This is a genomic window from Actinoplanes sp. NPDC020271, assembly GCF_044388125.1.
In the GTDB taxonomy this organism is placed as follows: Bacteria; Actinomycetota; Actinomycetes; order Mycobacteriales; family Micromonosporaceae; genus Actinoplanes.
Genome location: NZ_JBIRWQ010000037.1, coordinates 1 through 56,442, shown reverse-complemented (window position 1 = coordinate 56,442; position 56,442 = coordinate 1). Strand labels below are relative to the sequence as shown.

Here is a 56,442-nt window from a genome sequence, read left to right as displayed (position 1 = left end):
CATGGTCGGGCGAAACCGGGTGCCCTCCTGTTGTCTCGCTCGGCATCGGCGATCAGGCTCTCGGTCTCGACCTCCACGTGCCAGCTCATCGCGCCTTGCTGCGAGATCATCTAAACCGCAACTCCACCGCGTTGCTGCGCCTCGTTCCCGCCGGCGACGGCTGGCTCGAAGGCCACCGACACGAGATCGTCATCCCGCTGGCCGCCACCGCGCCGAGGCCGCCAGCGCCTCGGCTAACCGGCACGCCGATCGACGTCCGCGCCCACGGCACACTGCCCGGCGGTGATCACCTCTACGTCAAAATCTATGCCCAGCCCAACGACCAAACCACCATCTTGGGCTCGCATGTGCCTCGGCTACTGGCGGGGCTCCCGGACGCGGGCACCTGGTGGTTCCTGCGCCACGCCGACCCTGAACCGCACCTACGCCTGCGACTGACCGGCCTGCCCATCAACGCCGTCACCGCCTGGGCACAAGAGCTGGCCGAAGCTGACCTGACCCGACGAGTCCAATGGGACACCGACTTCGGCGAACCCGGCCGCTTTGGCGGCATCGACGCCTACGCCGCGACCACGACAGTGTTCGCGGCAGACTCCGCCGCCGCGCTCGCTCAGCTCGCCGTCACCGAGCGCCGTTCCGCACCAGGCTGGCAGGCGGTAACCGCCGCGAGCATGGTCGACCTCGTCACAGCCGTCGTCGGCGATCCGAGCGACGCACTGCGTTGGCTAATCGCCCGAACACGGACGCACCGCCCCGCACCCCCACGACACCTCTACGACCAAGCCGTTCTCCTGGCCAACCCGCACGGCCGCTCCGCCATGATGTCCCTTCCCGGCGGGAAGGACCTGATCGATCGGTGGGCGGAGCGCCGCCTCGCGCTGAACGCCTGGCGCACCACGCTGCCCACGCTACTCAGCGCCGTACCACCGGTCGACCTTCTGCCCGACCTGCTGCACCTGCACCACGTCCGCGTCGCCGGACTCGACCTCGACAGCGAACGAACCTGCCTCCATCTCGCTCGCGCCGCCGCGCTGAGCTGGACCACAAGGAGCGCCCCGCGATGACAACCACGATCAAGGCTACCGACCAGGTCGCAACAGCCCGCGACGCGCTCCTTGACCCCACCGTCGTCGGCCCGTCACCTGACGGCCGAACCCGGCCTCAATCGCTTGCGGGAGGCGCGGTAGGCGTCGCCCTGCTACACGTCGAGCTAGCCATCTCCGGGCATGGCGATGAAGCACTCGCGCACCGCTGGATTCGGGCCGCGGCCAGCGAGCCGGTCAGCATCGGCCGCAACTCCGATCCCTTCCACGGCGCGCCCGCGCTGGCGTTCATGCTGCACACCGCCCGGCCCCTCGGCGGCTACCACCGCGCCTTCGCCAGCCTCACCGACGCAACGATGACCCTCGTCCGTCAACGCCTCGCCGCCGCTCACGACCGCATCGATCGACGCGAACCGCTGCCGATGTACGAGTTCGACCTCGTTCACGGCCTGACCGGACTCGGCCTCTACCTTCTTCACGCACACCCCGATCACCCCCTCAGCGGCGACGTGGTCGGCTACCTCACGCGCATCACCCAGCCGCTCGACGGCGACAAAGGCAAACCGCCGTGGTGGCTGCCCTCCAACCTCGCCGGCGTGCCCCACCCCGACTTTCCAGAAGGTCACGGCAACCTCGGAACCGCCCACGGCATCAGCGCGGTCATCTTTCTGCTCGCCTACGCCATCCTCCACGGTCACGACACATCGGCAGCACACAACGCCCTCAGCACCCTGACCCGCTGGACGGACGCGCACCGCCAAGACGACGGCAACGGCATCTGGTGGCCCGGATACGTCACCCCCGGCACCGAACCAACCCAACACCGGCCGTCGTGGTGCTACGGCACAGCAGGCACCGCTCGTGCCCAGCAACTCGCCGGAATCGCACAGAACGACACCGTCCGACAGCAACTCGCCGAGAACGCGATGCTCGCCGTGCTGCAAGAACCGTTGCAGCGCGACCGGCTCAACGGAATCGGCCTGTGCCACGGCAAAGCCGGACTCCTGCAATCCGCCTCGCGTATGGCCGCCGCCGAGACCGACGAGATCCGCTCGGCCCAAATCAGCGCCTATCTGCCCGGGCTCGCTGCGGACCTCGCCAGTCAACTTGCCGAGGAAGAACACGGCAATCCCGAGCTGCTGGACGGTACCGCCGGAGCGGCACTCGCACTTCACACCTTCGCTAACGGCGCCCCGGCTACCAACTGGGACGCCTTCCTCGCCCTCAGCTGAACGAGTGAAGGCGACCGATGACAACCCTCGAATGGCGACAGGTCACGGTCACATTCCCCGACCCGCACAACGCCGAGGAGACCGCCCGGAGACACCTCGCGCCGATTCTGGCCGAAGCCGAATGCCGCCAGCTCATCAGCGCGTGGTTCTACATCCGAAAAGGTGCCTGGCGGTTGCGTTACGCCCCGACGGCAATCGGGTCTGACCGCTACATAGACGATGCGTTGGAGCGGCTCACGCGCGATCACCTGCTTCATGACACCGTCGCGGGCATCTATGAACCGGAGATGTACGCCTTCGGCGGTGCCGAGGCTATGGACGCCGCTCACCAACTGTGGCACCAGGACAGCCGCCACCTTCTCATCGACGGTGAAGGTGCCGCAGTCCGCCAGCGCGAGACATCGATCATGCTCCTGGCCGCAATGATGCGGGCAGCGCTGCTCGACTGGTACGAGCAGGGCGACGTGTGGGCACGCGTCGCCGCCCATCGCGACTCACCGAAGCCCGGGGCTGTCGCATCGCTCCTGACCGGAGCGAAACGACTCCTCACAGTCGACCTGATCAGTCTCGCCCAGCAGGAGGCGTCGTTGATCGGCCATCAGACCTTGATAGAGGCGTACGCGTCTGCCGGTAACGCCCTCCAGAGCCTCAACTCGTCTGGCCGGCTACATCGCGGACTACGAGACATCCTCGCACACCATGTCCTCTTCTCGTGGAACCGCCGAGGCGTGCCCGGTTTGCAGCAAGCGGCCCTCGCCGCCGCCGCCAAGACCGCCGTCTTCGGCCCGGATCCCACCCTCGATGTGCCGGTGCCGGAGGGCCTCTCATGAACCCGGATGTTGCCCGGATGTTCCCGCTGGTCGCTCGTACGCGGCCCGCGTGCCCGCCACTCGACGAACGAGTTAAAGACCTTCAGGAACGCGCGCGTCGCGCCCAGGAGCACTGCGACCCGGCAGCAGCGACCGCCGTCTTCAACCTCGCCGCACTCCTAGCCTCCGACTGTGGCATGCCTGACCTGGCCCGCACCTGGTGCCACCGACTCGCCACCGTCGCGATAGCCCACGGCAGCCAGCCGCAACACGCGCTCGAACCCATCGTCAATCTCGCTCGCCTCCATATCCGAGCAGGCAATGGCCCCGCCGCCTGGACACTGCTGGAGGAGCTCTTCCAAGCCGTCGACACCCGCACGGACACCAAGATCGACGGCCTCGTCATCCCTATCACCCTGCTCATCGATGCGCCTAATGCATACGCCGAAACCCGAAAGTGGCTGTGGAGCGTGTTGCTCGGCACCGGCGCGCACGCCCTCGCCGCCGCCGGCCGTTGGGAAGAAGCCAGCCAACGCCTTGGGCAGTACAAGGGGATCGGCACCCGCATGCTGGACGGCAGGCAAGTTGCGATCATCGCCCACGCCATGGCAGGCCGCATGCAGCAGGCACGCACGATGCTCGACAAAACCCAGCCGGGTGAGCAGTGGGAGGACGCGGTCATCGCCTGCCTTTCCCTCCACGTGCCGACCGGCCGCCCGGCCGACGCGACAGCCACTGTGCTCACCGCGTACGAACTCCTCGACCATGCCGAGTTCGGACTAGCGGTATTCCATATCCGCCTGGGCCTCATCGTCGCCGATGCCTTGGAACAGGATCATCACCCTGCCCGAAGGCGAACCATCGCGAGCCTCATCCGCCAGGCCCTGAGCGACGGCTACGCCGCCCGGGACTTCCTAGCTCACCCTGAGCACCTCAACATGGCCACGGTCCGGGAGATCCACCAGCTAACCGACTTGGTGTCCGCCTGCGGTATCGCCCGCGGAACGATGTCAAGCGACCATCGCGACTCCCTCGACAGCGCTCTCAGCACCGCTGAGTTGGTCATCGCGCAGCAACGACGACGACCCCGGCCGCCGGTGTAGGCCGCCATTCGATCTGGCGTCAGCGCCGTCCGGCCCGCCCCTGCACTGCAGCTCCCGAGGAGACCGTAATGCCGCTCGAACTACTGCTCGACTCGCGCACCGCCGAAGAGTTCATGAACACCTGGCCAGACACGCCGCAAAAGCTAACCCTTCCGGCCGGAGGGCTGGCTCTGACGCGCGTGATCAATGCCAACACCGTCCGCGAGATACTCGACAGTGGCTGCTATCCGGCTACGGACGTGAACGTCATCAAGAACGACAACGGGGTCCACCCCCGCCTGTTCGCCTCCGGCGACCGGCTCGACCCAGTCAAACTGAAGCAGTGGCGTGACCGGGGCTACACCGTTCAGATGCGGCATCTCGAGCGGTGGCTTTCGGGAATGGCGACCATCACGCGGTCGATTCAACAGCAGACCGGCTGTGTCAACTACGTGTCCGCCTTCGTCACGCCGGCCGGGCGGCAAGGGCTCGGCCATCACTGGGATCAGTATCTCAGCGTCGTTGTTCAGCTCGCGGGCACCAAGACGTGGGATATCTGGAAGCCGAGGGTCGCCAATCCCACCCGCGCTCATCTGACAACCGTCCAGCTCTGGCAGGACGACTGGGTACAGGAGTGGGCCGACAACGGCCCGGATATGTCATTCGACCTCGCCCCACACCAAGTCCTCGTATTGCCGAGAGGGTGGATACACAGCCCGCACAGCCGAGGCGACGACGAGAGCGTCCACCTCACTTTCGTGATCAAGGAACGGACTCCGCTCTGGATCGCCGAACGCCTTACCGCCACTGTGATCGAGGACGCGGCGTTCCGTCAGGCAGTTCCACCGACCGCCCTTTCACCCGAGGCTCTAGTCGACTGTGTTGGTCAAACTCGCGACATGTTGATCAAACATCTCAGCGCACTCGACACCGAATATTTCGCCCGCCTTCTACGGGTCGCCGCCGACACGGAGGTCGATCAAGACTTGATTTAGCCCTCTATACGACCAGCTCAGCGGCCATTTCTAGCTGCCCTGATGGTGTAGATTGGTGGTACTCAGATTGGCGGTTCTGACCAGGGATCCCGATCGGACAGCAATCGTTCGCGTGTGCACAACCCGACTAGTTGCGGTCGTTGTCGGCGTAGACCACCCGGGCCGTGGGGTCGGTCGCCTGCGCGATCTCGTGCGTGTTCGGCGAGGTGGGGATGCCGGTGCCGATGTCCAGGAACTGCCGGATGCCCTGCCCGGCGAGGAAACGCACCGCCCGGTGCAGGAACCACCGGTTCTCGTGCACGGTCAGGCGGACCAGCGGCATGTGCTCCTCGATCTGGCGCGCGGACTCGCGGTCGGCCTCGAAGTTGTCCTTGCCGCCCAGCCAGTAGTCGTAGCGCCGGGCCGGGTGGGGGCGACTGGTGTCCAGCCCGGGATGAGACACGGATGCACTCCTTTGTGGACGTTGCCGCCCACCTTACGACATCCGGTACCGTGCGCCGATGGAAAAACCGATGGAGAACACGCACCGGCGCGCGCCGCGGCAGGTCCCTACCGAGGAGCGCGGGCGGCACATCGTCTACGCGCCGGACATCGACGGTGATGCCGACCCGGGCGAGATCGTCTGGACCTGGGTGGAGTACGAGGAGGACGACGGCCGCGGCAAGGACCGCCCGGTGCTCGTCGTCGGCCGGGAGGGCCGCACCCTGCTCGGCCTGATGCTCTCCAGCCAGGATGAACGCGACGGCCAGCGGCACTGGCTGGCGCTCGGCCCCGGCGAGTGGGACCGCGACAACCGCCCCAGCTGGTTGCGCCTCGACCGGATCCTGGAGGTCGACGAGGACGGCATCCGCCGCGAGGGCGCGATCCTCGACCCGGTCCGTTTCACCCGCGTCGCGATGATCCTGCAGCGCAACTACAACTGGAAATGACCGTCTTTGAGGCCGCTCGACGTGGAGACGCAGACCACCGGGCCCTCGAACGGCCCCAGCGCGCGCAGACCGGCCAGGCCCGCGGCGCTGGAGAGTTCTGTCCACAGGCCGGCCCGGGCGAGTTCCGCCTGGGCTGCCCGTAACTGCGGGTCGGTCAGCGCGACGGCCCGGCCCCCGCTCGACCGGACGGCGAGGACTCCTCGGTGCCCGCTGACGGGGGATACGATCGAGCCTGCGGCGGTGGCTTCGACCTTGACGTGAGCTGCGGGAACGTCGTCGCGCAGCGCTTTCACCAGCGGCGCGGCGGCGGCCGGCTCGCACGCGATCATCCGGGGCGCGCGCGGCGCACGGCCCAGGCGTCGCAGCTCGTCGAAGCCCTTCCAGATGCCGTAGAGCAGCTCGCCGTACCCTGTCGGGACGAAGACCGCTTCCGGCGTTCCCAGGTCGGCATTGATCTCGTACGCGATCGGCTTGTAGCCCTCGGAGCCGAACGGATGGCCGGTGCGCGTGACCGTCGTGCTGCTCACCGGATGCAGGCCGGCCCGCTCGACGATCGTCCGCTGGTGTCACCCGGCGAACGCTGCCCGATCGCCAGCGAATCCATTCTCGAACCTTAATGGGTTGGCCCGGTATGTCATCGTGGGCCGGTGCTCACGACGACCCGGCGGCGCCTCCGTTCCCTTCTGCTGCTGGAGTTGCTGAACATCCCTCTGCACGCCTGACTCTGGTTCGTGGTCATCGACCTGTCCCGAAGCGCGGCGAACCTCGCCGGCTTCGCCGCGTTCGCCGTCCTGCTGCTGGTGGGCGCCGCGTACTGGGCGGTGAAACTGCGCCAGTTGCGGCGCCGGGAGCGGCACCTGGCCCATCGTGGCGCGTTCGCCGCGGCGCGCGTGCTGCTGCCGGTCGCGCTGGGTGCCGCCCTGATCGTGGCCACGGCCGCCGCGGTGGTCACGCCCGGCTCGTCGTCGTGGCCCGGGCTGGCGTTCGCGGTCTTCGCCGTCCTCGAATACGTCAACTACTTCCACGTTCAGCTCATGCACGACAACCGCGCCGACCTGCGCCGCCTCTTCACCACCGGCTTGCGCCGCTCGCATCTCGCCCACGATCTGCGAATCCCCAAGCGGCCGGCGCCGGCTCCCGCCCGTCCGCGACGACGCTGACGGGCGGGGTGATCCGGCCGGAGCGGGCGTTCGGGGAGGCCGTCGCGGCCGTGCCCATGGATGCGACGACCTCCTGCCGGGCCGCGCCGATCCCTAGGACCGCAGGCGCTGGGTGATGAACAGCGCCGCCCGGTCGAGGGCGTCGTCGGCCTCGCTCAACGACCCGGCCCAGGCCTGGAAGACGTGCGGGACCCCGGCTGTCACGTCGAGGATCACGTCGACGCCGGCGTCGCGGGCGCGCGCGGCCAGCCGGGTTGCGTCGTCGAGGAGCATCTCGTCGGTGCCGGTCTGCAGCAGGATCGGCGGGAAGCCGGTCAGGTCGGCGTAGCGGCACGGGCTGAGCAGTGGCTGGTGCGGGTCCTGGCCGGCCAGGTACATCGCGCCGGTGCGGTCGAGGCCTTCGCGGGTGAAGAACGGGTCGATGCCGGCTTTCGTGGTCATGCTCTCGCCGGTGCGGGTGGCGTCGAGGCCGGGGGAGAGGGCGACGATCCCGGCCGGCAGGGGCAGTCCGGCGTCGCGGGCGGCCAGGCAGGTGGTGATGGTGAGGCCCCCGCCGGCGGAGTCACCGGCGAATACGATCGTCGCCGGGTCCGAGCCGGAATCCAGAAGCTCGCGGTACGCGGCGACGGTGTCCTCGATCCCGGCCGGGAACGGGTGTTCGGGCGCGAGCCGGTAGTCCACCGAGTACGCCCGCACGTTCGCCCTGGTAACGAGGTTGGCAGTGACGGGCAGCGCGGTGGTGGGCGAGCCGGAGACGAAGCCGCCGCCGTGGAAGTAGAGGATCGTCCCGCCCCGCGCGTCCCCGGCCGGTTCGACCAGCAGCGCGGGACGGTTGCCGAGCGTCGCCGGCGTGGTGCGGATGTCACCGGGCACCTGCATGGTGGCCATCAGCGCCCGGAATCCGGCCCGGATCTGCTCGATCGTCGGGGGCGGTCCCGTGGGGCGGGGGTGCCGGAGGGTCGCCGCGAGTGCCGCGCGCTGGTCCAGGGTCATGAGCTTGCTCTCCCGTACGTAATAAGTGTCTTGGAAGTATATTCCAAAGAAGCTAACTTCGGCCACGGCGGGGAGGCATAATGGGATCGTGACCGTGACGCCTGTCAGCCGCACGGCGTCCCTGCTGTCCTGGGCCGAGGACGAGCTGCGCGAGGCGCTGGGGCGGTCCTCGCTGCTCGACCCGCGCTCCTACGAGATCTTCGGCCAGGGCTCCCGGGTCAACAACACGTTCCTCGACCAGGGAAGCGACATCGACCTGGTGCTCATGCTCAAAACCCCTTTCGCGTACGCGTGGGAGCAGTTCCGTGACGACGTCCTCGTCGCGCTGAGCGAGTCGTTCGTGGTCCGCATGGGTCGACGGTGCCTGAACGTCGACGATCCGGACTCCCTGTTCGGTGAGATGGTCGACATCCTGGTGGCGACGGAGTTCCGATTGCCGACCGGCCCGGAGACGTACGAGCAGGGGGTCTTCTTCCGTGATCGGGAGGGCCGCCCGATCGTCAACTTCCCCAAGCAGCACCGGCGCAACGGCGACGCGAAGGACCGGCGCACCGGCGGGCGGTTCAAAGCGGCGGTCCGGACCGCGAAACGCGCCCGGATCAGCGCCGGGATCCCGTCCCTCGAAGCGCCGTCGTATCTGCTGGAGTGCCTGCTCTACGACGTCCCCGACGAGGTCTACCGGCAGCCGGAGCCGTACCGGGCGGCGCTGAACTGGCTGCGCCGGTGCGATCCGGCCACGTTCGCCCAGCTACCGTGCCAGAACGGGATCAACCGCCTGTTCGGCCCGGGCCCGGATCAATGGGAGCCCGGCCAGGCTGTCAGAATCATCGACGTTCTTCGCCAGATCTGACGTCCCCGAGGCGGTTGCCGCAGCATGACTTGGACCGCCGCGCAGACCACGGCCGCCCTCGCGATCCTCGGCACCGCGCTGACCGCGCTGCTGACCTACGGGCTGAACCGGCGTGGTGCCCGCCGCGAGCGCCGCGCGCTGGCGTTCGGTGAGGCGCTGAGCGTCGTCGAGGACTTCGCCGAGATGCCGTACCGGATCCGGCGGCGGCCGGGCACGCCCGAGGGCCGGCACCAGCTGACCGAGGAGGTCAGCCGGATCTACTCCCGGCTGGCGTTCCATCAGGCGCTGCTGGACATCGAGGCGCCCGAGGTGGCGGCGGCCTACCGCCTGCTGGCCAACGAGGCGCGGGCCGAGGTGGGCGACCAGATGAAGACGGCCTGGCAGAAACCGCTGCGGCTCACCGACGCGGAGATGAATCTGGAACAGCACTACGACCGTACGCGCGTGGATCTCGCCCGCGACGAGTGCGTGGCGACGATGCGGGCGGCGCTCGGGCAGGTGCGGTTCCCGACGGTCCCGGCGCAGGTCATCCGGCGAGGCCGGCAAGCGCCGTGATGCCCGCCTCGATCCGGTGCCGCGCCGTGTTGCCCGCCTTGATCTGGTGCCGCACCGTGATGCCCGCCACGATGTTCCGCGGCGTGTTGCCGACGCCGAGGATCAGGCGCGGCGGCGGCTCCGCGATCCTGCGGTGCCGGGCCGCCATGCCGTGAAGGCCGACCCCGCTACCCGCCGCCGCCTCGATGAACGCGGTCTCCGAAGTGCCCGCCGGCCGGGCCGCGGGGAAGCCGGCCGCGAGCCCTGTCACCGGCAGGCGCGGGGCATGCCGAGCGGCCGGCATTTCTTCGACCTGTTCCACTCGCCGCGCTTCGAGTCCTGCGTCGACGACACCCGGTCGTTCCTCGGCGAGGTGATCGAAAAGTTCCGGAACCGGCAGCGACCTGGCGTTTCCGACATGTGAGCGGTGTCAGTAGTTGTCCGGGTCCGGGGTCGTCCGTTAGATTCGCTCGCGTTGTCCTGATCGGTGGGCATGAATGAGCGATTCTGCGACGGGGGAAACGCGCGTGACGGATCGGCGCCGAGCGTGTCTGGTCGTTCCGACCAATCGGGAATGCGCGGCGACGCTGGCCGAAGTCGTGGCCGAGGCGGAATATGCGGCACGCCATTTCGATGTCGACGTCCACCTGCTGGTCCTGGACTCGTCGGAGCATTTCGCCGAGCACGCGGCGATCCTCTCCCGGGCTCGGAACGTGTGGCACCTCGACGACGACCGGCAGCGGGACTTCCTGCGGCGGGTCGTCGCCGGGGCCGATGTGACCAAGCCCGACCTGCTGCTCGACCTGATGCACCCGCGGGCGCTGTCCTACGGCGCGTGCACCAACCGGGCGTTCCTGATCGCGGCCGCGCTGGGCTGCGACACCGTGCACCGCCGCGACTCCGACCTGTACTTCCAGACCTACGCGGGGGAGAAGGTCTTCCCGATCCACGCCGAGTTGTCCGCGCTCGGCCGGCCGGCCCGCGACGTCGTGGCCACCGAGGACCGGCTCGACGACAGCCACCGGGACCTGCCGGTCGCGATGGCCGGCGCCTCGTTCGTCGGCAGCATGTCGGTCGACATCGAGGACATCCGCGACCACGACGCCTACTACGACCTGGTCAGCCTCTGGGCCGCGCCGGGCAGCAGCGACGAGGAGAAACGGGCGCTGGTCGAGGAGTCGTTCACCGGGAGCGCGCCCTTCGACGGCGACCACACGGTCCTTTCCGTCGTCGACCCGATGCGTGTCGACATGCACAACATCAGCTTTTCCGGACTGCACGAACGAGTGCCGCTGCCACCCGCGATGGACACCATCGGCAGCGACTATTTTCTCATTCACGTGGCCGACAGGGCCGGGCTTCCGGGGCTGCTGCACAATCGGCACATCGTCAATTTTCATACCGCGGAACGCAAGAGTGACGCCGGGTTCCTGGCGTACCAGATGCGATTCGCCAAATTTATTCTCTCCATGTATTACCTGCACTTCGTCTACCAGCGGATGACCACCGACGACCCGGCCGACATCGCCACGCTGGTCCGGGCGAGCACCTGGCAGCCGCGCGAGCCGAACGAGACGACGGCCGAGGAGATGGAGGCGGCCTACCGCCGGCTCGGCGGGCGGTTCACCGGGGTCGCCGACCAGGTCCGCGAGCGCCGGGACGCGCTGCTCATCGAAGCGCGGCGGGACATGGACGACTACGCGCTCCTGATCGACGCGTGGGCGGCCCTGATCGCCGCGGCCCGCGAGACGCCCGTCTGAGATGCCGACTGCTCCACACCTGAGCGCCGCCCTGGCCGCGGCCGACACCGATCGGATCGTCTACGACCTGACCGGCATCGAGAACCAGTACCGGCGGCTGCGCGCCGAACTGCCCGGTGTCGACGTGCGGTTCGCGATGAAAGCGTGCCCGGTCGACGACGTGCTGACCGGCCTGGCCGACCTCGGATCCGGCTTCGACGCCGCGAGCCCGGGCGAGATCCGGCAGGCACTGCGGACCGGGGTGCGCCCGCGCCGCGTGCACTACGGCAACACCGTGAAGTCCGACGACGACATCGCCGCTGCGTATCGGCTCGGCATCAGCACGTACGCGACGGACAGCGCCGAGGACGTCGAGGCGATCGCCCGGCACGCCCCGGGCAGCCGCGTGTTCTGCCGGGTGACGACCACCGGGACGGGCGCGGTGTGGGGGCTGACCGGCAAGTGCGGCAGCGACGACCCGGCCGGGGTGCTCGACCGGGCGCGGGTGCTGGGACTGCGGCCGGCGGGACTCTCCCTGCACGTGGGTTCGCAGCAGATGACCGTACGCGGATGGCAATCGGCTTTCGATTCTCTGGCCGGACTCCTTCCGCGGTTGCGTGCGGACGGGATCCGACTCGAATTCGTGAATCTCGGTGGTGGTCTGCCGGCGGCCGGTTATCCGGGTTTGACGCCACCGACCGGCGAGATCTTCGCGGCGGTCCGGGCCGGGATGCGGCGATTGCGGAACCTGGCCGGGGACCTTTCCTTCATCGTCGAGCCGGGCCGGTACCTCGTCGCCGATCACGGGGTCATCCGGGCGACGGTCACGCGATTCACTTCCCGCCGGGAAGCCTGGCTGTATCTGAGTCGCGGCCGGTTCAACGGCCTGTTCGAGGGCGACCGGATTCGCTACCGCATGCAATTCCCGACCCGCCCGGGAGGACCCGTCGTGCCCGCGGTGGTGGCCGGGCCCAGCTGCGACAGCGACGACGTGCTCGGGGGCGGGGTCCCGGTGCCGGTCCCGGCCGGGCTGCGCTCGGGCGATCCGGTGTGGATCCACTCCGCCGGCGCGTATGCCACCAGCTACACGACCGTCGGCTTCAACGGATTCGGCCCGCTGACCTGCTCGACCGTCCGGGCCGAGCGATTCCGCCCGATCGGGGAAACCGACTGGGCGGCGATCGTCGCGCTCGAATCCGAGACCTACGGCAAACAGGAACTGTCGGAAAGCCCCGAGGCATTGCGTTCGCGAGCATTTCCGGAAACGTCGTTCGTGCTCGATCTCGGAGACCGGATCGGCGGATATCTGCTCGCGCTGCCCTATCCGCCCCACGCCTTTCCCGAACTGACCACGCCGGAGGCCTCGGCGTTCACGTCCACCAGCCTGCACCTGCACGACCTGGTGATCGACGGCGAACTCCGCGGCCGCGGATGGGGAAGGCGCCTGGCCAAGCACCTGATCAGAACCGGGCAATCACTGGGGTACGAACGGATCGCGCTCGTCTCCGTCGACGGCAGTGCCGGGTTCTGGTCGTCGCTCGGGTTCCGCGCCGAGCCGGAGGTCCCGCTGCCCGCGTCCTACGGTCCGGAAGCCCTCTACCTGTCCCGTGACCTGCTGTCCGCAAAGGAATAGGCCCCGCATGTCGTTTCGACGCGCCCAGCTGTCGGTCGCCGCGCTGTTCGGCTCGCTCGGCTTCCAGTACTCGACCTGGGCCGCCCGCATCCCCGCCCTCACCGACCGGATGCACCTGACCGCCGCCCAGGTCGGCGTCCTGCTCCTCGCCGCCGGGGTGGGCGCGGTGATCTCGGCGCCGCTGGTCCCGAGACTGATGTCCACCCTCGGCTCGCGCACACTGGCCGTGACCGCGGTCGTCGTCCTGGTCGCGGTGCTGGCCGGCCTGGCGGTCGTGCCGGTCTACGCGCTCGCGCTGGCCGTGCTGCTCGTCGACGGGGTCGCGGTCGGCTGCCTCAACGTGGCGATGAACGCGCAGGGCGCGGCGCTGGAAAGCACGTTCGAGCGCACCACGATGGCGAAACTGCACGCCACGTTCAGCGGCGGCATCTTCGCCGGCGCGCTGCTGGCGTCGGCGGTCACGTCCCTGACCAGTTCGGTCCCCGCCCACTTCGCGGTAGCCGGCGCCGTCCTCCTCGGCCTGGCCCTCAGCGCCCGCCCCGCTCTGCTGCCTTCCCGCCCGACCCCAGCCGGGCCGGCACCGTCCGGGCCGGCACCGTCCGAGCCAGCTGCGCGCCGGTGGCATCGGCCGACCGGGGCGGTGCTGTGGCTGGGCGTGGCGATGCTGCTCGCGACGATCACCGAAGGGGCGATGACCGACTGGTCGGCGCTCTACCTCAAGGAGATCACGCACGCGGCGGACCACCTGCTGCCACTCGGGATCGCCGTGACCTCAGGAATGATGCTGCTGGCCCGGCTCCTCGCCGACGGCTGGCGCGACCGCTGGGGCGACCGGACCGTGGTCGTGGCCGGTGGCACCCTGGCCGGCGCCGGACTGGCCGCCGGGCTGCTGGCCGGCGGGCCCTACCCGGTGCTGGCCGGGTTCGCGTGCGTCGGCCTGGGCATGGCCGCGGTCAGCCCGTGCCTGTACATGGCCGCCGCCCGGGAAGGCACGGCCGCCCTGACCGCGGCCGCCACCATGAGCACGACCGGCCTGCTGGTCGGACCACCGGCGATCGGCTTCGTAGGCCTGCACTGGAGCATGGCAGTGGTCGTCGGCACCGCCTGGCTGACCGTGCTGTGCGCGTTGTCGATGCGCTGGCCGTCCCGGATCCCGGCCCCGGTCGCCTGAGTCCCCGGCCGCTTGCCGGTCCCGGGCGAGCGGCCGGCCCACCCTCACCAGTCCCGCCCGGAGTGCGGGCGGCGGACCGGGTTGGCAGCCTTGCCGGGGTGTCCGGCGACGGCGCTGTCCGGCCCGGCCGCCTACCGGGGCTGTGGCTGTCAGGCTCGGCGCCACTTCTGGTTGGCCGTGCCGGCGCAGTCCCAGAGTTGGAGCTTCGCGCCGTCGCCGTTCACCCAGTCCTTGATGTCGAGGCACTTGTCGGCCTGCGGGTTGACCAGGTCGCCGGCGGCGCTCAGCACCCACTGCTGGGCCGGGTTCCCGCTGCAGGTGGCGATCTGGATGATCGCGCCGCTCGCGGTGGAACCCCACGGCACGTCCAGACACATGTTGTTGCCGGTGCGCAGCGCCCCGCCGACGGCCTCCCACTTCTGCGCGGCGGAGTTGTTGCAGCCCCACGTCTGCACCGGGACGCCGTCGGCGAAGTTGCCGTTGGGCACGTCGACGCAGAGGTTGTTCCAGTTGCTGATGATCGGCTGACCGCCGCTGCCGCCGCTGGTGGTGGTGAGCGTCAGGCCGTACACGGAAAGGATCTCGTTGACGGGCTGGAACCACATCGTGCCGCCGGAGGTGCAGTTGCCGGTGCCGCCGGACGTGACGCCCTGTGCCTGGTTGCCGGAGATCCACGAGCCGCCGGAGTCGCCCGGTTCGGCGCACGCGTTGCTGCGGCTCAGCCCGGAGACCGCCCCCTGGGCGTAGTTGATCGTCTCGTTGCGGCCGAGCAGGGTCCCGCAGCGCCAGCCGGTGGTGCGCCCGGACCGGCAGATCGAGCTGCCGACCGCCGCCTCGGTCGAGCCGCTGACCAGGACGTTCCCGCCGGCGTAGTTGTTGACCCAGGGCTGGGAGACCCAGTTGCCGTTGGTCCGGACCCACGCGTAGTCGTTGCCGGGGAACGACGACCCGGCGAACGTGCCCTGCGCGACGTTGTTGTACCCGAGGGTGGTGCTGCCGGCGCCCCCGCAGTGACCGGCGGTGACGAATCCACCGGCGACGGGGAAGCCGACCGAGCAGAGCACGTTGCCGTTGATCACGTACTGGTCGCCGCCGCGCGTGTCGTACATCGGTTTCGGCTGTTCGGCCGCGGTCTTGACGGTGATCGGGCCGACCCCGGCCGCGAACGCGCGGGCCTGTGCCTCGGCGCCCGGCGCGACGGTGACCACGACGGTGTTGGCGGCCGGGTCGACGTACCAGCTGCGGACCGCGTCCGGGGCCGTCGAGCTGCGGCGGTCGAGGTCGGCGCGGGCGGCGTCGAGGTCGCTCTCGGCCTGTTCGACGACGACGGGGTCGGCTCCTTCCGCACGTACCGTCGAAGCGTCTTTCTGGTCTGTCACGGCAACGGTGAGGCGACTCGCGCCGTCGGGGATCCAAGCGCCGCCGAAATGCTTGCCGAGCCGGGTGCGCAGGCGCTTCTCGATGACCGGGGCGGCGGCTTCGGTGGCGAGTCGCCCGGCGATCTGCGCGTCGTCGAGGTGTAGATCGCGGCGCATCGCGTCGAGCATGCCGGGAGCAAGATCGAAGCTGCGATCAGAAGCGGACTCGGAGGCAAGATCAGAAGTGTGATCGGGAGCGGCCGGCGCCGGCTGTGGTGTCGCGCCGACGGCCGCCAAGGCGGCAAAACCGGCGATCAAAGCTTTCCGCGTACGGGTCATCGAACGTCCTTCACCGTGGGGGGATGTCGAAGAGAGCGCTCTCGCAGTTGATTCTTCGCACGCGTCCGCTCTACTGTCAACAAACCTGCACAAAGAAGCGTGTCGATGAAGGAGTCGCCGATGCTGCGCAAACTCGTCGCCCTGGCGTGCGTGCTGGCGCTGATCCCGGCCGCGCCGGCGCACGCCGCGCAGACCGCCCTGCGCGCCGCCGACCCCAGTGTGCTGCGCGTCGGCGGCACCTACGTCAGCGTCCAGTCGCTCGGCGACGCCGGGATCGCCGTCCGTCAGGCGTCCTCCACGGACGGCCTCGCGGGCGCCCCTGTCCGGACGGTGTGGACGGATTCGGCCAACCTCGGCGAGGTGTGGGCGCCGGAGATCCACTATGACGGTGGGCGGTACTACATCTATTTCACCGCGGGCCGGGGCTCCGCCCATCGGATGTACGTGATCAGTTCCGCGACCGCCGACACCGGTTACACCGCCGCCACCCGGCTGGCCCTGCCGGACGACAAGTGGGCGATCGACGGCACGATGTTCGTCCTCAACGGGCAGCGCTGGTTCGTCTGGTCCGGCTGGGCCGGCGACACCAACGTGGAACAGAACCTCTACATCGCCCGGATGGGCAGCCCGACCACGGCGACCGGCGCGCGGTACGTCATCTCGCAGCCGCGCGAGAGCTGGGAGCGCGTCGTCGGCAACCCGTTCATCAACGAGGCGCCCGAGGCGATCAAGGACCCCAACGGGCAACTGCACATCGTCTACTCGGCGAACGGCAGCTGGAGCGAGCAGTACTGCCTGGGTGAGCTGCGGCTGCGGGCGGGCGGCGACCCGGCGTACGTCTGGGACTGGTACAAGTCGAACGGCTGCCTGTTCGGCTCGAATCGTGCCACGATGATGCCCGGCTGGGACCCGACGATCACCGTCAACGGGCCCGGCCATCACAGTTTCGTGCTGCTCGACGGCGACATCGCGACGAGCCCGCCGGCCGGGCCGCGCTTCCCGCTGATGTTCCACGCGGTGGCGAAGGGCACGCCGTACGCCTGGGCCAACCGCTACTGGTACACCGGCACGTTCTGCTGGTGGGGTGGCACCACGTACTCCCGGGCCAACGTGCCCGGCGCGACCACCGACACAGGTTTCAGCCTCAAGTTCTTCGAGTAGGTCGCCGCTCCGGGTCGACCGGAACATGGCACGGCGACTCTCGGCCACCGTCTCGCCCGGCGTGCCGGAAGTCGGTGAGCCGCCTGTGCCCGGCTGGCCCGACCCGCGCCGTGGTTGGTCCGGCGGCCCCGGTCGGGTGCCCCGTGCTGACCCGCGCTGTGGTGCCTGGTCGGGTGCCCCGTGCTGACCCGCGCTGTGGTGCCTGGTCGGGTGCTCGCGTCGCTAGCACCCGCACCCGCACCCGCAGCGCAGCTCGGCGTCCTCAGGCGCGGTCGTGCAGCGTGATCCGGTAGCCGTCGGGGTCGGCGAACGTGAAGGTGCGCCCGAACGGGCCGTCGATCGGCGCGGCGACGATGGTGTGGCCGTCGGCGGCGAGGGCGTCGTGGATGGCCTGGACGTCGGTGGCGTGCAACCAGATCGCCGCGCCGGCGCCGGGGCCGGTCAGGTCGGTGCCGGGGACGACGTCGCGGAGCGCGAACGCGATCGGCTCGGTCGCGAAGACGACGGCGTGCGGCGGACCGGCCGGTGAGCGGACGAGGCCGAGATACCGCTCGTAGAACGCCTGGGAAGCGGCGAGGTCGCGCGCCTGCAGGGAGATGAAGTCGGGGCCGGTGACGGGCATGATGATGCTCCTTGCGTCTGTGTCAGGATGCTGACACGACCCAACGTATGTCAGAATGCTGACATGGGTCAAGGCGATGCCGGCATCAACCTCGAGACGTCACTGGGCTACCTGCTGAAGGAGGCGTCGAGCACGCTGCGGACGGCGATGGAGGACGTGCTGCGGCCGCTCGGAATGAACGTGACGCGGTATTCCTGCCTCGAACTGCTCGCGCAACGGCCGGGCCTGTCCAACTCCGAGCTCGCGCGGGGCGCGTTCGTGACTCGGCAGTCGATGAACGTGCTGCTCCAGGCCCTGGAGCGGGAGGGGTACGTCACCCGGCCGGCGGAGGCGCCGGTCGGGAAGGTGCTGCCGACCCGGCTCACCCCGCAAGGGCGGCGCCTGCTGGAGAAGGCGACGGTGGCGGTCCGGTCGGTCGAGGTCAGGATGCTGTCCGGGATGACCGAGGCCGAGCAGGCCGGCGCCTTCCGCATCCTGCAGAGCATGATCCGTTCCCTTCGCGCCGCCGACACCGGTCCAGCAAGCTGATGATCCGTTCCCGGCGGGACGGCGACACCGGGTCCAGCAAGCTGATGATCCGTTCCCGGCGGGACGGCGACACCGGGTCCAGCAAGCTGATGATCCGTTCCCGGCGGGACGGCGACACCGGTCCAGCAAGCTGATGATCCGTTCCCGGCGGGACGGCGACGGCGCCGGCGACACCGTTTCAGCGGGCGCGTGAGTCCAGCAGCTCCAGCATCTCCGGCAGCTTGAAGAACTCGGCCGTCGGCCGCGCGGAGACCGGATCCGCCCCGGCCGCCAGCAGCGTCTCGACCGTCTCGGCGTTGCGCCGGAAGACGGCCGCGGCCAGCGCCGTCTGCCCGCGGTCGTTGACCCGTTCCGGGTCGGCGCCGTGCGCCAGCAACGCGGCCACCGTGTCGGCGTGGCTGTGATACGCCGCGAGGATCAGCAGCGTGTCACCCTTGTCGTTGGTCAGGTTGGCCGGCAGGCCCGCGGCCACGTTGGCGATCAGCTCACCGGTCTCACCGGAGCGCGCCAGGTCGAACATGCGGTGGGCGAAGGCGATGGTCTCGTCGTCAAGGTCGGTCACGCCCGTGGCGATACCCACGACGCACCCCTCCCACACTCAACATATACCGCCTCGGGGGACTTGCGGCAAGACCCGGGGCGAGGCGCAGAATCGTCGTTCGTAAGCCTCAGACCTGCGAAAACGGGAGTCGTGAAATGCGTGTTCTGCTGACGACATGGGGGTCGCGGGGAGATGTCGAGCCGCTGGCGGGACTGGCCGTGGCCCTGCGGGACGAGGGCGCGGAGGCGGTGGTCGCGGCCCCGCCCGACGACGACTTCGTGGCCCTGCTGGCCCGGGCCGGGGTCACGCACGTGCCGCTCGGCCCGCCGGTCCGCTCGATCGTGGCCGGTCCGAAGCCGCCGGGCGCCGAGGAGGCGTTCCGGCTCGCCCCGGCGCTGGTCGCGGCCCGGTTCGAGACGCTCACGGCCGCCGCGCAGGGGTGTGACGCGCTGCTGGCCACCGGGTTGATGCCGGCCGGCGCGCGGGACGTGGCCGACAAGCTCGGCCTCCGCTATGTGCTCGCCTGCTTCCACACGCTGGGGCTGCCGTCGCGGCACTCGGCGCCGGGGCGGCGGCCGGGCACCCCGTCCGACGAGGGCGCCGACCTGGCGACCAAGTGGAAGCAGGACGCTGACCGGGTCAACGCTCTGTACGGTGACGCCGTCAACACCCACCGGGCCGCGATCGGTCTGCCGCCGATCGACAACGTGCGTGACTACGTGTTCGGCGATCAGCCGTGGCTGGCCGCCGACCCGGTGCTCTGCCCGGCGCCGGACGACGTGAACGTGGTGCCGACCGGCGCCTGGTTCCTGCCCGACGACCGGCCCCTCCCGGACGACCTGCGTGCCTTCCTCGACGACGGGGAGCCGCCGGTCTACGTGGGTTTCGGCAGCATGGCCTCCTACACCCAGAAGGACATCGCGAAGGTCGGCATCGAAGCGGTCCGGGCCCAGGGGCGCCGGGTCGTGCTCGCGCGCGGCTGGGCCGGGCTGACCGCGGTCGACGACGCGCCGGACTGCTTCGTCGTCGGCGAGGTCAACCAGCAGGCACTCTTCCCGCGGATGGCCGCGGTCGTCCACCACGGCGGCGCGGGCACCACACACGCCGCCGCGCGCGCCGGGACCCCACAGGTCATCGTGCCGCACATCGCCGACCAGCCGTCCTGGGCCGCCAAGATCACCGAGCTGGGCATCGGGGCGGCCGCGACCCCGGACACGCTCGCCGGCACGCTGTCGCAAACCCTCGAACCCGATGTGCGCGTACGGGCGAAGGCCGTCGCCGCCCAGATCAAGCCCGACGGAGCAAACGTCGCCGCCCGGCTGCTCCTCGGAGGATAGTCACGTCCTTGCTGCTCTCTGGTAGTAAGGAAGGCGACCCGCGCGCGGACAGCGGCAGGAGAGGGCGCCGCTCAAACAGGCTCGCCGCTCGGTCAGCCGATGCGATACGTTCCCTCCGCGCGCCGGGCCAAGGCACATGGGAAGGGTGCGTCATGTTGGCCAAGATGCGGGCCAGCACGCGTGGAGGCATGCGCCGGTTCGAGTCCCGGAGCCCGGCGCGCGCTCTGCGGCATGTACGGATGACCGGTATGTACGGCACCGACAGGCTGCGGGATGGCGGTTGCCGGCTTATGCGATGCTGCTGGCCGCGTTGCGCACGAAAGGGGCCTGTTCATGTCCGGTGACAGCACCGATGCCTTTCTTGCAGCGGGTCAGGCGGCACTGGGGGAAGGTCGGTTCCTCGAGGCCTTGGAGTCCTACGAGCGGGTGCTCAGCCACCACCGGACAGACGCCTGGCCAGGGTGCGGCGACGCCTGTGAGGCGGCGCTGCAAGGGTTGGTGGCCGTCGGCGACGAGGTCGAGGTGCGGCCGGAGCGTGTGCGGCGGTTTCTGGCGGCGGCGCTGCCGCATGCCTCGTCCAGTTCGCAGATCTTCATCGATGCCGCCCGGGTCTATTCGCGGCTCGGCGAGGCCGACGAGGCGCTGTCCGTGCTGTGGCGTGCACGCGCCCACAATGCGCACCGCGAGGTGGCTGCCGTACTCGACGAACCGGCGTTCGCGTCGATCAGGCTCGACGCCGGATTCCGGGACCTTGGCGAGGACTTGCCCGATGCGAATGCGAGGGGCGGCGAACGTTACCCCTCCACCGGTGAGTGGGTGTCTCGCCTGCACCGGCACACTATGGCCAGGCTGGCGGTCAGTCCGGCTCCGCGGGTCGTCGAGATCCGCGAGTACGTTGACGCGCTGCAGCGGATCGAATCGGGAACGCGGGGCCGTTGGCGAGGCGTCGGTGCGTGCCTGGACGCGGAGGTCGCCGGGGCAGCGGCCTTATGGGCAGAGCATTGTGCGGCCGAGGAACTGCCCGCGGAATCGCGCTACCGCTCCGACCTCACGGTTCTGGAAGCGGGCATCCGTGCCGCGGTGCGCCGCTACGACAAGGAGCTGACGCAAAGGTTGTACGGCGAGTGGCGCCGCCGCAACCCGCGGCGCCCGGCGAGCAAGCACAGCCGACTCGGGTCGTTCCTTGACGGCGTGGTCGACGACTGCCCGCAGTGCGTGCGGGACGTGCAGAAGCTCGTGGACGGTGGCTTCGACGACGCCTGCGCCGAGCTGGTGCGCGCGGGCCGCCCCGCCGAGGCGTACACCGACGACGAGGTCGCGCTCATCGCGTGGGTGACCGCGGGGCGCCACCCCAGCAAGCGTGTGTTCGCGCAGCGTGAGCGCAACCTGGTCTGGTACACAGAACTGCGCTACGGGCACGAGGTACTCGTCTTCGACGGCGCGGCGGTCCAGCCGTCCCCGCTGCCGTATGCGACCTGGCCCAAGTCCGATGTCGACTTCGTCGCCGAAGCCACCGGCTGCGATGAACGCGTCGTCGGCTGGTCCGGCCGGCACACCTACCGAGTGGCGCAGCGCTACGACCGTCACGTCCTCCTCATGACCAGCAAGTACTTCACGTCCCGTGACAGCGCCGAGATGACCGATGTGGTGTGGCTGTCGGCGCCTTCGCCGCGGGAGGCGTCGGCCTTGATGCGCGACATCGCAGCCTCGGCGCCCAAGGGCTTCACAACGCTGCCGGTCTGGTCCGACGCCAGGCGTGGGACGATCATGCGCGGCTACGACGACCAGACCGCGGTCGGCATCTGGGGAAACCGGTGGGTCCGCGGCACTGTCGATCCCCAGCTCTGCGAGGAGTTCACCGGTGAGTCAGAAGCGATCGCGGCGTTCGAGGCGATGGAACTGGAGAAGTTGAGGGCCGGCGAGACCCTCACCGACTTCCGGCTGTGGCACCCGGATCGACCGGACCGCTGATCCGGCAGCATTCCCGCGACGGTCCCCGCACGAAAGGCGACCCACATCCAGGAATGTCCGACCGTGCTGTCATCGGCAGGTCCGTGCGTTGGCAGGCCCCCTTCCGGTCCAGCCGACGGCGACGGTGCGTCAGTCGGGTGAGGTTGGACGCATCCGGCGCCTGTCAACGCTCGTTGTGGCGGTCGCGCCGCAGCTCCGCGAGCCGGCCGCCGCCGACCGGTGGACCGGGTTGATCCTGGCCGCGCCTACTCAGCTGCGTCCTGCCCGACCCCTCACCCAGGACTTGCGCGGCCTTGGGAAGGTCCGATGGCACCGGAGCGGCTTAACCCGGCCCGGGCGCGGCGAGGGTTGCGGGACCTCCGCGTGACCAGTGCCTCGCCGGTTCCTGCACCGAGACCCGGCTGTCCCGAGACCCGGCTGTCTCGAGACCCGGCCGTCTCGAAACCCGGCCGCTCCGGGGCACGGCCGCCCGGTGGGCTCCGGCAGCCCGCCGCTCGCCGCGACGTGGGACTCATCCTGGTCACCGGTTAGGCATACCAGCGGCCAACCCACCACAGGTGTCGAAGCACAGGCTAAGGCGCTTGCGAGCCGCGGGCCTTCTCCTGGTCGAGGAGAGCGTCGAGGTCGGACAGCCGGCGCAGGCCCTGGAGCGGCTGGCGCATGCGGTGGTTCGCGGCGAACTTCTGCTCGTGACGGGCCAGGAAGTTCCAGTAGCCCGCGGTATAGGGGCAGGCCACGTCGCCGGTCCGGGACTTCGGGTCGTAGCGGCAACCGCGGCAGTAATCGCTCATCCGGTTGATGTAGGCGCCGCCGGCCGCGTAGGGCTTCGTGCTCATGCGGCCTGCGTCGGCGTACTGGCTCATCCCGATGACGTTCGCCGTCATCACCCACTCGTAGCCGTCGACGAAACAGCGGTGGAACCAGTCCGCGACCGCGCCGGGGCGCCAGCCGCGCTGCATGGCGTAGTTGCCGAGCACCATCAGCCGCGGGATGTGGTGGACCCAGCCCCGGTCGCGGACCCCGGCCAGCACGTCCGACAGGCAGCGCGCACCGACCGCGTCCGCGTCCAGCGACGCGAACCACTTCGGCAGATCCCGGCTCGCGTGCAGTTCGTTCCTCGCGCGGTACTCGGGTTCGAAATACCAGTACAGGTGCCAGATGAAGTCGCGCCAGCCGAGGATCTGCCGGATGAAGCCCTCCGCGCTCGACAGCGGAACCGCACCTTCCCGGTACGCCTTCTCGACCCGCTCCACCACCTCGAGCGGATCCAGGAGTCCGAGGTTGATCGCCGGGCTGAGCATGCTGTGCGCCATCAGCGGGTCACCGGCCAGCATCGCGTCCTCGTGCGGGCCGAACGCCGGCAGCCGGTGCGTGACGAAGTGCCGCAGCCGCGCGAGCGCCTCCTTCCGGGTCGCCGGGAACAGCCGCGGCCCGTCGTTGCCGACGAACGTGATGCCGTCCTCCCGCTCCCACCGGTCGAGGTCGGCGCGGACCTCCTCGTCGATCTCGTCCTCGACGATCGCGGGCGGTGCCGGTACGTCGAGCTTCACGGCGCCGCGCGGCGGTGGTTCACGGTTGTCGGCGTCGAGGTTCCAGCGGCCACCGGCCGGTTCGGCCCCGTCCATCAGGATGTCGTGACGTTCCCGGGCGTACCGGTAGAAGTCCTCCAGCCGCAGGTGGTCGCGCCCTCGGGCCCATGTGACGAAGTCCGGCGGCGCGGTGATGAAGCCCCGCGGTGGCAGCATCTCGACGTCCGGCAACCGCCGGATCAGGCCACGTGCCGCCCGCGAGGTGGGATGGCACACCGTGAGTGGTTCGTCGACGGCCTGCGCGTACGTCTCCACGCGCGCCAGCCGCACGTCCCCGTCCCGGGCGCGGTGGCGCAGCGCGGAGAGCACGAGGTGCGCCTTCTGCCGGTGGAACACGCGTCGCCGGAACACCGCCTTCGACTCCACCAGCAGCACGGGCTGGCCCGGCGCGTCCACGAAGTGCGGCCCGAGTTGGTCGGCGAACAGCCAGCGACGACGCATGCCACCATCCTGCCGCCGCCGGTGGACCGGGGTCGCACTTCGGGCGCCGCATAACCCGATGAGAGGAGGAATACACCACAGGATCAGTGCCGGTGAGGAGCGGGCCGCCGCGTTCCGGGGCAGCGCAGGCCTTGGCCGCACGGATGAGAACTGACCTGGACCCGGTGCTGCTGCCGAATCTGATCACGAGACCGAGCACTCGATCGGCGCTTCCCCCGGTTCGGTCATGGCGTGGCTCAGCTGCAGGCGCTGCCGTCGATGGTGCAGGACTTGGGGGCGGCGTCGATCAGGGTCGCGCCGGTCACGCCGAAGCTGATCACCGCCGAGCCGCCGGCCGGGACCTGCGCCGTGCTGCTGGTCGGTACGAACGTCCACGTCGAGCCGTCCTGGGTAGCGGTGGCGCCGGAGACCGAGCTCACCATCAGCGTCGACCGGGGCAGCGTCACGGTCAGCGTCCAGCCGTCCTTCGCCGCCGCGCCCGGGTTCGCGATCGTCACCGTCATCTTGTAGCCGAGCAGCCCACCGGTGACCGACGACGTCCGGTAGGACGCGGTCAGCGGCACCGCGGTGCTCCCGGCCGCCGGTGCCGACGCGGAAGCGCTGGTCATCGGCTTGGTCGTGGTGACCACCGCGCCGAGGCTGGACCGCGCTGCCGCCGATGTCGTGGGCGTGGCCGTCGCCGGTGCCGAGGGGGTGGCGGACGCCACCGGGGAGCCCGGGGCAGCGGCGGCCGGCGCCGACCGGCCGGGCAGTGCCGCCGCCGGGTCGGGCGGGGCAGCCGGGTCGCCGGAGCCGCGGACCAGCACCACGACCAGCAGCGCGGTCCCGGCCAGCGCGGCGACCGCGGCGGTGACGAGAAGCCAGCGCCCCAGACGGCGGCGACGGCCGGGTTCGCGGACCTTCGGGGTCGGCGTCGGGCCGGACTGCAGGGCACTGTAGAGCCGCAGCATCCCGTCGAGCACCACGACGGACAGCGACCGCCGACGCGTACCGGTGTCGTTCATCAGCCGATCACCGGGGCCAGGTCGTCCAGGGTGGTGTCGTTGTCGCTGGTGACCGCGCCGATCAGGGAGGACGGCACGAGCACCTCGGCGACCAGGCCACCGCCGAAACCGTTGGACAGCGCGACCGTGATGCCGTGGCGGGCGGCGAACCGGCCGGTCGCGTAGAGCCCCCACCACGTGCCACCGGCCGGTGGATCGGGTTCGCTCATCACCCGGGCCGCGGTGGCCAGGTCGTCGGCGGTCATTCCCGGCCCGGCGTCGGTGACCGTGATCCGGTAGCCGTCCGGCACGTACTCACCGGAGACCTGGACCGGGGTCTCGGCCGGCGCGAACGTCGCCGCGTTCTCGGCGAGCTCGGCGAGCAGGTGCACCACGTCGGTCACCGCGGGACCGGCGAGGGTGACCGGCTCGACGCGCGCGGTGGACACCCGCTCGTACTCACTGATCTCGGCCGCCGCCGCGCGGACCACCTCGCTGAACGGGACCGGCTGGTCCCAGCCCCGGGCCGGGGTACCGCCGGCCAGCGTGATCGCCTTCTCCAGGTTGCGGCGCATCCGGTTGGCCAGGTGGTCGGCGCGGAACAGGTCACCGAGCGCGTCCTGATCCGCCTCACGACGAGCCAGCGCGTCGAGCAGCCGCAACTGCCGCTGCACCAGGCCCTGGTTGCGTTTCTCCAGGTCACGTAGCAGCGGCTCGAGGCCGCTGTCGCGGGCCGGTCCGCGGGCCGGCGCCTTCTCCCGGCGCGGCCGGGCCGGGCCGGTCCCGGAGCGCCAGGCCAGCAGCAGCATCGCGATCACGGCGATCAACCCCACACCCCCGACAACCCCGGCGCGTACGGCCGTGACCACCGCCCCACTCGTCCCGGCATCGGCGGCCGCTTTCACCCCGCTGGTCTGCTGCGCCCACAACGCGGTGTTGGCGGCGTTGTAGGCGGTGGACCAGGCCGTTCCACCCGTCGCCTGCTCCGACGCGGTGAGGTTCTCGCTGACCGCGATCGGCAGCTCCGCGCCGGCCGCGGACAGCAGCTCCCGTCGTGCGCCGGCAAGGTTCTGAAGACGTACGCGATCAGCGTCTTTGATCTTGTCCTGCGCGGCGAACGCGGCGAGCAGCGCATCCTCCTCGGCGAGCAGCTCGCGGGCCCGGCTCAGGGCGGAGAGCGCGGCAGCCCGGCTGCCCACCTGGTCGGCGAAAACGGTCGGGGTCTCCAGGCCGGCCGGATCGATCAGCGCGGTGTACGCGTCGGCCGTCCGCACCCCACTGAGCTGCCCGCCGTCGGCCTGCGCGCGGACCTCGGGCAGCCGGGCGGTGCGGTCGAGCAGCGCGTCGGCCTGCCGAGTCGCGTCCGAGGCGGACAACCAGCTGCTCACCGCGCCGCGGGCGGTGGACAGTTCCTGCCGCGCGTGGTCGGTGTGCACGCGCTGGGCAGCCGTCTCGCTCGCCGAATGCCCGGCCACCGCGATCCGGCGTTCCGTCTCCAGGGCCAGGACCAGCGCGCCGGCCGGCCCGAACAGGTCGGTGGCGGTGGTGCGCGCCGACGTGACGCGCCGGGCGCCGGCCAGCGCGGGCACGGCCGCCGCGGCCCAGAGCGCGACCAGCAGCGCCAGGCCGGTGATCACTTTCGTTCGGGTGTTCACTGCTCGTCCTCCGGGTCGATCAGGTCACGCAGCCGGCTCAGCAGTTCCGGACGCCCGGTGACCCCGAGACGCTGGCGGATCCGGGCCACGTGGTGCTCCACGGTTTTGGCCGAGAGGTAGAGCCGCTCGGCAATCTGCTTGTAGGTGAGTCCGGAAAGGATCAGTGCGGCGACTTCGCGTTCGCGGTCGCTGAGCAGGCGCGGGCCCTCGTCCAGCGGCACTTCCACCGCGCCGCCCCGCAGACTGCGGGCGCACTCCAGCAGCAGCGTCATCGCCTTGCGGTCGGTGGTGCGGATCGCCGCCTGCCCGACCAGGCGCGCGCCCTCGCCGACCAGGCCCAGCGCGCTCAGACCGCGCGCCGCGTCGATCACCGTCTCGGGCGCGGGTTCGCCCTCCAGGACCTCCAGCCAGCGCGCAGCGGCGGTCGCCACCGCCGCCGTGTACGGACTGAAGTCGCGCACGGCGGCCAGCGCCCGCGCATGCCGCCCGGCCGCTTCGCGGTCCTCGGCGAGGATCGCGGCGTGCAGCCGGCTCCAGTGCAGCGGCGCAGTCCACAACGGTGGATCGCCGAGCGCGGCGAGCAGCCGATCCGCCTCGGCCAGGTGCCCCGCCACCCGGTGCCGCTCGCCGAGCCGGGCGGCGGCCACCGCCAGCTCACCCAGCGGGAGCAGGGTGAACAGGTCGACCGGCTGGCCGATCAGCGCATGGCAGGCGTCCGGCCAGCAACTGCGCAGGCCGACCAGATCCCCCGCGCGGCGACTGAGCCCGGCCCGCAGCGCCCCGGCGAAAAGCCCGTCCCGCCCGGCCCGGCCCTCCTGCGCGAGCCGCCCGTCCCGCCCGGCCCGGCCCTCCTGCGCGAGCCGCCCGTCCGGCCCGGGTTGGGCGTCTCGTGCGAGCCGCCCGTCCCGCCCGGGATCGGCCAGTTGCCCGGCGCTGTAGCCGGTGCCCGACTGGCTGTCCCCTCCGGCTTGGCCGTCCTGCCCGGGCCGGCCGTCAGCTCCCGGTCGCGCGGCCGGCTCCGACCCGGGCTCGCCGTTCGGTCCGCGCCGGCCGGTCGGCGCCGGGACGTCCGGCACATCGACGGATTGGCCGCGTTGCATACCGACCCAGGCCTGCAGCAGCCGGTGCCGGTCGGCGAGCAGGGCACTGCCCGTCCCGGTCCGGACCGCCCGGTCCAGCAGCGCGTCCGCCGTGTCCAACTCGGCGCAGTGCAGGGCGACGATGGCGCCGAGCGCGGCCGGAGTGTCCGGGAGCAGCACGGCCGGACCGGCCGGTCCGATCATCGCAGCCGCCTGGACCAGCGCCGACAGCGCCGCGGCCGGGGTGCCGTCGACGGACTCGGCCATGCCGCGGGCCATGAGCGCGGCGGCCGAATCCAGCAGGGTGGGCGGGGCGGCGCCGGCCTGTCGTGCGTCGGCGGTGCCATCGATGCCGGCGCGCTGTCCGGTTCCGATCAGGGCGACCGTGCTGAACGCGGCGGCGACCGGGGACGGCGACCACCGGAACAGGGTGGCGGCCTGCGCGGTCTGGCCACGCTGGGTGAGAACCGCGGCGGCCACGTAGGCGGCCTCGGCCCGCTGCTCCGGCGTACCCCCGCTGAGCGCTTGATCGGCCAGCCGGGACGCCTCGTCGAGGTCACCGGCGAGCGCCGTAGCCAGCGCGCGCCGGGCCGCCGTGCCCCGACCGGCTCCGGCCGCGGCCGCGAAGAGCTGGGCGGCCAGGCGCGGATCGTCGCCGAGTGCCTCTTCACCGGCCGCCTCGTAGACCGGGCCCAGCCCGCCGACCGCGCCCGGGGCCAGCCCGCCCGGGGTCAGCCCGCCGCCGCTGTCCCGCAACAGGGGCGCGACCAGCGGCAACACCGGGCCACCGCGGGCCAGTTGGAGGGCGGCGAGCCGCTGCCGCACGTCGATGCGGTGCCCGATCGGCCCCAGCGCCGCGATGGCCCGCCGGGCCAGTGGCAGCAGCGTGCCGTCGGCGGCGAGGAGCCCGGTCGCGCGGCCGGCGTCGACCAGCTCGGCGACCGTGCCCGCGTTGCGGCCGAGCAGCGCCGCGACCAGGTCGAACGAGAGCCCGGCGCCGGCCTCGGCGGCCAGCAGCAGCGTGCGGACGTCCGGCTCCAGATCGTCCAGTTCGGGCGCGAACCCCACCAGCGCCTCGGCCGGGGTGCGCGCCTCGACCATCCGCGTGACGTAGCGCGGCACCCCACCGGTCTGCTCGGCGATCGCCGCGACCAGCTCGGGTGAGGGGTTGGTGAGCCGCTCGCGGATCTGCTCGGCGCTCAGCGGGGCCGGCCGGACCGGTTCACGGACGCGACGCAGAAGGTCGACGAGGTCGGCGAGGCCGTCCGGGCGCGGCCACGGACGGCACGCGACGACGATGCGGGCTGAAGGCTTGTCCGCGTACGCCCGAAGCTCCTCGATCTTGATCGGATCCAATCGATGCGCGTCGTCCGCGAGGAGCACCTGCTCGTCCGTCGCTCCGGTTGCCTGCCATGGCGTCGTGACGGGCACGCCGGCGCGTTGCCAGAGTGCCGCGAGCTCGTGCAGGAGCTGGGTCTTGCCGTAACCACCCGGCGCGACGACCACCACCCGCAGCGGCGCATGCGGATCAGCGGCGACCTGAGCGAGCAACTCGGCCGCCGGCGATCCGGCGGGTGCGGCAGCCGCCGGCGAAGCGCCCCGACCGGCGAGTGAGCCGACGGAGGGCAAGGTTTGCGCGGCGCCAGGTGAGGCGGGCGAAGCCATTGCCGGCACGGCGGCGTGCGAGCTGGTCATGACAGGTGCGCTGCTCACTGCTCGCCCGCCCGGACAGCGGCGATCGCGACCGGCGGGCGCGGCGGCCGGCTGCTCGCCACCTGCGGCCAGGCATCCGTCGGCGTCTCGGGTGGGTCGGCCGGCGCCGGGCCGAGCGGCTGCTGTTGCGGCGACGGCCGGTGCGCCCGGGGCCGGACGGCGAGCGCCGCGCCGGCCGCGACCGTCATCGGCGGGTCCTGGTCGCGCAGCACCGGCACCGGGAACGCCGCCGCGAGCAGATCAGACACATGCGGATATACGGGTGCGGAGCCCCCGGCGATCAAGACCGCGGAAAGATCACCGGGTGCGATCCGGCAGTCGCGCACGGTCTGCACGGCCAGATCCACCGTGGGCATCAGGATCGCGCGGGCGTCGGCGGCCGTCGCGCCCTCCACATCGAAGCCGGCGGGCTCGTCCAGCTCGGCGCCGCCGATCAGCTCGAGCCGGCCCGGCCCGTGTGGCGCGGCGACCGTGACCTCGCAGGTGGAGCCCCCGATCCGATACGCCAGGAGCAGTCCGCCGACGGCCGGCACCCGCCCCGCGGCCTGGTGACACTCGACCACCGCCCGCGCCCGGGTGACCAGTGCGGTCTGCGCCAGGTCGGCCTCGGCCAGCGCGGCGTGCACCAGGTGCAGCCGCCCGCCGCCCCAGCCGGACGGATAGGCCAGCGCGACCCGCTCGGGCGGCTCGTCCAGCTGCTGCCAGACCCGGTCGACGACCCAGCGGGCCATCGCGGCGACCAGGCCGTGGGCCGGGAAACGGTCACCGGCGAACAGCATCGGCGAGCTGTCCCCGACCCGCCGCAGATAGCCGCCGACAGCGGTCTCGGCGGGCTGCCGCCCCAGGTCGCCGGGGACGACGTCGCCTTCCGGAGTCATCGCCAGCGCCGAGGAGACCGCCCGGTCGCGCACGCCCAGCGTGACCGGGCGCGGCAGGCCCCAGCCGCGGCCGGGCCCGCTGTCGCGGCGGCACACGGCGGCCCGGGTGCTGCCGGCACCGATGTCGATGCCCAGGACGTACGGCACGTCGTCACTCCTCCCTCACCCGATCGGGACGGATGAGCCGAGTCGTTCGTACCAGATGTCCGAGCTGCGATCTTCCCCCAATTAATCCGCTGTGGAAAACCCTAACCCCCTAATCCCGTACGTCGCGATCGTCCACATCGGTTAGGGGACGCAACCCGATGCCCGCACGCCGCGGCCGCCCTACCTTGGGTTGCGTGCCCGACGCGGCACGGCGAATCGAAGGAGCCTCATGGACTCGTTTCCGACGTTGCAGGAATTCGTGCTGAATCTCATCTACGACCCGTCCGCCCGGTCGGCGTTCGAGCTCGACCCCGAGCAGGCGCTGCACGCGGCCGGCCTGGGTGACATCACCGCCGCCGATGTGCAGCAGGTGATCCCGCTGGTGGTCGACTCGGCCCCGGTCACCGGCCTGCACGGGCTGACCGGGGTGGACGATCTGACGACCGGGGTGGCCGACCTGGACGTGGCCCGCGCGGTCTCACACCTGCAGGCCATCACGGCGCAGGTCGACGCCCCTGCCGCCCACCTCAATGCCGAGGTCAACGGCAACCTGACGGTCAACGCCGCGGTGCTCGGCGTGGCCGGGCAGAGCGGCATCGGCTCGTCGTTCCACGTGTCCGGGATCGGCACCGACCCGGCCCAGCACCTGGACACCCACCTGGACACCCAGGTCGTCCAGACCGTGGATCACACCGTCACCACGGTGGACACCGTCGTGCCGACCCTCGACAGCGGACCGGAGACGGTCCACCACCTTCCGTCAACGGCACCCCTCGATCACGTTCCGAGCCTTGACGGGGCCGGGCTCGGCGGGGCAACCTCTTCGATCGGATCGGTAATTACGCCGGATTTGGGACATGTGCTGTCGCCGGATCCGGTCGAAACCGTGCACGACACCGTCACCGGCACCGTCAACGGCGTGACCGGCACCGTCGGTGACGTGCTGCACGGGGTCACCGGCGTGACCGGCGCGGCGGGCGACACGGCCCACGAGACCACGCACGGGCTGCTGGGCGACCTTCACCTGTAGGACGAGAGACGGAGCGGGCGCGCATGACGACTTGGGAGACCGGACCCACGGCCTATGCGGGTCCGGCCTCTCTCACCCCGCCGGCCCGGGTGCCGTCCCCTCGGACGGAATCCGATCCGCTGCGGGCGTCCGGCGCCCTGCTCTGGCTCGACGTGCTCGACTCGACCATCCGGGCGTGCGGCGAGCACGGACGCTCCGAGCTGGCCGAGTGGCTGACGCGGCGCCGCGCCCAACTGCTGCACCCGGAGCTGCGGGTGCTGGTCGTCGGGGCGGCCCAGCAGGGCAAGAGCCAGCTTATCAACGCACTGGTCAACGCCGAGGTCTGTGCCGGCACCGGCGTTCCGACCGTGGTCCGGCACGCGTCCGCGCCCGGCGCGCAGCTGATCCGGCGCGGCTCGGCGGGCGCCGACTGGACCGCCGAGGTCGGTATCCAGGACCGGATCCCGCTGAACCTCGACCGTCTCGGCACCTCGATCGCCGAGACCGCGGCGCGGCTCCCGGCCGGCGCGCCCGTGCACGCCGACGTGGCCGTGCCCCGGTCGCTGCTGGCCGGCGGCCTGGTCCTGATCGACACACCACCGCTGCCCGGACTGTCCGGCTTCGTCGATGCCCCGGCCGGCGGATCGGCCGGCGCCGCCGGCTTCCCGGTCCGCTCGGCCGGCGGTGCCGGCCGCTCCGCCGACGCTGCCGGCTTCTCTGTCCGCCCGGCCGACGGTGCCGGCCGCTCTGCCGGCGCCGCCGAGTTCGCTCTCCGCTCGGCAGGCGTCGCTGCCGGGGCCGGGGAGCCTCCCGTCCGCGCCGCCGAGCGTGCAGGCCGCTCTGCTGACGCCGCCGCCCGCGGGGCCGAGTCCGCCGGCCGGGCTGCCGAGTCCGCCGCCCGCGGGGCCGAGTCCGCCGGCCGGGCTGCCGACGCTGCTGCTCGCGTGGCCAGCGACCTGGCCGGCAGCGCCGGGGCGGACGTCGTCCTCTACGCCTGCGACGCGGATCGTGGGCTCGGTGACGCCGAGCTTGCCGTGCTGCGGGGCTTCGCCCGCTTCCATCCCGGGCTGCTGGTGGTCCTCACCAAGACCGACTACGCCGCCGACTGGCGCCGGACCCTGGCCGACAGCCGCGCCCGGCTGGCTCGCGCCGGGGTGCCCGCCGCGACCACCGCCGTCTCCTCGGCGCTGCGGCTGCACGCGCTGAAGACCGGCGACACCGTCCTCAACGGCGAGTCCGGCTTCCCCGACCTGATCGTTCATCTGCAACGCACGATCGCGGCCAAACCCGACAAGCTGGCCCGCGACACTGTCGCCCGGCTGGCCGGGGTCGCGCTGGCCGAGCTCGCCGCCCCGCTGCGCGACGACTTGGCCGCGCAGCACCACGCCGGGGTGCCGGACGCCGTGGCCCGCCTGCACGCCACCCAGCGACGCCTCGACGACCTGCGCAAATGCGCTGTCCGCTGGCAGAACAGCCTGTCCGACGAGATCGGCGACCTGATGTCCGACGTCGAGCACGACCTGCGCGAGCGGACCAGGGCGGTGCTCGCCCAGGCCGAGGAGTTCTTCGCCGACGCCGACCCGGCCAAGGCCTGGGACGAGTTCGAGCCGTGGCTGCGGCAGTCCCTGCAGGAGCTGGCCGAGACCAGCACCACCTGGCTCGCCGACCGCACCGAGTGGATGGCGCACCGCGTGGCCGGGTGTTTCCCGCCCGAGGCCGGCGAGGTCCTGCCACCGCCCGCGATTGCCGCGGCTGTCGACGACGGCGCCGACGATCAGGTGCCGGGCCTGGACGCGCCGCCCGTCGCCCGCTTCAGTCCCGGGCAGAAACTGTTCATCGGCCTGCGCGGGTCGTACGGCGGGGTGGTCATGTTCGGCCTGGTCACCAGCCTCGCCGGGATGTCGCTGATCAACCCGATCTCGATCGGCGGCGGCGCGATCTTCGGCGGCAAGACGATCCGCGACGAGAGCAAGTCGCTGCTGAAGAAGCGGCAGGCCGAGGCGAAGGCCCTGGTGGCGCGGCACATCGACGACGTTTTCGTGCGGCTCAACAAAGAGGCCCGCGACAGCGTACGGCGGGTCCAGCGAGCCCTGCGGGACCATTTCACCGCGGTCACCGAGGACCTGCAGGAGATCGTCATGGACTCGCTCCGCAACGCGAAAGCCGCCGCCGATCAGGATGTCGCCGCCCGCGAGCAGCACCGCCGCCGCCTCCAGGAGGAGTTGGCCGCGCTCGCCCGGCTGCACTCCGAGGCACTGGCGCTGGCCGGTGTCCGCGCGTGATCGACGACGAGGAACTCGAACAGCGCACGTACCGGTTGCTGAACGACGCGGCGCACGTCTACCGGGCGGTCCCGCCGGCCGCCGCGGTGTTGCGCTCCACCCTGGACCGGCTCGCCGGCCCGCTGCGCATCGCGGTTGCCGGCCCACCCGGGTCCGGCAAGTCGACGCTGGTGAACGCACTGATCGGGGAGGAGCTGGCACCGGTCGAGCTGTCCGCCGAGGTGGCGTATCGGGACGGGACCGAACCGCGGGCGTGGTGGCGTGACGCCGAGATCCCTGTGGTCCGTACCGGGTCCGGCCTGCGGCTGACGCCGGATGCCCGGCACACCGGTGGCCCCGGCGGGCGTGCCGTGGTCGAGTGGCCGAGCCGGGTGTTGCGGCGCACCGAGCTGATCGACGCGCGGGGGCCGGCGGCCGACGCGGACGCGATCCTCTACGTGACTCCGCAACTCGGCGAGGAGGAGCTGCGGACGGTGCGGGCGGCCCGCGGGCGGCTGGCACCCCCGGTGCACGTCATGATCGTCCTGTCCCGGGCCGACGCTACCGGCGGCGGGTGGGCCGACGCGCTGCTGACCGCGAAACAGATGGCCCGGCGGCGGCGGCGCGAACCGCGTACGGGAATGGTCTCTCAAGATCTTTTGGCAGTGTCCCCGCTGATCGCGGCGGCGGCGCGAACCCTCGCCGGCGAGGAGTTCGCGGTGATCGCCGCGCTGGCCGCCCTGCCGAAGGCCGAGTCCGAGCCGCACCTGCTCTCCACCGACCGGTTCACCGCGGCCACGGCCCTGGCCCCGGTCGACGCGCAGCGCCGGGTCCGGCTCCTGCAACGGTTCGGGCTCGGCGGCGTCCGGCTGGCGCTGACCCTCGCCCGGACCGGCAGTGACACCCCCGCCGCGCTCGCCGAACGACTCCAGGAGCACAGCGGGCTCAAGGAGCTGCAGGCCTCGATCGCGACGCTGTTCACCGCCCGCCGGCCGGTGCTGCGGGCCCGGGCGGCGTTGACCACCCTGGACCGGTTGCTCCGCACGCACCGTAACCCGGCCGCCGGGAATCTGCTCGCCCAGCTCGAACTGCTCGTCGCCGAAGCCCACGAGCTGCGGGAACTGCGGCTGCTGTCCGCCCTGCGGTCCGGCCGTGTCACCGTGCCCCGCGACCACGCGGTCGACGCGGCGCGGCTGCTCGGCGGCTCCGGCACCAGCGTCGGCGAACGCCTCGGCATGTCCCCGGACGCCACCGCCGCCGAGACCTGGGCCGCGGCGCGGGCGGCGGGCGAGCGGTGGCGCGGCCTGGCTCACGGCCGCACGCTGACCCCGGCCGCGCGTCGCGCCGCCGAAACCGTCCTGGCCAGTTCCGACCTGATCGCCGACCGGCTCGACCGGCTCGCCGCGCCGATCTCGTGATCCGAGGCGACCGGACCGGCTGCCGGCGCCCCGGACCCACGTCGAGGCGCGCCCGGCTCCGGGCTCGTTCTCGCGCTCGGCAACGACAGGCACCGGTACCCGGGCGCCGTCGGGCTCGTTCGAAGTAAGGGCACCTGAAAGTGCCTTCTGTCCGGTCGCTCCTTACGGACCTAGCGTCGGCGACATGAGCGAGCACCGGATTCACACGTTCACCGCCGGCGAGGCGGGACTGTTCGTCAACAGCTACCTGGTGGAGAGTGACGACGGCGTCGTGCTGGTCGACGCGAGTCTGCTGCTCTCCGACTCACGGGCGCTGGCGGAGCGCGTCGCGGAGGTGGGCAAGCCGCTGCTCGGGGTCTTCGTCACGCACGCGCACCCGGATCATTTCAACGGGTTGCCGGTCGTCGCGGGCGACGGGGTGCCCGTCTACGCGTCGGCGGAGGTCGCGGACACGATCGCCCGGATCGCGGAGCCGAAGCGGGCGCAGTGGCAGCCGGTCTACGGGGACGAGTGGCCGGACAAGCACCGGGTTCCGGACCACCGGCTGTCCGACGGGGAGGTGGTCGACCTGGCCGGGCTGCGGTTCACGCTGCACACGGCCGGGGCGGCGGAGAGCCACGCCGACTCCTACGTCGTACTGGATGATCGGGTCTTTATTGGTGATCTTGCGTTTCCCGGGGTGCACTCCTACACCGCGGACGGGCACACCGGTGACTGGCTCGCGACGCTGGATCGCCTGGTCACCGAGCTGGAGGGGCGGACGCTGCTGCCCGGTCACGGGACGCCGGGCGGCGTGGAACTGCTCGTCGAGCAGCGGCGTTACCTGACGGCGTATCGGGAAGCGGTCACCCGGCTGGCCGGAGGAGCGCCGAGCCTGACCGGCGAGCAGCGGGAGCGCCTGACCGCGGAGATGACCGAGTTCCTGCCCGGTGCGCCGCTGACCTGGATGATCGGGCTCGGCGCGGACGCGGTCGCGGCCGAGCTGGCCGGCTGAGCCGCGCCCGGCACGAGAACGAGACGGCGAAGACGGGCCAGGCCACCTCCGCGGTGTCCCGGGGACCGCGGAGGCACCACCCCCGGACCGGCCCGATTTCCCAGGTCACCTCGCTGATCCGGACCAGCGTTCCACCGCACGCGACGACACTCTTACCGAGTTGCGCATCGGCTGAGCGCCGTCATACGGTCGGGGTGGCCGGTTGAGAGGCGCTGCGACGGACCACGGTCCGCCACGCTCAGCCGGTTTCTCCGACGCAAGGGCGCCTCCTGATCAGGGGAGGCGTCGATGGCGCGGCCGATGAACCATCCTTCACCCCGCAGCGGGCCCGAAGCGGCCGGCGCTGCGGGCCCCGGCCACGCCGAGAAAGGCTCGATCGTCGGGTTGCTGACCTTGACCGGGGCGGCGTTCCTGTCGGTCACGGTGGAGATGCTGCCGACCGGGTTGTTGCCCGCGATCAGCGACAGTCTCCACGTGCCGGTTTCCCGGGCCGGGTTGCTGGTCACGGCGTACGCGCTGATGGTCGCTCTTCTCGCGGCCCCGCTGGGCGCCTGGACCGCCCGGTTCCCCCGCCGTCCGCTGCTCGTCGCGGCCCTCGGCGGGTACGCGATCAGTGCTGTGATCAGCGCGCTCGCCGGCAACTTCGCGGTGGCGCTGGCCGCGCGGATCGCCGGTGGAACCATGCACGCGCTGTTCTGGGCGATCGCCGTCGGCTACGCGGTCCGCCTGGTCCCGCCCGGTAGCACCGGCCGCGCCGCCACGTTCGTCTTCGGTGGCGGCACGATCGCGTTCGTGGCCGGTGTCCCGGCCGGCACGTCGTTGGGTGAACTCGTCGGCTGGCGGCTCGCGTTCGGGCTGCTCGCCGGCTCGTTCGTGGTGCTGGCGCTGGCCCTGCGGTGGCTGCTCCCGGCGTTTCCGGGCTCGGCCGCCGGCACTTCCGCCGGCCTCTCGCGGGTGTTGCGCACGCCCGGTATCGGAACGGTCGTGGCCGTGACCGTCGTGCTCTGCCTGGGCTTCTACGGGTTCTACACCTACGTGGCGACGTTCCTGCGCCATGCCGGTGTCCCGGAGAGCGCGGTCGGGCCGTCGCTGCTGGCCTACGGCGTGACCAACGGCATCGGGATCTTCCTCGGCGGGGTTCTCGCCGACCGCCGGCCCCGGCGGTCGATGCTGATCGCGGTCTCCGGGCTGACCGCCGCCCTGGGCCTGGCCGCTGCCGCGAGCGGGGTGGTGCCGGCGGTGCTGGCGCTGGCCGCGTGCGGGCTGGCGTTCGGCACGATGCCGGTGTTCCTGCAGGCGGCGGCGTTGCGGGTGGCGCCCGAGGCGCCGGACGCCGCGTCCGGGCTGACCACGTCGGCGTTCAACGTCGGGATCGGCGGGGGAGCGCTGCTCGGCGCGACCGTTCTTGATCACGCGGGGATCAGTGCGGTTCCGGCGGTCGGGGCGGGGCTCGCGGTCTGCGGCCTGGTGATCGTGCTGTTCGGAGGGCGTGCGGCCTTCACCGGAGATGTCCGCTCAGGCCGGCGACGGGGCGCGGGCGCGCCGGACAACTGACCGCTCAGGATCGGGCGTGCGCGCGATGTCGCGCACCCGCCGCACACCGGGAACAGCCCAGAACGCCGACTCCGTCGCGAGCTCGGCCGGCCCCGGAGGGCGGTGTATCGCCGAGCACAGATCCGTCCGGAAGTGGACGACCGGATCACCCGCGCCATATCGTTGACACGTCAATCAGGGAGGCGCGCATGGCCGGTCAACGGAAGCTGCCCACACGCGACGAGCTGCGCGTCTGGCGCGACTTCGTCGAGACCACCGAGTCGCTGCGCGGCCGCCTCGCCGCCCGGCTGCAGACCGACACCGGCCTCTCCACCGGCGACTACACCGTGCTGCTCGCGCTCAGCGAGGCCGACGGCGGCCGCCTGCGCTCCTCCGACCTGGCGGCCGGCATCGGCTGGGAGCGCAGCCGCCTCTCGCACCACCTCGGCCGGATGGAGAAACGCGGCCTGATCCGCCGCGAGGAGTGTGTCACCGACAGCCGCGGCGCCGAGGTCGTGCTCGCGCCCGACGGCAACGACGCCTTCCGCGCGGCGACCGTCCCGCACCTGCAGGCCGTCCGCGAACTGTTCGTCGACGCGCTGACCCCGGCCCAGCTGGCCGCCGCCGGGGAGATCGCCGCCGCGCTGCGCCGGCATCTGGAAAGTGCCTGATGCGCCGCGCATCCGTGGTCGTCATCGGCGGTGGCCAGGCCGGGCTCTCCGCCGCCTACCACCTCAAGAGGCGCGGCTTCGCCGACGCATCCCAAGATCAAGACCAATCTGCGCGTACGTTCATAGTCCTCGACGCGGCCCCGACCGCCGGCGGCGCGTGGAGCCGGCGGTGGGAGTCGCTGCGCATGGCGACCGTCAACGGGATCTTCGACCTGCCACGCTTCCCGAAGCCCGCGATCGACCCCGAGGAGCCGAGCCGGACCGCGGTGCCGCGTTACTTCGCGGCCTTCGAGCGCGCGGAGGGGCTGCCGATTCTGCGGCCGGTGACGGTTCACGCCGTACGGGAAGCGGGTCTTGATCTTGTTGTTGAGTCGGACGCGGGGGAGTGGACCACGCAGGCGGTGATCAACGCGACCGGGACGTGGACGAACCCGGTGCTGCCGCGCTATCCCGGGCAGGAGACGTTCCGGGGGCGGCAGTTGCACACACGCGACTACGGGTCGGCGTCGGAGTTCGCGGGCAAGCGGGTCGCGGTCGTCGGCGGCGGAATCTCGGCGGTGCAGCTGCTCGAGGAGATCTCGCGGGTCGCGACGACGTTCTGGTATACGCGGCGCGAGCCGTTCTTCCGCGCCGACGGGTTCGAGCCCGAGGTCGCCGGCCGCGAGACGATCGCCAAGGTCATCGCCGACGTCGAAGCGGGACGGCCGACCGGCAGCGTGGTGTCCTACACCGGGCTGGCGTGGACGCCCTACGCGCTCGCGGCCAGGGAACGCGGCGCGCTGGAACGGCGACCGATGTTCACGGCCGTCGAACCGGCCGGGGTGCGCGAGGCCGACGGCTCGTTCACCGAGGTCGACGTCATCCTGTGGGCGACCGGGTTCAAGGCGGCGCTCGCCCACCTCGACCCGTTGCACCTGCGCAACGCCGACGGCGGCATCCGGATGGCAGGCACCCAGGTCGCCGCCGACCCCCGCATCCACCTGATCGGTTTCGGACCGTCGCAGTCGACAGTCGGGGCCAACCGAGCCGGCCGGGAGGCGGTCACCGCGCTGCTGCGTCGTATGACTCCCGTGCCTTGAGGATGTCGTCCATCCGCTCGTAGGCCCAGCTGCGGATCCCGCCGACGACACCGAGCAGGCTCTGACCGAGATCGGTCAACTCATACTCCACCTTCGGCGGGATCGTCGGGAAGACGGTCCGCGTGACCGGGCCGTCCCGCTCCAGGCCGCGCAGGACCGTGGTCAGCACCTTCTGGTTGAGGCCCTGGATCCGGGTCTGCAGCGCGGAGAAGCGGGCCGGGCCCTCCTCCAGCGCGTGGATCACCAGCAGCGTCCACTTGTCACCGACCCGGTCGACGACCTGACGGGTCGGCCAGTGCCTGCGTCCCGCGTCGACGCTCCCACCCGCCGTGACAGCTCCATCAGGCCGGAAGAGGCTCAGTGATCGACGACCGATTTGCTGAGCAGGGCAATGGCGATGTTGATCACCACGATCATGGCGAAACAAGTAGCTGTCGCGCGATTCCCCACCGCATACAGCGCCAGCGTGGCCGAGCCGAATACGAGCCCCTTCACCACGAGTACACCGACGAGCGGCAATGAGACCGTTGCCTTGGGCGAAGCGAACAGCCCCCACACGATCGCCGCCAGCAGGGGCGCTCCGACGGCAAGCGCGACCTTGGCCGCGACGCCGGGGCCTGCTTTGAAACCCCAGTAGCCCAGTGCGGCCAGTGCCACCAGTTCGAGAAGAAAGGCCAGTAGGTCGTTGACATGCCTCATGAAGTCCGTCGCATCTCCTCGTTCAGGACCACCGAGCTTTCACCCACCCGATCCCGCGGACCGGCGGGGGCCACACCCCGATGGGAGGGCTCCAGGCAGGACATCGGATCGCCCGGGACCCAGCGTCCCCGCCGGCGCGATCGCCATCCTGTCTTACGCGCGATCTTGTTGTCCAGCAGGACCTTCGGTCACCCCACCGCGACCGAGATCGATGCCCCCGAAGTTGCTGAGGCCTCACCACGGGCGGCGCCGCCAGGACCCCGGCACGGGCCGCGGTGGCGCTGCCCGTCCGGGCGCAGCCGGGGGAGGTGCGGGCCGGGCCGGGCGGGTGGCTCAGGGTGACCGAGGGCGGCAGATCATCTGCGCGACCCGGAATGTGGGGGTCCGGTACGCCACCGGAAGCTCGGCGTGATGACCGACGCGCAGGTCAGACACGGTGCCGACCGCAGGTTCCGGAGCCCGGTCCCGCACGATTGGTGGCGGCCCGGACGCAACACGTGGGCGGTCGGCCTGCGCCGTGCCGATCACAGGTTCGTGGCGGACCGTCCGGGTAGGTGCGCGCCCGGGCCCGCGGTTGGAAGATAAGGCGATGCTCGCGTCAATGGAGGCCGTTCGCCGGCTCATGGATCTGCGGCACCGTGGTCGCGCCGAGGATCTGCCCGACGTGCTCGCGGTGGCTGCCCCGCTGCTGGACGCGGAGTCGGCCACCGTGCTGCTCGTCGATTACGCCCAGGTGGGCCTGCACCCGCTGCGCCCTGACTCGGCGGCCTCGTACGTGGTGGAGGACTCGGCGGCCGGCCGGGCGTTCACGACGGCCGAGCCGCAGTGGGGTGACGGCCTGTTGTGGATTCCGCTGCTGCACGGCGCCGAGCGGCTCGGCGTCCTGGAGCTGCGGGTGAAGGCGTACCCGTCCGAGGAGGCGCTGCACGACCTCGGCGTCATCGCCGCGCTGATCGCGGAGCTGATCGCGAGCCGCCGGTTCTACGGCGACGCGGTCGAGCACACCCGGCGGCGGATGCCCATGCAACTCGCTGCGGAGATCATCTGGAATCAGTTGCCGCCGCTGACGTTCGCGGTGGACGGTACGCTGGTCACCGCGGTGCTGGAACCCTGCTACGAGGTGGGCGGCGACGCGTTCGACTATGCGTCGAACGGGGACGTCCTGCACGTCGCGCTCTTCGACACGGTCGGGCACGGGATCAGTGCCAGCGCGCTCACGACACTGGCGTTGAACACGTACCGTAATGCCCGCCGTTCCGGTTTGACGCTGGTCGACACGTGCCGGTCGATCGACAAGTGGATCCGCGCGCAGTACCCGGGGTCGTTCGTGACCGCGCTGCTGGCCGAGCTGGAGATGGGCACGGGGGCGTACCGGCGGATCAGCGCCGGTCACCCGGCCGAGCTGCTCCTGCGTGACGGCGGCACGCTGCCGCAGCTCCCGACCCCGAACACGCTGCCGCTCGGGCTGGGGCACATGCTGTCCCGGCTGCCACGGGTCGTCGAGGCGCAGTTGGAGCCGGGGGACACGCTGGTCTTCTACACCGACGGGATCACCGAGGCGCGCGACGCGTCGGGCGTGTTGTTCGGCGTCGAACGGCTCGGCGAGTTCCTGCTCGACGGGCTGCGCTCCGGCGCCCCGGCCCCGGAGCTGATGCGCCGGTTGATCCAGGCGATCGTGTCGTACGAGGAAGGCGAACTGCGCGACGACGCCACCGCCGCGCTGCTGCAGTGGCGCCGTCACTGAGCCGTCACCGGAGTCGGGTCAGAACCTCCGTGGCGACGCCCCGCCCGATCGTCTGCGCGGCCACGTCACTGAACGGGAAGTGCTGCCCACCGTAGATCCGGGACCGCCCCGCCTCGTCCGCCGCGGCCGAGAAACCCGGGTACGTCCGCGCCACCCCACCCGGCGCCGTGTCCGTGGCGTGCGTGAACGTGATCCTGTCGGTCCGGAAGTACCCGGCGAGCACGGTCGCCGCCGCCCGGCTGTACGCGCTGTGCCCGGACACGTACTCGGGGGTGCCGCCGACGCTCCCGGCCCGCGCGGTCCAGGCCGGGTCCGGCACGGTGGCCGCGTTCCCGTCGGTGCCGGCTTCCCGGATCGCGGTGGTCGGCCGCCAGTGCCGGTAGGTGAATTTGGCCGCGACCGTCGGGATCGTCGTGTCGGCGAGCGCGACGGTCAGCAGCGCGGTGAGCCGGGCTTGTTCGGCCAGCGGCAGCCGGCGCTGGGCGGAAACGGTCAGGGCGATGCGCAACCATTCGCCGGGCGGCTGCACCGAGCCGGCCGGCAGCGACCAGAACTGGTAGGTGGCGAGCAGGTCGGGTGCCGCCACCGCCCCGTCTCCGAGTGTCTTGACCTCGTCGAAGGCCTGCACGTAGGCCGCGCTGGTCAACGCGGGCGGCGGTCCGGGCAGGTAGCGGGCCGGGTCGGCGACGGCGAACGGCCGCACGTTGCGGTACTGCACTCCGGACCAGTCGGCGCGGAACACTCCGGGCCCGGCGCCCGCGGTCTGCGTCTCGACGGGTCGTGAGCCGTCGCCGGCGCGGGCGTCGACGACCGCGATGCCGACGGTGTCACCCCAGACCGCACCCCGGGTGACGGGCGTGCCGGGGCCGAGCCGGGCGAGGTCGGCGGCGAGTTGCGCGTCGTAGGTGGCGGCGCGCTCGGCGTCGGCGCGGACGAGCACCGCGTGGGCCGCGCCGGCCGCGGCGGCCTGCGGGTCGGCACCGCGCGGCCCGGTCCCGGCGACCAGCACGGGCCGGTGGTGGTCGCGACCGGAGCGCAGCCCGTTGACCGCGTCGAAGATCGCGGCGTCGACCATCGCGTAGAGGCGGGCGGCGTCGGCGTCACCGGCCCGGGTGACGCGGACGGCGGAGAGGGTCAGTTCGTTCCAGACACGAACGCTGTCGAGGTCCGGCCGCGTCGGGTGCGCGGCCGCCGGTGTGCCGGCTGCGGTACCGGCCAGCACCAAAGTGGCGATGAGCAGCAGCTTCTTCACGGTCCCACGGTGCCGTACCGGCCGTACCCCGGCGGCGTTGTGTAGCCAACATGACTGGCCCGGTCACGCCGCCGCGGCCCGGGTGCGCAGGCCCAGGCCGCTGCGGAGCAGCAGCGCGGAGAGAACGATCAACGCCGGCACCACGGCGAAACCGGTTGCCAGCCCGTACCCGTCGGCGAGCGCCCCGAGCAGATAGGGCGAGGCCGCGGCGACCAGCCCGAGGACCACCTGCGAGCGGGCGTTGGCCCGGTCCTCGCGGCCGTCGGACGCGTCCAGGGTCAGTGCCATCGCCAGCGGATACAGGTTGGCGATCCCCACGCCGCACACGAACAGGCCGGTCACGGCGAGGATCGGCTGGTCCGGCAGCCAGAAGAGCGCGAAGCCGACCGCGGTCACCACCAGGGAGATCGAAAGAATCATTACGGTACGGCCTTCCGCGCGCGTGACCCGTGCCCCGCCGACTCGTCCGAGCAGGATGCCCAGGTAATTGGCGCTCAGCGCGGTGCTCGCCGCGGTCGCCGTCATGCCGGTGTGCACCAGCAGTTGCGGCGCGAAGTAGACCAGGCAGAACTCGATCGCCGAGCCGAACGCGGTCAGCAGCGCGAAGAGCCAGCAGGCCGCCGGTAGCCGCCCGGAACGTCCCGCTCCCACCTCGGAGTGAGCCGGGGCGGGCAGCGGCTCCCGCCGATAGCGCAGGTAGAGCACCACCAGCACCACGGCCGGCAGCGCGAACGTCGCCCGCCAGCCCAGCACCCCGGCCGCGAGCGCACCGAGCACGAGCGGCGCGAGCACCGCGGACGCGCCCGCGCCGATGTTCGCCTCGGTCAGTGCCCGGTCGCGCCGGCTGCCGTGCCGGTCGGAGAGGACGGCCTGGATGACCGTGAGCAGCGTCGCCCCGGCCATTCCGAACAGCCCGGCCGCGACGAGGGTGCCGGGCACGGAGCGGACCAGGGTGAACAGCCCGGCCCCGGCGATCGTGGCCAGGGCCGAGGACCAGAGCAGCGCGCCGCGCGACAGCCGGCGGGCGAACCACGCGAAGCTGGCCCCGGCCACCGCCGCGCCCAGGGACAAGACCACCTCGTAGACGCCGAGCAGCGTGTACGAGAAGCCGAGCTCGGTGCGGAGCAGCGTGACCGCCGGCCCGAACGCGTACAGCCAGAAGGTGAAGCAACCCAGGGTTGCGTAGGACAGCACGGTGGGCGCGTCCCGGACGAAGACCTGTTCTGTGTAACGGTACACAAGCCAAGTCTGTCCCCGCCCCACCCCGGCCGCAACCCGAACCGCGCCCGAAGATCGGGCCGGTGACTCATCATGCGAGTGTGACCATCCTCAACCGGGTCCGGCTGGGCTCGCGGCTGGCCACCGCCTTCGCGGTGGTCGTGGTGCTGTTGCTGATCGTGATGACCACCGCCTTGTCCACGTCGAAGCACCAGGGTGACGCCGCGGACCGGATGGCCCGCGCGCAGCGGTTCGTCGAGCTGATGAAGGACGCCAAGTTCCGGGCCGCCGACTTCAACGGCTGGCAGACCGCGTACGCCTTCGATGTCCACCGCGGCGTTGCCGGCGCCGCTCAGGACACCGGCGCGTCCCGCGCGTCCTTCCTCGCCTCGATCGCGTCGTTCTGGACGATCGTGACCGACGCCGCGGCCGACGCCACCGACGCCACCGAACGGGACGAGCTGACCCGGATCACCAGGCTCGCCGACGAGTTCCTCTCCGTCGACACGCAGATCGCCCAGCTCTACGGCAAGGGCACGACGGCCGCCGTCAAACAGGCCGACGCCCTGGTGATCGGCCGCGAGATCGACATCTTCCAGCAGATCGGCACGGTGCTCGACGGCGTCGTCACCGTCGCCGTCGCCGACTTCACCACCGCCCGGGCCGGCGCCGACCGGTCGCAGCGCAACGGCTCGCTGCTGATCTGGGTCGCCGGTTCGGCCGCGGCGGTCATCGCGATCCTGCTCGCGGTCGTGGTCACCCGCTCGGTGACCCGGCCTGTCGACCGGGTGCGCCGCCGGCTGGACCTGCTCGCCGGCGGTGACCTGGCCACGCCGGTCGAGGTCACCGGGCGCGACGAGATCGCCGCGATGGCCACCGCGCTGCGCACGAGCGTGGACTCGCTCGGCGCGGCGATGCACACCATCGACGACTCGGCCACGTCGCTGGCGGCGGCGGCCGAGCAGATGACGAACACGTCCGCGCAGATCGCCGCGTCCGCCGAGGAGTCCGCGGTACAGGCGCAGGCCGTGGCCGGCGCGACCGACCAGGTGTCGCTGAACGTGCAGACCGTCTCGGCCGGCAGCGAACAGATGGGCGCCGCGATCCGCGAGATCTCGCACTCGACCACCGAGGCCAGCGCGGTCGTCGGCTCGGCGGTCGAGGCCGCGCAGGCCGCGAACACGACGATCGCCGCGCTCGGCCAGTCGTCGCGAGAGATCGGCGAGGTGGTCGAGACGATCACGTCGATCGCCGAGCAGACCAACCTCCTCGCGCTGAACGCGACGATCGAGGCCGCCCGCGCCGGTGAGCTCGGCAAGGGTTTCGCGGTGGTGGCCTCGGAGGTGAAGGACCTCGCGCAGGAGACCGCCCGCGCCACCGAGGACGTCACCCGCCGCGTCGACGCGATCCGCAGCGGTACCGAGAAGGCGGTCGCCGCGATCGGCGAGATCGCCACGATCATCGCCCGGGTCAGCGACTACCAGACCGCGATCGCCTCCGCGGTCGAGGAGCAGACCGCGACCACGGGCGAGATGAACCGCAGCATCTCCGACACCGCCGTCAACGCCGAGCAGATCGCGTCGAACGTGGCCACGGTCGCGCTCGCCGCGCAGCAGACCACCGAGGGCGTCACCCAGGCCCAGGAGGCCACCACCGAGCTGGCCCGGATGTCCAGCGACCTGCGCAACCTGGTCTCGCGGTTCCGCTACGCGGCCTGAGCCGGTCCGCCGCCGTCGGCCGGTCCGCGTTCCGGTCCGGGCTGCCGTGCGGCGCCTCGGTCGGGTGGGCGTCCTCGGTGCGCTGCTCGGTGGTCGGCGATTCGCCACCATGAGGCCCGGCCGGGAGGCGCCCGCCGGCGCAGCACGTTCAGCGGCTCGGACTCGGAGAGCACGGTGGGCGAGGACCGACGGAGGCCCGGACCGCCGTGGTCCGGGCCTTCGCGCGGGCCGGTGGATCAGTCCGGCGGCTCGGTGGTGGTGACGCCGGCCGCGTCGTCGCCGGGCTCGCTCGGCGGCTGGCGGCTCACGTCGACGTCGCTCGGGGTGACCGGCACGCCGGTGTCGTCCTCGGCGCCGCGCTCGATCGGGTCGTCGTCGAGTGAGTGGATCGGTGACGACGGGATCCGGCAGCCCGAGGGCGAGGTGCACGCGTGGAGTCCGGGCCGGAATCAGACGGCGTGCGGGCCGGCACTGAGCCGGACTCGGCTGCGGCGGTTCCCGCACGTGCCGTTCGACTTTCGCGGGACGGACGTGATCACCATCGAGGATCAGGTGCGGTACATCTGCCCGCGCTGTGTGGCGGCGACCGGGCGGCGCGGGGAACGGGCGTGGACGCGGACGTCGCCACGACCGTGACATATTCCGGGCGTCGCGGGGAATGCGGCGCTGCATGACGACGACCGAGACTTCTCCGGCGAGTTCCGGCGCACGGGCGGGGGCCGCCGACGAGGCGCTGATCGAGCTGGGCCTGGCTCTGCGGAGCGGCGGGTACCACTTCACGACGGTGACGCCGGCGACGCACGCGCGGGTCAACGGCCGTACGGGCAATGAAGTCGCTCGTGATCTGCGGGATGTCTTCGGGTGGAGCCGCCCGTTCGCGGCGGACGTGCTGCCGCTGGGCCTCCTGGCGCTGCTGGAGGTGGCGGACGCGCTGGAGCCCTGCGGTGACCTGTGGCGCAGCCGCGTGCGGTTCTCCTCCTACGACGGGGAGATCTTCGTGCACTCGGCGTTCCCGACGGCCGCGGCCGACTCGGTCTTCTTCGGCCCGGACACCTACCGGATGGCCGACGCGGCGTCGGCCCACGTCCACGACCGTGGGCAGCCGGTCCGCCGGGCCGTCGACATCGGCTGCGGTACCGGCGCCGGGGCGATCGCGGTGGCCAAGCGGGCCCCCGAGGCCGAGGTCTTCGGGGTGGACATCAACGACCGGGCGCTGCGCTTCACCCGGGTCAACGCGGTGCTGGCCGGAACCGATCGGGTCCAGCCGGTCCGCAGTGACCTGCTCGGTGGCGTCGACGGCGAGTTCGACCTGATCATCTCGAACCCACCGTTCATGATCGACCCGGCTGGGCGCGCGTACCGCGACGGCGGTGGTCCGGACGGCAACGACCTGTCGCTGCGGATCGTCGACGCGGCCACCGAGCGGCTGGCCCCGGGCGGTTCGCTGGTGCTGTTCAGCGGCACCGGCATCGTCGGCGGCTGGGACCCGCTGCGGCACGCCGCCCAGGAACGGCTCGTCGAGCCGGGGCTGGTCTGGTCGTACCGGGAGGTGGATCCGGACGTCTACGGCGAGGAACTGGACGGGCCGGCCTACGACACGGCCGAGCGCATCGCCGTGGTCCTGCTGACCGCCACCCGCACCCGGTGACGACGATCCTGCCGGACCGGCTGACTGTCGGCGTCGAGGAGGAGTTCCTGCTGCTGGAACCGCGGGGCGGGGAGAACGCGCCGGTGGCCGAGAAGGTCGTCGCCGCACTGCCCGAGGTGTTGCGGCGGCGCAGTCGCCGGGAGTTCCGCCCGAGCATGCTGGAGATGGTCAGCGACGTCTGCACCGAGTCGGCCGAGTTGGCCGGGCAGCTGCTGGTCAACCGCCGGGCGGCAGCGGAGTCGGCGGTCGCGGCCGGGGCGGTGCTGGTCCCGGTCGGTGCCACCCCGGTCGCCGAGCGTTTCCCCGAGCCGGCCGACGACGCGCGGTTCCGGGCGATCGTCGCGCACTACGGGCCGATCGCGCGCGACCCCGCGGTCTGCGGCTGTCACGTGCACGTCGGGGTGCCCGACGAGGAGCTCGCGGTCGCGGTCTGCGCCCGGCTGCGCGGGGACCTGCCGATCATCCAGGCCCTGGCGGCGAACTCACCGATCTTCGAGGGGGCCGACACCGGGTTCGCCAGTTGGCGGTCGGCGCAACTGGAGCGGTGGCCGAGCCTCGGACCGTGGCCGCATTTCGCCGGCTTCGAGGAGTACCGCCGTACCGTGGAAGCCTTGATCTCCGCCGGCGCGATGATGGACGCCTCGATGGTGCTGTGGTGGGCCCGGCCGTCGGCGACGTTCCCGACCGTGGAGGTCCGGGTCGCCGACGTCTGCCCCGGGACCGGGGACACCGTGCTGGTCGCGGCCCTGGTCCGGGCTCTGGTGGACACCGCGGCGCGGGAGGCCGTGGCCGGCCGTCCCGCGCCCGTGCTGCCCGATGTGCTGGTGCGCGCCGCCCACTGGAACGCCGCGCGCTGCGGTCTCGACGCCGGCCTGCTCGACCCGGCGACCGGCCGTGCGGTCCCGGCCTGGGACGCGGTCGCCGCGCTGGTCGACCGCGTCACCCCGGCCCTGCGCCGCCACGACGACCTGGACCTGGTCATTTCCGGTCTGGACCGGACGCGGCGCGAGGGCACCGGCGCCACCCGCCAGCGACGCCTGCTCGCCACCGCGACCGTGCCCCGGATGCTGGACCGGCTGGCCGCGCTCGCTACAGAGTGATCTGCGCGGGCGCCGGCCGGGTGGTGGTGGTCCCGTCGCCGAGCTGGCCGCTCGCGTTGTTCCCCCAACACCAGAGGCTTGCGTCGGTACGGACGGAGCAGGTGTGATAGCCCGTCACGTGATCGTCCGTCCAGGTGGTCGCGGTGCCGACCCGCGTCGGGACGCCCCGGTTGACGGTGGTGCCGTCGCCGAGCTGGCCCTGTGAGTTGTTGCCCCAGCACCACAGGCTGCCGTCGGAGCGCGACGCGCACACGGTGTTGAACCCGGCGTCGGCCCGCGTCCAGGTGTTCGCGGTCCCGACCTGCACCGGCGCGGTCTGGTACGTGGTCCCGGTGCCCAGCTGCCCGTATCCGTTGTCGCCCCAGCACCACAGCGTGTGGTCGGTGCGGGTAGCGCAGTTGAACGCGTAGCCGGCGGTCACCGCAGCCCACGTGGTCCCGGTCCCGACCTGGGCGGGCGCGGTGGACGCCAGCCGGGTGCCGAGGCCGAGCTGCCCGTCGCCGTTGTCGCCCCAGCACCACAGCGTGCCGTCGGTGCGGGTCGCACAGGTGTGCCCGAAGCCGGTGGAGACCGTCGCCCAGTTGGTGGCGGTGCCGACCTGGCGCGGGGTGGTCGCGGTGTAGACGGTGGACGGGTCGGTGCCGAGCTGCCCGAGCCGGTTGAAGCCCCAGCACCAGAGGGTGCCGTCGGTGCGGGTGGCGCAGGTGTGTGCGTCGCCGGCACTGACGGAGGCCCAGGTGGTGGCGGTGCCGACGCGTACCGGGGAAAGCTTCTTGGTGGTTGTCCCGTCGCCGAGTTGACCGCGGGTGTTGGCGCCCCAGCACCACAGCGAACCGTCGGTGCGGGTGGCGCAGGTGTAACTGGTGCCGGCGTCGACGGCGGCCCAGGTGGTGACGTCCCCGATCCGGGCCGGTGTGGTGCGGCCGGTGGTGGTGCCGTCGCCGAGCTGGCCGCTGGCGTTGCCACCCCAGCACCACAGCGAACCACTCTGCACGACGCAGGTGTGGGAGTAGCCGGCGCCGGACGAGGCGGCGGCTGGGCTGGCCAGGGCGAGCACGGCCAGGACGATGGCGATGAACGCGGTTTTCACGTGGTAAGTCCTCTTTTCCGGTTTGGGAGCGCTCCCGGACCTTCTTCCTACCATCGACGGCGGTCTTTGACTATGGTTCTCTGGGAGCGCTCCCATGTCCCGAAAGGAGCTCCCCATGAGACGTTCGCTCCTCGTCCTCCTCCTCGCCCTCATCAGCGGGCTCGTCATCGCTCAACCGGCCCGGGCCGACACCCGGATCTGCGAGCAGTACGGATCGACCACCGTCGGCGGTCGCTACGTCGTGATGAACAACCGCTGGGGCACCAGCGCCGAGCAGTGCATCAACGTCACCGGCACCGGCTTCTCGATCGCCAGCCAGCAGGGCACCGGCAGCACCAGCGGCGCCCCGGTGTCCTACCCGGCCATCTTCTACGGATGCCACTACACCAACTGCTCGCCCGGGACCAATCTGCCGATCCAGGTCAGCGCGATCAGCAGCGCCACCAGCAGCATCAGCTACTCCTACGTGTCCGGGGCGACCTACGACGCGGCGTACGACATCTGGCTCGACCCGTCGCCGCGCAAGGACGGCGTCAACGCGCAGGAAATCATGATCTGGTTCAACCGGCAGGGCTCGATCCAGCCGATCGGTTCGGTGGTCGGCACCACCACCATCGGCGGGCGCAGCTGGCAGGTGTGGCAGGGCAGCAACGGATCCAACGCCGTCGTCTCCTACGTCGCGCCGTCACCGATCACCAGCTGGAGCTTCAGCGTCCTCGACTTCGTCAACGACGTGAAGAACCGCGGCGCGATCACCAGCTCGTGGTACCTGACCAGCATCCAGGCCGGATTCGAGCCGTGGATCGGCGGCGCCGGGCTGGCCGTCACCAACTTCTCCGCCACGGTCAACGGCGGGGGAGGAGGCACCACGACACCGCCCGTCCCGACGAGCTCCTGCAAGGTCACGTACGCGACCAACGTCTGGAACAACGGGTTCACCGCGACGGTGACCGTGGCCAACACCGGCAGCAGCGCCCTGAACGGCTGGGCGCTCGGGTTCACCCTGCCCGGCGGGCAGGCCGTGACCGGCTCCTGGAACACCGCGCTGAGCGGCACGTCCGGGGCTCTGGTGGCCCGCAACGCCGAGCACAACGGCAGCATTCCGGCCGGTGGCAGCACGTCGTTCGGGTTCCAGGGCACGTACAGCGGATCGTTCGCGAGCCCGTCCGCCTTCACGCTCAACGGCACGGCCTGCAGCCGCGCCTGACCGTCAGAACCTTGTCCCGCGCGGGCCGGCGGTCTGCCGCCCGTGCGGGACCAGCTGCCCACCCGGGCCGGTTCCGGGACGCCGGGCGGTGGCTCCTGGCACTGTAGGTGAACAGAACGTGAACCTGATTTCGAGACCGATCGTGGCCGGGCGTATCGTCACCAACCGATATTGATCTAGGCCTGGGGAAACGTATGTCAATACCCGCACGACTGCTACGGGCCTCCGTGGCGCTCACGGTCACCGTCACCGCCGCGCTGGTCGCCGGCGATCCGGCCCTCGCCGCGTCGGCGCCGACGGCACTGACCGCCTCGCAGTTCACGCTCAGCGCCAACTACACCAAGTACAACACGCTCAACACGGCGCTCGCGTCGAAGCTGCCCTCGGTCACCGTCTCCGACGTGATGGACAATGCCAACCACGACCGGCAGGCGATCACCGACTCGCTGGGCGTGGCCGGGTACAGCACCGGCTTCCAGTTCGACGACACCGACGTCGGCGACTGCAAGAACTACCCGCAGGGCATCACCACCAGCCGCGACGCCGTCGGTACGGCGAACAGCGGGAACTACGACGGGCACCAGCTCGTCCTGGTCAGCTGGTACACCAAGGACGCCTGTGACGGCGACTCCACGCGCAGCCGGATCACGCTGGTCGACTGGGACGCCACGTACCCCAACAAGTACCGCAAGATCCTGCTGGTCGAGCCGACCGGGACCGCGGACGCGCCCAGCTTCAAGGACGTCGTCATCCACGCCGGTGGCGTCTCCTGGTACGGCAACTACCTCTACGTCGCCGACACCGGGCACGGCATGCGCGTGTTCAACATGGCGAAGATCCTGCAGACCAGCACCGCCGGCGACGCCGGCCAGATCGGCCGGCAGAGCGACAGCCTCTACTACGCGCACAACTACGCGTACGTGTTGCCGCAGGTCGGCACGATCACGGCCGCGACCACGTCCGGCACCGCGCTGGCCTGGTCGACGATCTCGCTGGACCGGGCCGACCCGTCCATCGTGATGACCGAGTTCACCTGCTCGTCGGGCTGCACGTCGTACCCGAACCGGGCGCCGCGGGCCGTCCGCTTCCCGTTCGCCTCCGGCCTCACCACGTTCGCGGCCAGCACCACCGCGTCCGAGGCGCTGCAACTGCCCTGGTACAAGCTGAACGGCGTCGCGTCGCACAACGACCGGTGGTGGTTCAACTCGTCCGGCGACAAGAAGCTGTACTACTGGACGCCGGCCGCGGGACCCTCGTCCTACGCCTGGGTCACTGGTGGCGAGAGCATCAGCTACTGGGAGGACACCGACGACCCGGATCTGCTGTGGTCGTTGCAGGAGCCGGTCGGCCACCGCAATGTGTTCGCGGTGAAGCAGTCCAGCTACGGCGGCTGACCTCGCGCGCGGGGCTCCGGACCCCGGCTGACCCTTGCGCGGGCGGGGCTCCGCACCCCGGCTGACCCTTGCGTGGGCGGGGCTCCGCGCCCCGCCCGCCCAGCAACTCCTGCTGTCCCGAGCCGACCGGTGCCCACCCTCCCGGTCCGGACACCGACCCGCACGTCACCCGCGCCGCCCGGGTGTGCCGCGACCACCGTCAGGCGTCGCGAATCTGCCGGTCGGGCGACGGAGCGGGCGGTGTCCGACACGCCACACGGCTGGTTTGTTGAGAGTTCAATGTTCGTACGCCTAGATTGGTTGTTGAATTTTGAACGTCGGCCCGCTCGGGAAATGGTGTCGCATGCGAATCCTCCTGGCCGGCGCGTCCGGCTTCCTCGGCACGAAGCTGGCCGCCCGCCTGACCGCAAGTGGTCACGACCTGACGCAGCTGGTGCGGCGTGCACCCCGGCGCCCGGGCGAGATGACCTGGCAGCCGGACCGCGGCGAACTCGACCCGGCCCTGGTCGCGAACGCCGACGTCGTGATCGACCTGGCCGGCGCGGGCATCGGCGACCGCCGGTGGGACGCCGCCTACAAGCAGAAGCTGCGTGACAGCCGCCTCGACAGCACCGGCACCATCGCCCGGACGATCGCCGCGCTGCCCGACGATGATCGGCCGCGCACGCTGCTGCAGGCGTCCGCGGTCGGCTGGTACGGCGACACCGGCGACCGCGCCGTCACCGAGAACGAGCCGCCCGCCGACACGTTCCTCGCCGACCTGTGCCGTGACTGGGAAGCCGCGGCCCGTCCCGCCGCCGACGCCGGCACCCGGGTCGTGTTGCTGCGCACCGGCCTGCCGCTGGACCGCGAGGGTGGTTTCCTTCAGCGGCTCGTCCCGCTGTTCAAGCTCGGCGCCGGGGCGAAGCTCGGCTCGGGCCGGCAGTGGACGCCGTGGATCGCGCTCGAAGACTGGCTGGCCGCCGTCGAGTTCCTGATCGACCGCGACGACGTCGCCGGCCCGGTGAACCTGGTCGCGCCGAACCCGGCCACGAACGCCGAGTTCACCCGCGCTCTGGCCGCCGTGTTGCACCGCCCGGCGCTGTTCGCGGTGCCGGGTTTCGCGCTCGACCTGGTGCTCGGCGAGTTCGGCGGCGAGGCGCGGCGCAGCCAGCGGGTGCTCCCGGAGGTCCTGGAGCAGGCCGGTTTCCGCTGGCAGTATCCCGAGCTCGACGCAGCCCTGGCGGCGATCGCATGACGGCGCGGACTCTCCTCAGCGGCCGGCCCGGCTCGGCGCCGGTCGCATGACCGCGCGGCGGATTCTGATCACCGGCTCGGCGGACGGGCTCGGCCGGCTCACGGCGGAGACGCTGCTGGCGCAGGGACATGATGTCGTGGTGCACGCCCGCACCCCGGCCCGAGCCGCGGCAATCGATCATCTGGTACGCCGTGGAGCCCACCTCGTCGTCGGCGACCTCGAGGACCGCGACACCGTCCGGCGGGTCGCGGCCGAGCTGAACGACACGCCCCCGCTCGACGCGGTGATCCACAACGCCGGTGTCTACAGCGGCCGGGCGGTCATGCCGGTCAACGTGATCGCACCTTACCTGCTCACGGCCCTCGTGCCGGCCCAGCGCCTGGTTTATCTGAGCAGCGGCATGCACCTCGGCGGCCGTCCGGTGATCCGGTGGGACGGCTCCTATTCCGACAGCAAACTTTACGTCTCCACCCTCGCGGCGGCCGTCGCCCGGCTGCGCCCCGGTGTGCTCAGCAACTCGGTCGACCCGGGCTGGGTGCCGACCCGGATGGGCGGGCGCGGCGCCCCCGATGATCTCGAGCTGGGACACCGTACCCAGGAGTGGCTTGTCACCAGCGACGACGCGGACGCCCTGACCAGCGGCGGTTACTGGCACCACCGGCAGCGGCGCGAGCCGCATCGATCGGTGCACGACGAGTCCTTCCAGGGTCTCCTCCTCCGATCGTTGAAGGAGGAAACCGGAGTCGAGCTCTAAAAGCCCGGCTTGCGCTCGTACGGCGTGGTCGTGCCGAGCACCTCGAATCCGAGTCGCTGAAGGATCGGGCGGCTCTGGTCCGACGCGTCGACCTGTAAGAACTCATATCCCAGGTCCGCGGCGATCCGGGCGCGATGCGCCACCAGCGCGCGATAGATCCCACGCCCCTGCCATGCCGGCACCGTGCCACCGCCCCACAGACTGGCGAAGGCCGTGCCGGCGTTGAGCTCCATCCGCGCCCCGCACACCGGCTCGTCCCCGGCCATCGCCACGAACGCGCGAATGTTCTCCGGATCGCCGTTCAGCTGCGCCAGCACCTGCGCCCGCAGCCTGCTGGGCTCGTCGAACGCCTGCTCACTGGCCCGGAACATCAGATCCACTCCGGCCGCGTCGGTCACCGGGACCAGCCGCACCCCCGCCGGCGGGGACACGTCCAGATCCAGCCCGCTGATCTGCGCGACCATCAGCGTCTCCGGATCGTCCGGCACGAAACCGGCCTTGACCAGGCGCTCTCCGAGGTCGGCCGGACGGTCGTGACCGTACAGCTTCCATTCCACCTCGACGCCGAGCCCGTCGAAGAACCGCACCTGCTCGTCGATCACCGCATCGGCGGTCTCCTCGTCGAGGTCGGACCACAGCACGGCGTTCCAGTCCCCGGCCGCGCCGACGTGCCGGACGATCCGATCGTCACGGTCGACCCGTGACGCCGGGCTGCCGGGCCGGGCTTCCCGGCGCATCTGCCGGTCGAACAACGCGAGCACCTCTTCACGATTCACGCACCCACCCCAGCAGGACCCATCCGTACCGGCAACGGGTTTTCTGCCTCTGCCCCGGCTGCTCCTGAGACGGCCGGCAGGTCGCGGGTCAGCGCGGCCAGATCCGGGTCGGCGGGACAACGGGCCGAGGCGGCGCGCGGCGGAACGGGACGGGGAGGCCCCCGCCCTCGTTCCGGGCGCGACCGGCCTCGGGTGATCGCGGGGTGTCCCGGGCGTCATAAGGTGGGCGGATGCGGGTGGCGTTCGCGAGCGACGACGAGAACGAGACGACGCGGGCAGTGGTCGCGGCCCTGGTCGAGGACGGTCACGAGGTGATCCGGCCGAGCGAGGCGGAGAGCTGGCCCGATCTCGGCCGGTTCATCGGGCGGGCGGTTGTCGAGGGGCGGGCTGACTACGGCGTGGTCATGTGCTGGACCGGCACCGGGACGGCGATCGCGGCCAACAAAGTGCCCGGTGTGCGTGCGGCGACGGCCGGGGACCCGTGGATCGCCCGCGGCGCCCGGCTCTGGAACGACGCGAACGTCCTGGCGATGAGCCTCAAACGGCTGGCGCCGGACGTCGCGGTCGAGGTGTTGCGCGCGTTCCTGGCCGTGCCCGAACCCGACCCCGACGAAGCCTCGAACATCGCCGCCCTCGAATAACCCCGTCAACCGCGACTTCGTCCCATCCGAGCAGCCCCGTCAACGCGGCCCGCGCCTCCGCCCGCCCGAAGTCGCCGCGACCGGGTCACCCGGCGGATGCCGTGCTGGAACTTCCGGTCAGGGGGTTGAGGCGGCGCAGACGGGTCGCGGTCACGGTGTCGGGCCGGCCGGGGAGCGCGGCCCCGGGGCCGTCGGCGCCCCAGCGCGTCTCGATCGGCGCCGGATTGCCGGTGGGCGCGGTCACCGCGGCGCGGCGGCTCTCCGGCCAGGCGAGATGGCCGCGTCCGGTGCATCCTCCGTCAGCGGAGGCCGCCAAGCTGATCTTGTTGGCAAACTCGGAAAACCCTATATTTTCAGTGGATTTTACCGCCAATGTCACCCTGGTCACACCATTACTGGACGTTTTAATAACGTTAGGTGAGTTATCGGAGGGTTGAGAACACGCAATCTCGGCTACGGCTGGCCGATACGCCCGAATCAACCCTTT

The 56,442-nt window shown here is 71.5% G+C and carries 52 protein-coding genes, 2 pseudogenes and 1 riboswitch (1 of these 55 only partly in view); of the genes and pseudogenes, 35 read left to right on the top strand and 19 right to left on the bottom strand.

Annotation, left to right across the window (positions count from 1 at the left end):
- The 5 genes from ACH442_RS43665 to ACH442_RS43645 form a co-directional block, all read left to right on the top strand.
- Positions 1–1,064: the 3' end of a lantibiotic dehydratase gene (locus tag ACH442_RS43665; protein WP_396344067.1), read on the top strand. Its footprint begins 1,990 nt before the window's first position; the window shows 1,064 of its 3,054 coding nt (coding positions 1,991–3,054); the start codon falls outside the window, past its left edge; the stop codon is at positions 1,062–1,064.
- Positions 1,061–2,275, top strand: a complete 1,215-nt coding sequence (locus tag ACH442_RS43660) for a lanthionine synthetase C family protein (protein ID WP_396344066.1) — start codon at positions 1,061–1,063, stop codon at positions 2,273–2,275. Before ACH442_RS43665 ends, ACH442_RS43660 begins: the two co-directional genes overlap by 4 nt.
- 17 nt (positions 2,276–2,292) lie before the next feature.
- Positions 2,293–3,105 (top strand): thiopeptide-type bacteriocin biosynthesis protein, encoded by an 813-nt coding sequence (locus ACH442_RS43655; protein WP_396344065.1) that lies wholly within the window; start codon positions 2,293–2,295, stop codon positions 3,103–3,105.
- Positions 3,102–4,187: a hypothetical protein gene (locus ACH442_RS43650; protein WP_396344064.1), complete on the top strand. Its 1,086-nt coding sequence runs from the start codon at positions 3,102–3,104 to the stop codon at positions 4,185–4,187. The genes ACH442_RS43655 and ACH442_RS43650 overlap by 4 nt, the downstream gene beginning before the upstream one ends.
- 68 nt (positions 4,188–4,255) lie before the next feature.
- Complete coding sequence (locus tag ACH442_RS43645; protein ID WP_396344063.1) at positions 4,256–5,161, top strand: JmjC domain-containing protein; 906 nt, start codon at positions 4,256–4,258, stop codon at positions 5,159–5,161.
- A 136-nt stretch (positions 5,162–5,297) separates the two neighbouring features.
- Here ACH442_RS43645 and ACH442_RS43640 read toward each other — a convergent pair.
- Positions 5,298–5,603, bottom strand: a pseudogene (locus ACH442_RS43640) (SAM-dependent methyltransferase); the annotation flags it as partial.
- Between the two features lie 58 nt (positions 5,604–5,661).
- Between ACH442_RS43640 and ACH442_RS43635 the strand changes: the two are divergent.
- The gene (locus ACH442_RS43635) at positions 5,662–6,090 is read left to right on the top strand and encodes a type II toxin-antitoxin system PemK/MazF family toxin (protein ID WP_396344062.1); all 429 of its coding nucleotides are present in this window, start codon (positions 5,662–5,664) and stop codon (positions 6,088–6,090) included.
- On the opposite strand, the gene ACH442_RS43630 is transcribed toward ACH442_RS43635, so the two are convergent.
- Positions 6,075–6,617 carry a pyridoxal-phosphate dependent enzyme gene (locus ACH442_RS43630; RefSeq protein WP_396344061.1) on the bottom strand — a complete coding sequence of 181 codons (543 nt, stop codon included), beginning with the start codon at positions 6,615–6,617 and terminating at the stop codon, positions 6,075–6,077. The two genes, ACH442_RS43635 and ACH442_RS43630, sit on opposite strands and share 16 nt — an antisense overlap.
- A 204-nt stretch (positions 6,618–6,821) precedes the next feature.
- Between ACH442_RS43630 and ACH442_RS43625 the strand changes: the two genes are divergently transcribed.
- A complete protein-coding gene (locus tag ACH442_RS43625; protein WP_396344060.1) occupies positions 6,822–7,250 on the top strand; it encodes a hypothetical protein in 429 nt (142 codons plus the stop codon).
- Positions 7,251–7,343: 93 nt separating this feature from the next.
- Here the strand turns inward: ACH442_RS43625 and ACH442_RS43620 are convergent, their stop codons facing one another.
- A complete protein-coding gene (locus ACH442_RS43620) occupies positions 7,344–8,243 on the bottom strand; it encodes an alpha/beta hydrolase (protein ID WP_396344059.1) in 900 nt (299 codons plus the stop codon).
- A gap of 88 nt (positions 8,244–8,331) precedes the next feature.
- Between ACH442_RS43620 and ACH442_RS43615 the strand changes: the two genes are divergently transcribed.
- A complete protein-coding gene (locus ACH442_RS43615; protein WP_396344058.1) occupies positions 8,332–9,093 on the top strand; it encodes a hypothetical protein in 762 nt (253 codons plus the stop codon).
- Between the two features lie 24 nt (positions 9,094–9,117).
- On the top strand, positions 9,118–9,648 hold the full coding sequence (locus ACH442_RS43610; RefSeq protein WP_396344056.1) for a hypothetical protein: 531 nt from the start codon (positions 9,118–9,120) through the stop codon (positions 9,646–9,648).
- Here the strand turns inward: ACH442_RS43610 and ACH442_RS43605 are convergent.
- A complete protein-coding gene (locus ACH442_RS43605) occupies positions 9,620–9,796 on the bottom strand; it encodes a hypothetical protein (protein WP_396344055.1) in 177 nt (58 codons plus the stop codon). The two genes, ACH442_RS43610 and ACH442_RS43605, sit on opposite strands and share 29 nt — an antisense overlap.
- A gap of 117 nt (positions 9,797–9,913) precedes the next feature.
- On the opposite strand from ACH442_RS43605, the gene ACH442_RS43600 reads away from it, so the two are divergent.
- The 4 genes from ACH442_RS43600 to ACH442_RS43585 all read left to right on the top strand — a co-directional run bounded on the left by ACH442_RS43600 (position 9,914) and on the right by ACH442_RS43585 (position 14,170).
- Entirely contained in the window at positions 9,914–10,051 is a 138-nt protein-coding gene (locus ACH442_RS43600) for a hypothetical protein (RefSeq protein ID WP_396344054.1), read from the top strand.
- A gap of 103 nt (positions 10,052–10,154) precedes the next feature.
- The gene (locus ACH442_RS43595; protein WP_396344053.1) at positions 10,155–11,387 is read left to right on the top strand and encodes a DUF6271 family protein; all 1,233 of its coding nucleotides are present in this window, start codon (positions 10,155–10,157) and stop codon (positions 11,385–11,387) included.
- Position 11,388: 1 nt separating this feature from the next.
- Complete coding sequence (locus tag ACH442_RS43590; protein ID WP_396344052.1) at positions 11,389–12,999, top strand: GNAT family N-acetyltransferase; 1,611 nt, start codon at positions 11,389–11,391, stop codon at positions 12,997–12,999.
- A gap of 7 nt (positions 13,000–13,006) precedes the next feature.
- Positions 13,007–14,170 carry an MFS transporter gene (locus ACH442_RS43585; RefSeq protein WP_396344051.1) on the top strand — a complete coding sequence of 388 codons (1,164 nt, stop codon included), beginning with the start codon at positions 13,007–13,009 and terminating at the stop codon, positions 14,168–14,170.
- A gap of 149 nt (positions 14,171–14,319) precedes the next feature.
- On the opposite strand, the gene ACH442_RS43580 is transcribed toward ACH442_RS43585, so the two are convergent.
- Entirely contained in the window at positions 14,320–15,867 is a 1,548-nt protein-coding gene (locus ACH442_RS43580) for a ricin-type beta-trefoil lectin domain protein (RefSeq protein ID WP_396344050.1), read from the bottom strand.
- Between the two features lie 105 nt (positions 15,868–15,972).
- Between ACH442_RS43580 and ACH442_RS43575 the strand changes: the two genes are divergently transcribed.
- On the top strand, positions 15,973–17,028 hold the full coding sequence (locus tag ACH442_RS43575) for a glycoside hydrolase family 43 protein (RefSeq protein WP_396344049.1): 1,056 nt from the start codon (positions 15,973–15,975) through the stop codon (positions 17,026–17,028).
- Positions 17,029–17,290: 262 nt separating this feature from the next.
- On the opposite strand, the gene ACH442_RS43570 is transcribed toward ACH442_RS43575, so the two are convergent.
- Positions 17,291–17,650 carry a VOC family protein gene (locus ACH442_RS43570; protein ID WP_396344048.1) on the bottom strand — a complete coding sequence of 120 codons (360 nt, stop codon included), beginning with the start codon at positions 17,648–17,650 and terminating at the stop codon, positions 17,291–17,293.
- 63 nt (positions 17,651–17,713) lie between these two features.
- Between ACH442_RS43570 and ACH442_RS43565 the strand changes: the two genes are divergently transcribed.
- Both ACH442_RS43565 and ACH442_RS43560 read left to right on the top strand, forming a co-directional pair.
- Positions 17,714–18,178, top strand: a complete 465-nt coding sequence (locus ACH442_RS43565; RefSeq protein ID WP_396344047.1) for a MarR family winged helix-turn-helix transcriptional regulator — start codon at positions 17,714–17,716, stop codon at positions 18,176–18,178.
- Entirely contained in the window at positions 18,178–18,312 is a 135-nt protein-coding gene (locus ACH442_RS43560) for a hypothetical protein (protein ID WP_396344046.1), read from the top strand. The genes ACH442_RS43565 and ACH442_RS43560 overlap by 1 nt, the downstream gene beginning before the upstream one ends.
- Positions 18,313–18,356: 44 nt before the next feature.
- On the opposite strand, the gene ACH442_RS43555 is transcribed toward ACH442_RS43560, so the two are convergent.
- Positions 18,357–18,698 (bottom strand): ankyrin repeat domain-containing protein, encoded by a 342-nt coding sequence (locus tag ACH442_RS43555; RefSeq protein WP_396344090.1) that lies wholly within the window; start codon positions 18,696–18,698, stop codon positions 18,357–18,359.
- 176 nt (positions 18,699–18,874) lie between these two features.
- Between ACH442_RS43555 and ACH442_RS43550 the strand changes: the two genes are divergently transcribed.
- Together ACH442_RS43550 and ACH442_RS43545 are read left to right on the top strand one after the other, a co-directional pair.
- The gene (locus ACH442_RS43550) at positions 18,875–20,056 is read left to right on the top strand and encodes a glycosyltransferase (RefSeq protein ID WP_396344045.1); all 1,182 of its coding nucleotides are present in this window, start codon (positions 18,875–18,877) and stop codon (positions 20,054–20,056) included.
- Positions 20,057–20,389: 333 nt separating this feature from the next.
- A complete protein-coding gene (locus tag ACH442_RS43545; protein WP_396344044.1) occupies positions 20,390–22,027 on the top strand; it encodes a hypothetical protein in 1,638 nt (545 codons plus the stop codon).
- A gap of 572 nt (positions 22,028–22,599) precedes the next feature.
- Here ACH442_RS43545 and ACH442_RS43540 read toward each other — a convergent pair.
- From ACH442_RS43540 to ACH442_RS43520, 5 genes are all read right to left on the bottom strand, one after another.
- Positions 22,600–24,057 carry a cryptochrome/photolyase family protein gene (locus ACH442_RS43540; protein ID WP_396344043.1) on the bottom strand — a complete coding sequence of 486 codons (1,458 nt, stop codon included), beginning with the start codon at positions 24,055–24,057 and terminating at the stop codon, positions 22,600–22,602.
- A 236-nt stretch (positions 24,058–24,293) separates the two neighbouring features.
- Entirely contained in the window at positions 24,294–25,061 is a 768-nt protein-coding gene (locus ACH442_RS43535; protein WP_396344042.1) for a cellulose binding domain-containing protein, read from the bottom strand.
- The gene (locus tag ACH442_RS43530) at positions 25,061–26,695 is read right to left on the bottom strand and encodes a nitrate- and nitrite sensing domain-containing protein (protein WP_396344041.1); all 1,635 of its coding nucleotides are present in this window, start codon (positions 26,693–26,695) and stop codon (positions 25,061–25,063) included. Before ACH442_RS43530 ends, ACH442_RS43535 begins: the two co-directional genes overlap by 1 nt.
- Positions 26,692–29,469, bottom strand: a complete 2,778-nt coding sequence (locus tag ACH442_RS43525; RefSeq protein WP_396344040.1) for a LuxR C-terminal-related transcriptional regulator — start codon at positions 29,467–29,469, stop codon at positions 26,692–26,694. The genes ACH442_RS43530 and ACH442_RS43525 overlap by 4 nt, the downstream gene beginning before the upstream one ends.
- A 14-nt stretch (positions 29,470–29,483) precedes the next feature.
- The gene (locus tag ACH442_RS43520; RefSeq protein ID WP_396344039.1) at positions 29,484–30,512 is read right to left on the bottom strand and encodes a hypothetical protein; all 1,029 of its coding nucleotides are present in this window, start codon (positions 30,510–30,512) and stop codon (positions 29,484–29,486) included.
- Between the two features lie 229 nt (positions 30,513–30,741).
- Here ACH442_RS43520 and ACH442_RS43515 point away from each other — a divergent pair, with 229 nt between their 5' ends.
- The 7 genes from ACH442_RS43515 (at position 30,742) to ACH442_RS43485 (ending at position 39,477) form a co-directional block, all read left to right on the top strand.
- The gene (locus tag ACH442_RS43515) at positions 30,742–31,542 is read left to right on the top strand and encodes an IniB N-terminal domain-containing protein (protein ID WP_396344038.1); all 801 of its coding nucleotides are present in this window, start codon (positions 30,742–30,744) and stop codon (positions 31,540–31,542) included.
- A 23-nt stretch (positions 31,543–31,565) separates the two neighbouring features.
- A complete protein-coding gene (locus ACH442_RS43510; RefSeq protein WP_396344037.1) occupies positions 31,566–33,803 on the top strand; it encodes a hypothetical protein in 2,238 nt (745 codons plus the stop codon).
- Complete coding sequence (locus ACH442_RS43505) at positions 33,800–35,200, top strand: hypothetical protein (protein WP_396344036.1); 1,401 nt, start codon at positions 33,800–33,802, stop codon at positions 35,198–35,200. Before ACH442_RS43510 ends, ACH442_RS43505 begins: the two co-directional genes overlap by 4 nt.
- A 184-nt stretch (positions 35,201–35,384) precedes the next feature.
- Complete coding sequence (locus ACH442_RS43500) at positions 35,385–36,194, top strand: MBL fold metallo-hydrolase (protein WP_396344035.1); 810 nt, start codon at positions 35,385–35,387, stop codon at positions 36,192–36,194.
- Positions 36,195–36,392: 198 nt separating this feature from the next.
- Positions 36,393–36,469, top strand: a riboswitch (S-adenosyl-L-homocysteine riboswitch).
- A 13-nt stretch (positions 36,470–36,482) separates the two neighbouring features.
- Positions 36,483–37,748, top strand: coding sequence for an MFS transporter (locus ACH442_RS43495; protein WP_396344034.1), 1,266 nt, complete (start codon positions 36,483–36,485; stop codon positions 37,746–37,748).
- Between the two features lie 188 nt (positions 37,749–37,936).
- A complete protein-coding gene (locus ACH442_RS43490) occupies positions 37,937–38,398 on the top strand; it encodes a MarR family winged helix-turn-helix transcriptional regulator (protein ID WP_396344033.1) in 462 nt (153 codons plus the stop codon).
- Positions 38,398–39,477, top strand: a complete 1,080-nt coding sequence (locus tag ACH442_RS43485; RefSeq protein ID WP_396344032.1) for an NAD(P)-binding domain-containing protein — start codon at positions 38,398–38,400, stop codon at positions 39,475–39,477. The genes ACH442_RS43490 and ACH442_RS43485 overlap by 1 nt, the downstream gene beginning before the upstream one ends.
- Here the strand turns inward: ACH442_RS43485 and ACH442_RS43480 are convergent.
- Positions 39,440–39,904, bottom strand: a complete 465-nt coding sequence (locus ACH442_RS43480) for a winged helix-turn-helix transcriptional regulator (protein WP_396344031.1) — start codon at positions 39,902–39,904, stop codon at positions 39,440–39,442. The two genes, ACH442_RS43485 and ACH442_RS43480, sit on opposite strands and share 38 nt — an antisense overlap.
- Positions 39,835–40,176: a YrdB family protein gene (locus ACH442_RS43475; protein WP_396344030.1), complete on the bottom strand. Its 342-nt coding sequence runs from the start codon at positions 40,174–40,176 to the stop codon at positions 39,835–39,837. Before ACH442_RS43475 ends, ACH442_RS43480 begins: the two co-directional genes overlap by 70 nt.
- Positions 40,177–40,777: 601 nt before the next feature.
- Between ACH442_RS43475 and ACH442_RS43470 the strand changes: the two genes are divergently transcribed.
- On the top strand, positions 40,778–41,920 hold the full coding sequence (locus ACH442_RS43470; RefSeq protein ID WP_396344029.1) for a PP2C family protein-serine/threonine phosphatase: 1,143 nt from the start codon (positions 40,778–40,780) through the stop codon (positions 41,918–41,920).
- A gap of 4 nt (positions 41,921–41,924) precedes the next feature.
- Here the strand turns inward: ACH442_RS43470 and ACH442_RS43465 are convergent, their stop codons facing one another.
- Positions 41,925–43,172 carry a vanadium-dependent haloperoxidase gene (locus ACH442_RS43465; protein WP_396344028.1) on the bottom strand — a complete coding sequence of 416 codons (1,248 nt, stop codon included), beginning with the start codon at positions 43,170–43,172 and terminating at the stop codon, positions 41,925–41,927.
- Positions 43,173–43,235: 63 nt separating this feature from the next.
- Positions 43,236–44,411, bottom strand: coding sequence for an MFS transporter (locus ACH442_RS43460; RefSeq protein WP_396344027.1), 1,176 nt, complete (start codon positions 44,409–44,411; stop codon positions 43,236–43,238).
- 80 nt (positions 44,412–44,491) lie between these two features.
- On the opposite strand from ACH442_RS43460, the gene ACH442_RS43455 reads away from it, so the two are divergent.
- From ACH442_RS43455 to ACH442_RS43440, 4 genes are all read left to right on the top strand, one after another.
- A complete protein-coding gene (locus tag ACH442_RS43455; protein WP_396344026.1) occupies positions 44,492–46,108 on the top strand; it encodes a methyl-accepting chemotaxis protein in 1,617 nt (538 codons plus the stop codon).
- Between the two features lie 231 nt (positions 46,109–46,339).
- On the top strand, positions 46,340–46,744 hold the full coding sequence (locus ACH442_RS43450) for a hypothetical protein (protein WP_396344025.1): 405 nt from the start codon (positions 46,340–46,342) through the stop codon (positions 46,742–46,744).
- A gap of 34 nt (positions 46,745–46,778) precedes the next feature.
- Positions 46,779–47,756, top strand: a complete 978-nt coding sequence (locus tag ACH442_RS43445; RefSeq protein WP_396344024.1) for a methyltransferase — start codon at positions 46,779–46,781, stop codon at positions 47,754–47,756.
- Entirely contained in the window at positions 47,753–48,856 is a 1,104-nt protein-coding gene (locus tag ACH442_RS43440) for a glutamate--cysteine ligase (RefSeq protein WP_396344023.1), read from the top strand. Before ACH442_RS43445 ends, ACH442_RS43440 begins: the two co-directional genes overlap by 4 nt.
- Here ACH442_RS43440 and ACH442_RS43435 read toward each other — a convergent pair.
- Positions 48,846–49,946: an RCC1 domain-containing protein gene (locus ACH442_RS43435; RefSeq protein WP_396344022.1), complete on the bottom strand. Its 1,101-nt coding sequence runs from the start codon at positions 49,944–49,946 to the stop codon at positions 48,846–48,848. The two genes, ACH442_RS43440 and ACH442_RS43435, sit on opposite strands and share 11 nt — an antisense overlap.
- Before the next feature lie 115 nt (positions 49,947–50,061).
- On the opposite strand from ACH442_RS43435, the gene ACH442_RS43430 reads away from it, so the two are divergent.
- From ACH442_RS43430 to ACH442_RS43415, 4 genes are all read left to right on the top strand, one after another.
- Complete coding sequence (locus tag ACH442_RS43430; protein ID WP_396344021.1) at positions 50,062–51,153, top strand: cellulose binding domain-containing protein; 1,092 nt, start codon at positions 50,062–50,064, stop codon at positions 51,151–51,153.
- Between the two features lie 194 nt (positions 51,154–51,347).
- Positions 51,348–52,547, top strand: coding sequence for a hypothetical protein (locus ACH442_RS43425; RefSeq protein WP_396344020.1), 1,200 nt, complete (start codon positions 51,348–51,350; stop codon positions 52,545–52,547).
- Between the two features lie 343 nt (positions 52,548–52,890).
- Complete coding sequence (locus ACH442_RS43420; protein WP_396344019.1) at positions 52,891–53,784, top strand: TIGR01777 family oxidoreductase; 894 nt, start codon at positions 52,891–52,893, stop codon at positions 53,782–53,784.
- Between the two features lie 46 nt (positions 53,785–53,830).
- A complete protein-coding gene (locus tag ACH442_RS43415) occupies positions 53,831–54,538 on the top strand; it encodes an SDR family NAD(P)-dependent oxidoreductase (RefSeq protein WP_396344018.1) in 708 nt (235 codons plus the stop codon).
- On the opposite strand, the gene ACH442_RS43410 is transcribed toward ACH442_RS43415, so the two are convergent.
- The gene (locus tag ACH442_RS43410) at positions 54,535–55,314 is read right to left on the bottom strand and encodes a GNAT family N-acetyltransferase (RefSeq protein WP_396344017.1); all 780 of its coding nucleotides are present in this window, start codon (positions 55,312–55,314) and stop codon (positions 54,535–54,537) included. The genes ACH442_RS43415 and ACH442_RS43410 overlap by 4 nt on opposite strands.
- A gap of 230 nt (positions 55,315–55,544) precedes the next feature.
- Between ACH442_RS43410 and ACH442_RS43405 the strand changes: the two genes are divergently transcribed.
- Positions 55,545–55,955, top strand: coding sequence for an RpiB/LacA/LacB family sugar-phosphate isomerase (locus ACH442_RS43405; protein WP_396344016.1), 411 nt, complete (start codon positions 55,545–55,547; stop codon positions 55,953–55,955).
- A gap of 85 nt (positions 55,956–56,040) precedes the next feature.
- On the opposite strand, the pseudogene ACH442_RS43400 reads toward ACH442_RS43405, so the two are convergent.
- A pseudogene (locus tag ACH442_RS43400) lies at positions 56,041–56,442 on the bottom strand (hypothetical protein); the annotation flags it as partial.

Excerpts from the sequence above, each read along its gene's own strand:
- ACH442_RS43610 (WP_396344056.1), top strand. The coding sequence starts at position 9,118 with ATGACTTGGACCGCCGCGCAGACCACGGCCGCCCTCGCGATCCTCGGC.
- ACH442_RS43550 (WP_396344045.1), top strand. The coding sequence starts at position 18,875 with ATGCGTGTTCTGCTGACGACATGGGGGTCGCGGGGAGATGTCGAGCCG.
- ACH442_RS43655 (WP_396344065.1), top strand. The coding sequence starts at position 2,293 with ATGACAACCCTCGAATGGCGACAGGTCACGGTCACATTCCCCGACCCG.
- ACH442_RS43570 (WP_396344048.1), bottom strand. The coding sequence starts at position 17,650 with ATGCCCGTCACCGGCCCCGACTTCATCTCCCTGCAGGCGCGCGACCTC.
- ACH442_RS43425 (WP_396344020.1), top strand. The coding sequence starts at position 51,348 with ATGTCAATACCCGCACGACTGCTACGGGCCTCCGTGGCGCTCACGGTC.
- ACH442_RS43580 (WP_396344050.1), bottom strand. The coding sequence starts at position 15,867 with ATGACCCGTACGCGGAAAGCTTTGATCGCCGGTTTTGCCGCCTTGGCG.
- ACH442_RS43660 (WP_396344066.1), top strand. The coding sequence starts at position 1,061 with ATGACAACCACGATCAAGGCTACCGACCAGGTCGCAACAGCCCGCGAC.
- ACH442_RS43405 (WP_396344016.1), top strand. The coding sequence starts at position 55,545 with ATGCGGGTGGCGTTCGCGAGCGACGACGAGAACGAGACGACGCGGGCA.
- ACH442_RS43600 (WP_396344054.1), top strand. The coding sequence starts at position 9,914 with ATGCCGAGCGGCCGGCATTTCTTCGACCTGTTCCACTCGCCGCGCTTC.
- ACH442_RS43540 (WP_396344043.1), bottom strand. The coding sequence starts at position 24,057 with ATGCGTCGTCGCTGGCTGTTCGCCGACCAACTCGGGCCGCACTTCGTG.
- ACH442_RS43545 (WP_396344044.1), top strand. The coding sequence starts at position 20,390 with ATGTCCGGTGACAGCACCGATGCCTTTCTTGCAGCGGGTCAGGCGGCA.
- ACH442_RS43590 (WP_396344052.1), top strand. The coding sequence starts at position 11,389 with ATGCCGACTGCTCCACACCTGAGCGCCGCCCTGGCCGCGGCCGACACC.
- ACH442_RS43495 (WP_396344034.1), top strand. The coding sequence starts at position 36,483 with ATGGCGCGGCCGATGAACCATCCTTCACCCCGCAGCGGGCCCGAAGCG.
- ACH442_RS43485 (WP_396344032.1), top strand. The coding sequence starts at position 38,398 with ATGCGCCGCGCATCCGTGGTCGTCATCGGCGGTGGCCAGGCCGGGCTC.
- ACH442_RS43645 (WP_396344063.1), top strand. The coding sequence starts at position 4,256 with ATGCCGCTCGAACTACTGCTCGACTCGCGCACCGCCGAAGAGTTCATG.
- ACH442_RS43445 (WP_396344024.1), top strand. The coding sequence starts at position 46,779 with ATGACGACGACCGAGACTTCTCCGGCGAGTTCCGGCGCACGGGCGGGG.
- ACH442_RS43420 (WP_396344019.1), top strand. The coding sequence starts at position 52,891 with ATGCGAATCCTCCTGGCCGGCGCGTCCGGCTTCCTCGGCACGAAGCTG.
- ACH442_RS43470 (WP_396344029.1), top strand. The coding sequence starts at position 40,778 with ATGGAGGCCGTTCGCCGGCTCATGGATCTGCGGCACCGTGGTCGCGCC.
- ACH442_RS43650 (WP_396344064.1), top strand. The coding sequence starts at position 3,102 with ATGAACCCGGATGTTGCCCGGATGTTCCCGCTGGTCGCTCGTACGCGG.
- ACH442_RS43555 (WP_396344090.1), bottom strand. The coding sequence starts at position 18,698 with ATGTTCGACCTGGCGCGCTCCGGTGAGACCGGTGAGCTGATCGCCAAC.
- ACH442_RS43500 (WP_396344035.1), top strand. The coding sequence starts at position 35,385 with ATGAGCGAGCACCGGATTCACACGTTCACCGCCGGCGAGGCGGGACTG.
- ACH442_RS43490 (WP_396344033.1), top strand. The coding sequence starts at position 37,937 with ATGGCCGGTCAACGGAAGCTGCCCACACGCGACGAGCTGCGCGTCTGG.
- ACH442_RS43565 (WP_396344047.1), top strand. The coding sequence starts at position 17,714 with ATGGGTCAAGGCGATGCCGGCATCAACCTCGAGACGTCACTGGGCTAC.
- ACH442_RS43415 (WP_396344018.1), top strand. The coding sequence starts at position 53,831 with ATGACCGCGCGGCGGATTCTGATCACCGGCTCGGCGGACGGGCTCGGC.
- ACH442_RS43510 (WP_396344037.1), top strand. The coding sequence starts at position 31,566 with ATGACGACTTGGGAGACCGGACCCACGGCCTATGCGGGTCCGGCCTCT.
- ACH442_RS43605 (WP_396344055.1), bottom strand. The coding sequence starts at position 9,796 with ATGGCGGCCCGGCACCGCAGGATCGCGGAGCCGCCGCCGCGCCTGATC.
- ACH442_RS43560 (WP_396344046.1), top strand. The coding sequence starts at position 18,178 with ATGATCCGTTCCCGGCGGGACGGCGACACCGGGTCCAGCAAGCTGATG.
- ACH442_RS43620 (WP_396344059.1), bottom strand. The coding sequence starts at position 8,243 with ATGACCCTGGACCAGCGCGCGGCACTCGCGGCGACCCTCCGGCACCCC.
- ACH442_RS43430 (WP_396344021.1), top strand. The coding sequence starts at position 50,062 with ATGAGACGTTCGCTCCTCGTCCTCCTCCTCGCCCTCATCAGCGGGCTC.
- ACH442_RS43635 (WP_396344062.1), top strand. The coding sequence starts at position 5,662 with ATGGAAAAACCGATGGAGAACACGCACCGGCGCGCGCCGCGGCAGGTC.
- ACH442_RS43475 (WP_396344030.1), bottom strand. The coding sequence starts at position 40,176 with ATGAGGCATGTCAACGACCTACTGGCCTTTCTTCTCGAACTGGTGGCA.
- ACH442_RS43515 (WP_396344038.1), top strand. The coding sequence starts at position 30,742 with ATGGACTCGTTTCCGACGTTGCAGGAATTCGTGCTGAATCTCATCTAC.
- ACH442_RS43535 (WP_396344042.1), bottom strand. The coding sequence starts at position 25,061 with ATGAACGACACCGGTACGCGTCGGCGGTCGCTGTCCGTCGTGGTGCTC.
- ACH442_RS43575 (WP_396344049.1), top strand. The coding sequence starts at position 15,973 with ATGAAGGAGTCGCCGATGCTGCGCAAACTCGTCGCCCTGGCGTGCGTG.
- ACH442_RS43585 (WP_396344051.1), top strand. The coding sequence starts at position 13,007 with ATGTCGTTTCGACGCGCCCAGCTGTCGGTCGCCGCGCTGTTCGGCTCG.
- ACH442_RS43525 (WP_396344040.1), bottom strand. The coding sequence starts at position 29,469 with ATGACCAGCTCGCACGCCGCCGTGCCGGCAATGGCTTCGCCCGCCTCA.